Origin of the sequence: Streptomyces sp. CB02261, from assembly GCF_001905665.1 — a bacterium.
GTDB lineage: Bacteria > Actinomycetota > Actinomycetes > Streptomycetales > Streptomycetaceae > Streptomyces.
Genome location: NZ_LIVX01000004.1, coordinates 174,616 through 230,131 on the forward strand (window position 1 = coordinate 174,616; position 55,516 = coordinate 230,131).

Genomic DNA, 55,516 nt, shown 5'->3' on the forward strand with positions numbered 1-55,516 from the left:
CGCGCAGGCCCTCATGACGGCGGCCCTGCGCCGGGCGGCGGCCTCCGGTGCCTCCGCCGTACGCCTCACGGTCTGGAACTGGCGGGAGGAGCCGCTGGCCCTCTACCGGCGCCTCGGCTTCGAGACCGTCGCCTCCTGGGACGAGCGGCCGGAACTGGTCTGCCTGGAGAAGCCGCTCGACGCCGTCGAGCGCCTCACCCCCGAGGACGTACGGGCCCACGCCTCCGCGGGTCTCGCCGCGCTCCTCGTCGACGCCGTGGACGGCGGCGCCTCCGTCGGCTTCCTGGCCCCCCTGGAGACCGCGGAGGCGGCCGCCTGGTGGACCGGGGTCGCCGACGAGACGGAGAGGGGCGTACGGGACGTCTGGGCGGCCCAGGGCCCCGACGGGCGCCTCGTCGGCGTCGTCACCCTGGTCCGGGCCGGCGCCGCGAACGGCCGGCACCGCGGTGAGGTCGCCCGGCTCCTGGTCCACCGCTCCGCCCGGGGCCGGGGCCTCGGGTACCGGCTCCTCGCCACGGCCGAGGCCCACGCCGCCGCCACGGGCCTGACCCTGCTCGTCCTGGACACCCAGACCGACAGCCCGGCCGAGCGCCTCTACCGGGGAGCGGGCTGGACGGCCGCCGGCACCATCCCGGACTTCGCCGCCGACCCGGCCGGCGTCCCGCGCGCCACGACGCTCTACTACAAGCGCCTCGGATAGCCGCGGGCCGCGCGAAGGGACCCCGGGAGGCTGTCGGAGGCCGCGCGAAGGGCCCCGGGAGGCTGCCGCGGGCGACGCGAAAGGGCCCCGGGAGGCTGTTCGCCTCCCGGGGCCCTTCCGTACGTCGTCGTCCGCTACGGCAGCTGTGCCGCCCGCGCCTCCCGGCTCTCACGCCGGTTGCCGCGGAAGGTGTTCACCCGACGGGCCGTCGCGAAGAGGGGGATCACGGCGCCCATCACGACCTGCAGCGCGCAGCCCGCCTGGAGCAGGAACGCACCGCCCGGCGCGTCGAACGCCCAGGCCGCCAGCATGCCCATCGCACCGACGATCCAGCTGAGCATCGCCACCGCGAGGACACCCCGCGGCTTGGGGTACTCGACCCGGCTCACCATCAGCCAGGCCACCCCGATGATCGCGAGCAGCGTCGGGACGAACGGCAGCTCCAGGAGCACGATCGAGACCACCGTCAGCGCGCCGAAGGGGCTCGGCATGCCCTGGAACATGCCGTCCTTCATGGTCACGCAGGAGAATCTCGCCAGCCGCAGCACCACCGCGAGGAGCACCGCCACCGCGGCCACCGCGGAGACCTTCTGCTGAGCACCGTCCGGGACCGCGACCATTCCGTACACGAGTACGAAGTAGGCCGGGGCCAGACCGAAGCTGATCAGGTCCGACAGGTTGTCGAGCTCGGCGCCCATCGGCGACGAGCGCAGCTTGCGGGCCACGATGCCGTCGAACAGGTCGAAGATCGCCGCGCACAGCATCAGGATCACGGCGGTGGCGGCGCTGTTGCGCGCCATGCCGGTCTCGGTGCTGCCCGTGAGGTGCGGGATGAGGATGCCCGTGGTGGTGAAGTACACCGCCATGAATCCACAGGTGGCGTTACCGAGCGTGAGGGCGTCCGCTATGGACAGCCTCAACGACAGCGGCATCTCCTCGGCCTCGTCGCCCGCCTCGTCATCGGTGCCGGCGACCCAGTCGGCGGCCCGTGTGTCGGGATCAATCACGGTCAATGCGAGTCACCCCCGCCGTGGTGGCCTGGCCGACCTCGACGGCGACCTCGACACCCTCGGGGAGGTAGATGTCGACGCGCGAGCCGAAGCGGATCAGACCGATGCGGTCACCCTGCTCGACCTTCGTCCCCTGCGGGATGTACGGCACGATGCGCCGGGCGACGGCACCCGCGATCTGCACCATCTCGATGTCGCCGAGCTCGGTGTCGAAGTGCCAGACAACGCGCTCGTTGTTCTCGCTCTCCTTGTTGAACGCCGGGACGAACCCACCGGGGATGTGCTCCACGGACGTCACGGTGCCGGCCAGCGGCGCCCGGTTGACGTGGACGTTCAGCGGGCTCATGAAGATGGCGACCCGGGTCCGCCCGTCCTTCCACGGCATGATGCTCTGCACCACACCGTCGGCGGGGGAGATGACCCGGCCCTGAGCGATCTCACGCTCGGGGTCGCGGAAGAACCACAGCATGCCGGCCGCGAGAGCGGTGGTCGGCACGGCGATGGCCGCGGCCCGCCTCGACTTGCGCGCGCGCACGAGGCTGAGCGCCGCGGTGGCGACGGTCGGCAGAAGCCACGGCGATGCTCCGCGCGCGAGGCGTACGCCGGAGAGGCTGTCGCGGTGTGCAGAGGTTTGGCTGTGGGGCATGGATGACCTTCGTAGCGGATGATGCCGCACTGGCAACGGGGACGGCGGCTTTCCCGCGATGCTATCGGTTGCGGGGCGCAACTGGGTAAGCCAGGAACCGAGTCGACGGCCGGAAGACGAACACAGGGTGTGATCTTCTTCGCGGCCGAATCGACCCAAAGCCGACAATCACCCCTGGAATCGGTACTCCTCGAGGAGCCGGCGACCAATGATCATTTTCTGGATCTCGGCGGTACCTTCACCGATGAGCAGCATCGGCGCCTCACGGTAGAGACGCTCGATCTCGTACTCCTTGGAGAAGCCGTACCCGCCGTGGATGCGGAAGGCGTCCTCGACGACCTCCTTGCAGTACTCGGAGGCGAGGTACTTCGCCATCCCTGCTTCAAGGTCGTTTCGTTCCCCGGAGTCCTTTTTGCGTGCTGCGTTCACCATCATGGCATGGGCGGCCTCGACCTTGGTAGCCATTTCGGCCAGCTTGAACTGGATCGCCTGGTGCTGGGCGATCGGCTTGCCGAAGGTGTGGCGCTGCTGGGCGTACGAGACACCCAGCTCGAAGGCACGCTGAGCGACGCCGCAACCACGCGCGGCCACGTTCACGCGGCCGACCTCGACACCGTCCATCATTTGGTAAAACCCTCGGCCGGTGACCCCGCCGAGCACCCGATTGGCCGGAATGCGCAGTCCGTCCATGATGAGCTCGGTCGTGTCGACGCCCTTGTAACCCATCTTGTCGATCTTCCCGGGGATGGTGAGGCCGGGGCGGACCTCACCGAAGCCGGGCTCCTTCTCGACGAGGAAGGTCGTCATCGACTTGTGGGGGGCGGTGCCCTCCGGGTGTCCTTCGTCACTTCGGACGAGAACGGCGACCAGCGTTGACGTTCCGCCGTTCGTCAGCCACATCTTCTGACCGTTGAGGACGTACTCGTCACCGTCCTTGACCGCCTTGGACGTGATGGCCGACACGTCCGAGCCGAGGGCGGGCTCCGACATCGAGAACGCGCCGCGCGTCTCGCCGGCCGCCATCCGCGGGAGGAAGTACTCCTTCTGCTCCTGCGTGCCGTGCTGCTTCAGCATGTACGCCACGATGAAGTGCGTGTTGATGATGCCGGAGACCGACATCCAGCCGCGGGCGATCTCCTCCACGCACAGCGCGTAGGTGAGCAGCGACTCACCCAGACCCCCGTACTCCTCGGGGATCATCAGACCGAAGACACCGAGCTCCTTGAGCCCGTCGACGATCTGCTGCGGGTACTCGTCGCGGTGCTCGAGCTCCGTCGCGACCGGGATGATCTCCTTGTCGACGAAGTCCCGGACAGTGGCGAGGATCTCCTGCTGGACGTCGGTCAGACCGTGGGTCTGGGCGAGGCGCGCCATGGCTACTTCCCCTGTTCCTTCAGCTCCGGGCGGCCGGGCTGCTCGCCGCCGCGCGCTTCGATGTACTCGGCGGTCGGGACCATCACCTTGCGGCGGAAGACGCACACCAGGGTGCCGTCCTGCTTGTAGCCCTTGGTCTCGACGTAGACGATCCCGCGGTCGGTCTTCGACTTCGACGGGGTCTTGTCGAGGACCGTGGTCTCGCCGTAGATGGTGTCGCCGTGGAAGGTCGGCGCCACGTGCCGCAGCGACTCGATCTCCAGGTTGGCGATGGCCTTCCCGGAGACGTCCGGCACGGACATGCCGAGCAGTAGCGAGTAGATGTAGTTGCCGACGACCACGTTCCGCTTGAAGTCGGTCGTGTTCTCCGCGTAGTTCACGTCCATGTGCAGCGGATGGTGGTTCATCGTCAGCAGGCAGAAGAGGTGGTCGTCGTACTCGGTGACCGTCTTCCCGGGCCAGTGCTTGTAGACGGCACCGATCTCGAACTCTTCGTAGGTACGGCCGAACTGCATCGGGCTCAGGCCTCCGGGATCTCGAACTTGCTGGTGCGCTGCATGCCGGCGGCACGTCCCTTGCCGGAGATGACCAGGGCCATCTTGCGGGAGGCCTCGTCGATCATCTCGTCGCCGAGCATCGCGGAGCCCTTCTTCCCGCCGGCCTCGGAGGTGTAGTAGTCGTAGGCGTCGAGGATCAGCTCGGCGTGGTCGTAGTCCTCCTGCGAGGGCGAGAAGATCTCGTTCGCGGCGGCGACCTGGTCCGGGTGCAGCACCCACTTGCCGTCGAAACCGAGGGCCGCGGCGCGCTGCGCGACCGCCTTGTAGCCCTCCTGGTTCCTGATCTGCAGGTAGGGGCCGTCGATCGCCTGGAGGTTGTTGGCGCGGGCGGCCATCAGGATGCTCATCAGGATGTGGTGGTACGCGTCCGCCGGGTAGCCGGGCGGCTGCTCGCCCACGACGAGGGACTTCATGTTGATGGACGCCATGAAGTCGGCCGGGCCGAAGATGATCGTCTCGACGCGCGGGGAGGCCTGCGCGATCGCGTTGACGTTGTTCAGGCCCTGGGCGTTCTCGATCTGCGCCTCGATGCCGATCTTGCCGACCTCGAAGCCCATCGTCTTCTCGATCTGCGTCAGCAGCAGGTCCAGCGCGACGATCTGCTGGGCGTCCTGGACCTTCGGCAGCATGATGCAGTCGAGGTTCTGGCCGGCGCCCTCGACGACGGTGACGACGTCACGGTACGTCCAGTGGGTCGTCCAGTCGTTGACGCGGACCACACGGGTCTTGCCGGTCCAGTCGCCCTCGTTGAGGAACTTGACGATGGTGTGCCGGGCCTCGGGCTTGGCCAGCGGGGCGCACGCGTCCTCCAGGTCCAGGAAGACCTGGTCGGCCGCGAGGCCCTGGGCCTTCTCCAGGAAGCGCGGGTTGGAGCCGGGCACCGCGAGACAGGAGCGGCGGGGGCGGAGCCGGTTCACGGGGCTGGTCATGCGGGAACCTCCAGGGGGTCGAGCTTGTTCGCTGTCCGGATCTCGTCGACGATACGGCCGATGATCTCCGTGATACCGAAGTCCTTCGGTGTGAAGACGGCGGCCACGCCCGCCCGCTTCAGTTCTGCGGCGTCGGCGTTCGGGATGATCCCGCCGACGATGACCGGAACGTCGGTCGCGCCCGCCTCGCGGAGGCGGTCGAGGACGTCCGGGACCAGCTCGGCGTGCGAGCCGGAGAGGATCGAGAGACCCACGCAGTGCACGTCCTCGGCGAGGGCCGCGTTCACGATCTGCTCCGGGGTCAGCCGGATGCCCTGGTAGACCACCTCGAAACCGGCGTCACGCGCGCGTACGGCGATCTGCTCGGCCCCGTTGGAGTGCCCGTCGAGGCCCGGCTTGCCGACGAGCAGCCGCAGCCGCCCGCAGCCGAGCTCCTCGGCGGTCCGCGCCACCTTCTCCCGCACGAGAGCGAGCGGCGTGCCCGCCTCGGCCGTCACCGCGACCGGGGCGGAGGACACGCCGGTGGGGGCGCGGAACTCGCCGAAGACATCCCGCAGCGCCCAGGACCACTCCCCGGTCGTGACGCCCGCACGCGCGCACTCCAGGGTGGCGGCGAAGAGGTTGCCGTCACCGGCAGCCGTCGCCTTCAGCTTCGCCAGGGATTCCTGGGCGCGGGTCTCGTCGCGGTTGTCGCGCCACTCGTGGAGGGCCGCGACCACCCGCGCCTCGTTCGCCGGGTCCACCGTCATGATCGCGGTGTCCAGATCGGCGGTGAGGGGGTTCTCCTCGGTCGACTGGAAGATGTTGACGCCGATGATCTTCTCGTCGCCGGCCTCGATCCGGGCGCGCCGCTCGGCGTGCGAGGAGACGAGCTGCGACTTGAGGTAGCCGGACTCGACGGCGGCCATCGCGCCGCCCATCTCCTGGATCCGCTCGATCTCGGCCAGGCACTCCTCGACGAGCGAGTCGACCTTGGCCTCGATCACGTGCGAGCCGGCGAAGATGTCCTCGTACTCCAGGAGGTCGGACTCGTGGGCGAGGACCTGCTGGATGCGGAGCGACCACTGCTGGTCCCAGGGCCGGGGCAGACCGAGCGCCTCGTTCCAGGCGGGCAGCTGCACGGCCCGCGCGCGGGCGTCCTTGGAGAGGGTGACGGCCAGCATCTCCAGGACGATCCGCTGGACGTTGTTCTCCGGCTGGGCCTCGGTCAGACCGAGCGAGTTGACCTGCACGCCGTAGCGGAACCGGCGCTGCTTCTCGTTCTCGATCCCGTACCGCTCGCGGGTGACCTTGTCCCAGATGCGGCCGAAGGCGCGCATCTTGCACATCTCCTCGATGAAGCGGACGCCCGCGTTCACGAAGAACGAGATGCGGGCGACCACCTCGCCGAAGCGGTCCTCCGGGACCTGCCCGGAGTCGCGTACCGCGTCGAGCACCGCGATCGCGGTGGACATCGCGTACGAGATCTCCTGGACCGGAGTGGCCCCCGCCTCCTGCAGGTGGTAGCTGCAGATGTTGATCGGGTTCCACTTCGGGATGTTGTTCACCGTGTAGGTGATCATGTCCGTCGTGAGGCGGAGGGAGGGGCCGGGCGGGAAGACGTGCGTCCCGCGCGACAGGTACTCCTTCACGATGTCGTTCTGTGTGGTGCCCTGGAGCCGGGTGACGTCCGCGCCCTGCTCCTCAGCGACCACCTGGTAGAGCGCCAGGAGCCACATCGCCGTGGCGTTGATGGTCATCGAGGTGTTCATCCGGTCCAGGGGGATGTCCTGGAACAGCCGCCGCATGTCACCGAGGTGCGAGACGGGGACCCCGACCCGGCCGACCTCGCCGCGGGCGAGGATGTGGTCGGGGTCGTATCCGGTCTGCGTCGGCAGGTCGAACGCGACCGAGAGGCCGGTCTGCCCCTTGGCGAGGTTGCGCCGGTACAGCTCGTTGGACGCCTCGGCGGTCGAGTGACCGGCGTACGTCCGCATGAGCCACGGCCGGTCCTTCTGGCGCTCAGTCATCTATGCTCCCGGGCTCAGATGTTACGGAAGCGGTTGATGGCGTCGATGTGCTTCTCGCGCATCTCCGGGTCGCGCACGCCGAGGCCCTCCTGCGGGGCGAGCGCGAGGACGCCGACCTTGCCCTGGTGCAGGTTGCGGTGCACGTCGTAGGCGGCCTGGCCGGTGTCCTCCAGGGAGTACACCTTCGACAGGGTGGGGTGGATCTTGCCCTTGGCGATGAGGCGGTTGGCCTCCCACGCCTCGCGGTAGTTGGCGAAGTGCGAGCCGATGATCCGCTTCAGCGACATCCACAGGTACCGGTTGTCGTACTCGTGCATGTAGCCCGAGGTCGAGGCGCAGGTGGTGATCGTGCCGCCCTTGCGGGTGACGTACACGCTCGCGCCGAAGGTCTCGCGGCCCGGGTGCTCGAAGACGATGTCGATGTCCTCGCCGCCGGTGAGCTCGCGGATGCGCTTGCCGAAGCGCTTCCACTCCTTCGGGTCCTGGGTGTGCTCGTCCTTCCAGAACTTGTAGCCCTCGGCGTTCCGGTCGATGACCGCGTCGGCGCCCATCGAGCGGCAGATGTCGGCCTTCTCGGGGGAGGAGACGACACAGATCGGGTTGGCGCCGCCGGCCAGGGCGAACTGGGTGGCGTACGAGCCGAGCCCGCCGCTCGCGCCCCAGATCAGGACGTTGTCGCCCTGCTTCATGCCGGCGCCGTTGCGGGAGACCAGCTGGCGGTACGCGGTGGAGTTGACGAGGCCGGGGGAGGCCGCCTCCTCCCAGCTCAGGTGGCCGGGCTTCGGCATCAGCTGGTTCGACTTGACGAGGGCGATCTCCGCCAGGCCGCCGAAGTTGGTCTCGAAGCCCCAGATGCGCTGCTCGGGGTCGAGCATCGTGTCGTTGTGTCCGTCCGAGGACTCCAGCTCCACCGAGAGGCAGTGGGCGACGACCTCGTCGCCGGGCTTCCACGAGTTCACGCCGGGGCCGGTGCGCAGCACGACGCCCGCGAGGTCGGAGCCGATGACGTGGTAGGGCAGGTCGTGGCGCTTGCTGAGGTCGCTGAGCCTGCCGTACCGCTCCAGGAAGCCGAAGGTCGACACCGGCTCGAAGATCGAGGTCCAGACCGAGTTGTAGTTGACCGAGCTGGCCATGACGGCGACCAGCGCCTCGCCCGGGCCGAGCTCGGGCAGCGGCACGTCGTCGAGGTGCAGCGACTTGCGCGGGTCCTTGTCGCGGCTGGCGAGCCCGGCGAACATCTCCTCCTCGTCCTTGTGGACGGTGACGGCCCGGTACGACTCGGGGAGCGAGATGTTCGCGAAGTCGGCGGACGTGGAGTCCGGCGACTGGATCGCGTCCAGGATGTCCTTCACGGGGATGCCTCCGGCGGTGCGGCGTCCGAGGGGGACGCGCTGGGGGTTACGTCTGGGGTGCTGCTGTGGAGGTGTGCCGTCGGTTCGGCGGGTGGAGCGGTGGCGGCGCCTGTGGGCGCGAGGGGTGCCTGTGACGCAGGCGTCCGGGCGCACAATCACGATCGCTTGTGGGGACAGCCGGCGCACGAGGAGACCTCGGCGCGCCGGCCGCCCGGACAACATCAACGTATGGCACGCCGTGTCACGTGACAAGGCACTGCGTGCCAACAATTTCACTCATATGCAATCCGCGGGTCACATGTGAGCGATGATCGATCGAACGAGGGGTGAAAAGGGACGAAGAAGGCCGCCCCCGGGGCGGGGGCGGCCTTCGGTGTCAGAGGTCGAGCGCGGGGGGCGGCTGCCGCTCAGCCGCTGTTCAGGGCTCGCTGGATCGTGCGCATGACCTCGTCGAGGGGCGCGTCCGTACGGGCCACGGCGACCACCACGTCCCCCTCCGTGGAGGCCATGGCGACCGGGGCCGGGGCGGCCGGCTGCGGAGAGGTGGTGGGCCGCGCGCCTATGCCCGAACCGAAGGTCTCCCGGACGATGGCGAAGGCGTGGTCCAGCTGGGACTCCACGTCGCCCTGGCCGCCCGCCCGCAGCCAGCGGCGCAGGACGTGGTTGTGGGCCGTGACGACCGCCGATGCGGCCACCTCCGCGAGCAGCGGGTCGTCGTTGCCGTCGTGGTGGTCCCGCTCGTCGAAGTGCCCGAGGAGATAGCGGGTGAACAGGCGCTCGTAGCGGGCCACCGAGGCGATCTCCCGCTCCCGCAATGTCGGCACCTCACGGGTGAGGCGGTACCGCTCCACGGAGACCGCGGGCGACCCCGCGTACATCTTCATGACTTCCTTGATGCCCCGGCACACCGTGTCGAGCGGGTGCTCGTGCGGCGGCGCCGCGTTCAGCACCGCCTCGGCCCGCACCAGCGTGTCGTCGTGGTCGGGGAAGATCGCCTCCTCCTTGGAGCGGAAGTGGCGGAAGAAGGTCCGCCGCGCGACCCCGGCCGTGGCCGCGATCTCGTCGACGGTCGTGGCCTCGTACCCCTTGGTCGCGAAGAGCTCCATGGCGGCGGCGGCGAGCTCCCTGCGCATCTTGAGCCGCTGCGCGGCGGCGCGGGTGCCCGCCGCGCTCTCCGGAGCGTCGGACGGGGACGTGGCACGGGGTGTCTTCGCGGCCTTGGGCATGGTCCGAACGTACTGCATCGGCGGGAGAGTGTGCCCAGGTGGGGGCGGGGAGGCCCCCGGGACACCGACGGTGCCCGGGGGACTCAGAAGACCGCCCCAGCCGGCCGCTCCGGGCTCAGCGTCGGGCATATTCGCGGAAGCCGCGCCCCGTCTTGCGGCCCAGGCAGCCCGCCGCCACCAGGTGCTCCAGGAGCGGAGCCGGGGCGAGGCCCGGGTCGCGGAACTCGCGGTGCAGCACCTGCTCGATCGCGAGGGAGACGTCCAGACCGACCACGTCGAGGAGTTCGAACGGGCCCATCGGGTACCCGCCGCCCAGCTTCATCGCCGCGTCGATGTCGTCGAGGGTCGCGTAGTGGTCCTGGACCATCTTGATCGCGTTGTTCAGGTACGGGAAGAGCAGGGCGTTCACGATGAAGCCGGCCCGGTCGCCGCAGTCCACCGGGTGCTTGCGGATCCTCGTGGTGACCTCGCGCACGGTCGCGTGGACGTCGTCGCCGGTGAGGACCGTACGGACGATCTCGACCAGCTTCATCGCGGGCGCCGGGTTGAAGAAGTGCATCCCGATGACGTCCTGCGGACGCGAGGTCGCGCGGGCGCAGGCCACGACCGGCAGCGAGGAGGTCGTGGTGGCCAGCACCGCGCCCGGCTTGCAGATCTTGTCGAGCCGGGCGAACAGCTCCTGCTTGATCCCCAGGTCCTCGGCGACCGCCTCGACGGCCAGGTCGACCTCGGAGAAGGCGTCGAGGGTGCCCGCCGCGGTGATCAGGCCCAGCGTCGTGTCCCGTGCCTCGGCCGTCATCCGGCCCTTGTCGACGGAGCGGGCCAGCGACTTCGCGATCCGGGCCTTGGCCGTGTCCGCCTTCTCCTGGGAGCGGGCGGCGAGCACGACCTCGTACCCGGCCTTGGCGAAGACCTCGGCGATGCCGGAGGCCATCGTGCCCGAGCCGGCGACGCCCACCGAGCGCACCTCGCGGCCGGCGCTGGCCTCCGCCGAGCCGAGCGGCGTCAGCGCGTCCCGCACCACCTCACCGGAGCCCGGCGCCGCGTACGTGTAGAAGCCTCGGCCCGACTTGCGGCCGGTCAGCCCGGCCTCGCTGAGCTGCTTGAGGATCGGCGCCGGGGCGTGCAGCCGGTCGTGGGAGTCCGCGTACATGGCCTCCAGGACCGTACGGGCGGTGTCCACGCCGATCAGGTCGAGCAGCGCCAGTGGGCCCATCGGGAGGCCGCAGCCGAGCCGCATGGCCGCGTCGATGTCCTCGCGGGAGGCGTACTTCGCCTCGTACATGGCGGCGGCCTGGTTCAGATAGCCGAAGAGCAGCCCGTCCGCGATGAAACCGGCCCGGTCTCCGACCGCCACCGGTTCCTTGCCGAGGTCGTGGGCCAATCGGGTGACGGCGTCGACGGCCCGCGGGTCGGTCAGCACCGAGGAGACCACCTCGACCAGCTTCATGGCCTGGACCGGGGTGAAGAAGTGCAGGCCGAGAACCCGCTCGGGGTGCGCCGAGTCGGCGGCGAGCCGGGTGACGGAGAGCGCGTTGGTGCCCGTGGCCAGGACGGTGTCGGGCCGCACGATGCCGTCGAGGGCCCGGAAGACCTCGTGCTTCGCCTCGTACGACTCGGGCACGACCTCGATCACCAGGTCCGCGTCGGCGGCCGCGTGGAGGTCGGAGAAGGTACGGAAGCGGGCCAGGACGTCCTGCCGCTCCTCCTCGGTGATCCGCTCGCGGGCCACCGCGCGGGCGGTGGAGGCCTCCAGGGCGGCGACGGCCTGGGCGGCGGCGGTGTCGCTGATGTCGATGCCGATGACCTCGCGGCCGGCGCGGACCAGGACATCGGCGATACCGGTGCCCATGGTGCCGAGACCGACGACGGCGATGGTGGAGAGAGGGGTGTCCATCAGGGGACTCCTGAGAGGAAGAGTGACGACTGAGGGCAGAGCGTGCGAGGGCGATACGCGAGGGTGAGCCGCTGAATTGCACGAAGGAAGGCGTGCGGAGGAAGGCCCGAAGAAAGGGCGGTGCCCGGTGAAAAGGGCCGACGGACTCTGTCCCGGAGCCACGTCGAAACTGCCGAACCGACGAAACGCTCACAACGGCTGCGTCACCAGGCCGAAGTGAGAAGCGCGGGTGGTGTCCCGCTCACCTGAGACTAACCGGCCGGTAACGAGCGCGCCAGTCCCGGGAAGTTGAGGAAAATGTGATCTGGATCGCGGATAGGCTCGGATTCATGGAATGCGCCGAGGATCCGGAATTCTGCTCGATGATCGATCGATTGCGGGACGAGATCGAAAAGGACTCCGGAGAGGTCCCGACGGCATTCGAACATCTTCTGCGAACGGCCGATCCCGAAGAGCTCCACCGCGTCCTCACCGCGCCCGCGCAGCCCCTCTGGGCCCGCGAGATCGCCGCCTACCTCCTCGGCGTCGCCGGTGACCCCCGTGCCTTCGAGGCGCTCGTGCTCTTCCTCAACCACCGGGACCCGGAGCGCTGCGTCACCGCCGCCCACGCCCTCACCCGGCTCGGTGATCCGCGCACCGCCCGCGCGGCCGCCGCTCTCGCCACCAACGAACTCCGGGTCGCCTACGCGCTGCTGCCGGTCCGGCTGCTCGCCGAACTCCGCGCCCCCGAGTCCGTCCCGGCCCTGATCACCGTCCTCGAACGGCGCCTCCCCGCCGACGACCCCCACTGGCGGGTCGGCCTCGCCTGTGTCGAGGCGCTCGGAGCCCTCGGAGACCCCAGGGCCCGCCCCGCCCTGGAGGCCGCGCTCCCGCACCCCCGGCTCGGCGCGGCGGCCGAGCGGTCCCTGACCCGGCTCGCCCCGGCCGACGGGTAGGCGGGCGGACCGGCGACGCGTCAGCGCAGCAGGCGCAGGCCCGCCCCGGCGCCGCCGGCCGTGTCGAGGTCCGGCGTCCGCTCCGGCTCCGGCACCAGGGCGAACGCCTCGATCTCCATGAGCAGTTCCGGCCGGACGAGCGCCGACACCTGCACCGCGGAACTCGCCGGCAGCGGCGTCCCCGCGAAACGCGCGTCCCGTGCCTCCCGCACCGCGGGGAGGTGGGCCACGTCCGTCACGTAGTACGTGAGCTTGACCACGTCCTCGAAGCCGGCGCCCGCGGCGGCGAGACAGCGGTCCAGGTTCGCGAAGACCTGCCGCGCCTGCGCCCCCGCGTCCCCCTCACCGACCACCGCGCCGGACGCGTCGAGGGCGCACTGCCCGGATATCGCGACGAAGCGGCCCGTCCCCCACACGACATGGCTGTACTGCGGGCTGGCGGCGATGCCGTCGGGTGCGGGGACGTGGGTGAGGTGGCTCGTCATGTCGGACATCCTCGCGCACGCCACCGACAGTGCCCGCGCCCCCCTGGGGTCGCGGGCACCGTAGGCGGTCGTGGGGACGCGTCAGCGCACGTGCCCGAGCAGCCCGTGCAGGGTGGCGCCGGTCGACTCGGCGCGCGGGGCGCCGGCCCGGTGGCCCGACGTCCGCCCCGCCTGCGGCCCGGTCCTCGCTTCCGTCGTCGGTCCGGTCGTGGCTTCCGTCCCGGCCCCGGTCTTCGCTCCGGACGCGGCGACGGGGTCGGGCTCCGGCTCCGGGAGGGCGGCGCAGACCGCGTCCGTCTCGGCGTCGCCCTCGGCGCGCGGGACCTTGCCCGTGGCGAGATAGGCGACCAGGTGCTCGTCCATGCAGTCGTTGCCGCCGAGCGTCACCCCGTGGTTCCCGCCGCCCTGCTCGACGACGAGGCTGGAGCCGCGGATCAGCCGGTGCAGGGCGACCCCGCCCTCGTACGGAGTCGCCGCGTCGTCCGTCGCCTGGAGGATGAGGACCGGCGGCACCTGGTCGTTGGTCACGTCCGGCGGGGTCAGGGACTCCACCGGCCAGAACGCGCAGGGAGCGTTGTACCAGGCGTTGTTCCAGGTGGAGAAGGGCGCCTTGGCGTGCACGTCCCAGTTGTCCTTGCGCCAGACGCTCCAGTCCCGGGGCCAGGCCGCGTCCCGGCACTGCACACTCGTGTAGACCGAGTAGCCGTTGTCGGCGGCGGCGTCGGCCTCCCCGTACCGCTCGTACGCCTCCGTCAGCGGCACCGCGTCCGCGTCGTTGACGTAGGCGGAGAACGCGCTCGCGAGCCGGGGCCAGTAGCCGTTGTAGTACCCGCCGGGCAGGAAGGTGTCCTCCAGCTCGCCCGGACCGACCTTCCCGCCGGCCGGGGCCGCGCGCAGCTCCTCCCTCATCCGGTACCAGGCCGCCTCGACCGCGGCCGGGTCGGTGCCCAGCTTGTAGACGGAGTCGTGCCGGGCCACCCACGCCATGAAGTCCTTGTGACGGGTGTCGAAGGCGTAGTCCTGCGCGATGTTGTCCTCGTACCAGACGCCGTGCGGGTTGACCACGGAGTCGAGCGCCATCCGCCGCACCCGGTCCGGGTGGAGCCGCGCGTACACGGCGCCGAGGTAGGTCCCGTACGAGTAGCCGAGGTAGTTGATCTTCGGGGCGTCGAGCGCCCGCCGGATGACGTCCATGTCCCGCGCGGTGCTCACGGTGTCGATGAACGGCAGCACGTCCGCGTACTTCTTGCCGCAGGCCTCGGCGAAGTCCTGTGCCCGGCCGACCGCGTCGCGCTCGCCGTCGGCGCCGCGCGGCACCGAGTCCGGGCGCACCGGGGCGAAGTGGCCGGGCCGGCAGTCGAGCGCGGGCTCGCTCTTGCCGACGCCCCGCGGGTCGAAGCCGATGACGTCGTACTCGGCCGCCACCTTCGGCGGCAGGGAGGCCGCCACGTACCCGGCCATGGACCGCCCGCTGCCGCCGGGCCCGCCCGGGTTCACGAGCAGGGGACCCTGGAAGGTCTTCGCGGTGTGCGGGACCCGGGTGAGGGCGAGGGTGACGGTCCGGCCGGCCGGGTCGTCGTGGTTCAGGGGCACCTTCAGGGAGGCGCACTGGAGCCGTGGATACGCCTTGGTGGCGCAGTCGGTCCAGGTGAGCGGGGGGAGCGGGCGGGGGGCCGGTTCACCGGCGCCCGCGGGGGCGGCGGGCAGGACGGTGACCGTCCCGGCGACCAGCGCTCCCGCGGCGATCAGCATTCCTGCGCGTGGGGTCATAGGGCGTTTGTGTCCCGAACGGGCCGTGAAGGGACCTGTTTCGCCGAGAGTTGACCCGAAAGGAGGGGATTCCGACGGCGTGTCAGGTGACCGGTCCGATGATCCGACGGGGCCGGCCGGGGGAGAGCGGCCGGTCAGAGGAGGGTGAGCTGCTCCGGTGCCTCCGCCGTCTCCGGCGCCTCCGGTACGGGTGTCCGGCGCGGCGCTCCCCGGTGCGCGGGCCCGATCCCGAACTCGGCGGCGAGTTCGTGCACCTGACGGGTGATCCGGCGCTGGTACCAGGTCGGCGCGTAGGCCCCGTCCCCGTACATCCGCTCGTACCGCCGCACCAGGCCGGGGTGGTGGCGCCGCAGCCACTGCATGAACCACTCGCGGGCGCCCGGGCGCAGGTGCAGCACCAGCGGGGTGACCGAGCTCGCCCCGGCCTCGGCTATCGCGCGGACCGTGTCGCGCAGCTGCTCGGGCCGGTCGCCGAGGAAGGGGACCACGGGGGCCATCAGGACCCCGCAGTCGATGCCGTGCTCGCCGAGGGTGCGGACCACGTCGAGTCGGCGCTGCGGAGAGGGGGTGCCGGGTTCGACCGTGCGCCAGAGCTCCTGGTCGGTGAAGCCGACGGAGACGGAGATGCCGACCTCGGTGACCTGGGCCGCCTGGGTGAGGAGCTCCAGATCGCGCAGGATCAGCGTGCCCTTGGTGAGGATCGAGAAGGGGTTCGCGCGGTCCCGCAGCGCCGTGAGGATGCCCGGCATCAGGCGGTAGCGGCCCTCCGCCCGCTGGTAGCAGTCGACGTTCGTGCCCATCGCGACGTGCGCGCCCTGCCAGCGGGAGGAGGCGAGCTGGCGGGTCAGCACCTCCGGGGCGTTGATCTTGACGACGATCTGGGAGTCGAAGCCGAGTCCGGTGTCGAGGTCGAGATAGCTGTGGGTCTTGCGGGCGAAGCAGTACACACAAGCGTGCGAGCAGCCCCGGTACGGGTTGACCGTCCACTCGAACGGCATCCGGGAGGCGCCCGGTACCCGGTTGAGGATGGAGCGGGCCCGCACCTCGTGGAAGGTGATGCCACGGAACTCGGGGGTGTCGAAGGTGCGGGTGGTGACCGCGTCCGTGCCGAACAGGGCGATGTCGGCGGGAGCGGCGGGGGTGTCGCCCAGATTGTCCCAGCGCATGGGCGCCTCCTCGATGGCTCTGCGTCGGCTCCGCTTCGTCTCCGCGTCGGCCGTTCGACCAGAATAGAACAACTGTTCCCTTGATCGCCGCAACCCGGATTTCGCGCCCCGGGGCCCTCGTGGTTCTCTAGGGGGTGTCTTGTCGATCAGGCCGGGCTCGCGGCGCCTGGCACCGCACCTCGCCGCGTTGTCGTCGGTCGCCGACGCTCCGCGTCGACTCCCTCCTCCGCCTTGCGAGGCACGGCACCGGACGCCGCTCCCTGATCCGGCCCGACCGACACGACACCCCCTAGGCCACACCCCCGAGGAACCACGAGCTGGAGGAAGTCAATGGCGCAGGTCGAGGCCACGACGGAACGGATCATCGCCGCGGACGCGGAGACGGTGTTCGACGCGCTGGCCGACTACAGCGGCACGCGCGCGAAGGTGCTCCCCGAGCACTTCAGCGAGTACGAGGTGCGCGAGGGCGGCGACGGCGAGGGCACCCTCGTCCACTGGAAGCTCCAGGCCACCAGCAAGCGCGTCCGCGACTGCCTCCTGGAGGTCACCGAGCCCACCGACGGGCAGCTCGTCGAGAAGGACCGCAACTCCTCCATGGTCACGACCTGGACCGTGACCCCCGCCGGCGAGGGGAAGTCCCGCGCCGTCGTCACCACCGTCTGGGACGGCGCCGGCGGCGTCGGAGGGTTCTTCGAGCGGACCTTCGCGCCCAAGGGCCTCGGCCGGATCTACGACGAGCTCCTCGCCAAGCTGGCGGACGAGGTCGAGAAGTAACGCCCGGAGCGTTCACCGATTCGAGTGGATCGCCCGCGCCCCCGTTACCCGCGCTCCGGCGCGACGGGGGCGCGGGCCCACTTGTAAACGCGCTGATGAGCGCCCCAAGTGCGCCGTAGCGCGGGGGCGTTCACGGCCCCGGACGCCATGGGCGGCCCGTACCGCCCGACTTGCTCCCCCTTCGCGCCCAATGCGAAGAATGGCGCGGCGCAGACGCCGCGACGAGGGGAGCAGGTACGTGGGTGCGATCACGATGGCGGAGACCATCGGGGGAGCGGTGGCCGCGGAGGACGCCGACCCCCTCGCCGACAGCGCGGCGCCCGGGGACCCCGCGCCCCCGGCCGCCCCCGCACCGGCCGCCCTCGACCCCCGCCGCGTCCGGCTCGTCTTCTGCGGCCTCATGCTCGCGCTGCTCCTCGCCGCCCTCGAGCAGATGATCGTCGCCACCGCCCTGCCGAAGATCGTCGGCGAGCTCCAGGGCCTCGACCGGATGTCCTGGGCCATCACCGCGTACCTGCTGACCTCCACCATCGGCCTCCCGATCTACGGGAAGCTCGGCGATCTCCTCGGCCGCAAGAGCGTCTTCCTCTTCGCCATCGTCGTCTTCGTCATCGGTTCCGGCCTGGCGGGCTGGTCCCGCAGCATGGACGAGCTCATCGCCTTCCGCGCGATCCAGGGCATCGGTGCCGGCGGCCTCATGATCGGCGTCCAGGCGATCATCGCCGACATCGTCCCGGCCCGGGACCGCGGCCGGTACATGGGCCTGATCGGCGCCGCCTTCGGCCTGGCCTCCGTGGCCGGGCCCCTGCTCGGCGGCTTCTTCACCGACCACGTCTCCTGGCGCTGGTGCTTCTACTTCAACGTGCCGTTCGGCCTCGTCACCCTCGCCGTCGTCGCCGTCGTCCTCAAGCTCCCCAAGCCCGCCGCACGCGCGCGCTTCGACGTCCTCGGCGCCCTGCTCCTCGCCGCCGCCTCCACCTGCCTGGTCCTGCTGACCAGTTGGGGCGGCACCGAGTACGCCTGGGACTCCCGGGTCGTCCTCGCCCTCGCCTGCGGCGCCGCCGGCACGACCCTGCTCTTCCTCGTCGTCGAGCACCTCGCGCCCGAACCCCTGATCCCGCTGCGCCTCTTCCGCGACTCGGTCTTCACCGTCACCGCCCTCGTCGGCGCCGTCGTCGGCATCGCACTCTTCGGCGCCGCCAGCTACCTCCCCAGCTTCCTGCAGATGGTCGAGGGCGCCTCCGCCACCGAGTCCGGCCTCCTGATGCTGCCCCTCATGGGCGGCATCGTCATCGCCTCCGTCGTCTCCGGCCAGCTCATCAGCCGCACCGGCCACTACAAGATCTACCCGGTGCTCGGCGGAGCCGTCTCCGTCCTCGGCATGTGGCTGCTCTCCCGCATGGACACCGACACCCCCCGCCTCCAGTACAGCCTCTGGCAGGCAGTCCTCGGCACCGGGATCGGCCTCGTCATGCCGGTCCTCGTCCTCGCCGTGCAGAACTCCGTGCGCCCCGCCGACCTCGGCACCGCCACCAGCGCCCACAACTACTTCCGACAGATCGGCGGCAGCGTCGGCGCCGCCGTCTTCGGCACCCTCTTCGCCTCCCGGCTCGACGACGCCCTCGGCGACCGGCTCGCCGGCGTCCTCGCCGGCGGCCCCACGTCCCTCCCGCCGGCCGAGTCGATCACCCCGCAGACGGTGCACACCCTGCCGCCCGCCGTCCGTGACGCCTACATCCAGGCGTACGCGGACGCGATGCCGCGCATCTTCCTCTACCTCGTGCCGGTCCTCGTGCTCGGCCTCGTCCTCGCCTTCTTCCTCAAGGAGAAACCGCTGGTGTCCCACCACAGCCCCACCACCGAGGCCACCGGGGCCGACGCCTTCGGCGGCGTCCAGGCCGTCCCGCACGCCCGGCACGCCGCCCCCGCTCCCGCCGTCGCCCCGCCGCACTCCGGGCTCCCCGTCTGCGGCACCGTCCAGCACCACGACGGCAGCCGGGTCCCCCGGGCCGCCCTCACCCTCATCGACGTCCAGGGCCGGCAGGTCGGCCGCGGCGCCAGCGGCGAGGACGGCCGGTACGCGCTGAGCGTCCCCGGCGGCGGCGCGTACGTCCTCATCGCGGCCGCCGGCGGACACCAGCCGCAGGCCGTCTCGGTCACCGTCGGCGACCGGCCGATCGAGCTCGACGTCGTCCTGGGCGGTGCGGGGCGGCTCGCGGGCGGCGTCGTCACCGCCGACGGGACCCCCGTACGGGACGCGGCCGTCACCCTCACCGACGTACGCGGCGAGGTCGTCGCCTCCACCCGCAGCGGGCGCGACGGCGGATACGTCATCACCGAACTGGTCGCGGGCGAGTACACGCTCGCGGCCAGCGCCCCCGCCTTCCGGCCCGCCGCCCTCCCGGTGAGCGTCCAGGCGTCCCGCGAGACCCGCCAGGACATCGAACTCGCCGGCGGGGCCGTGCTGCGCGGCACGGTACGGGCGGGCGGCGGCCGCCCCGTCGAGGACGCCCGGGTCACCCTGCTCGACGCGGCGGGCAACGTCGTCGACACCCTCACCACCGGCGCCGACGGCACCTTCCGCTTCGTGGACCTGTCCTCGGGCGAGTACACCGTCATCGCCGCCGGCTACCCGCCCGTCGCGACCGTCCTCCAGATGGCCGGCGGAGGCCGCACCGAGCGCGACCTCCAGCTCGGCCACGAGGACTGAGCGCCGGTGTCCGTCAGGAGGCGGTCGTCGCCTTGCGCAGCGCGCTGATGCAGCTGCCGATCGCCTCCTGGAGGGCTTCGAGCCGCTGGAGCATGTCGGCCTCGTAGATGTCCTCCTCCATCACCTCGTCCAGGGTCAGCTCCTCGAAGACCTTCGTCGCCTTCTGCAGGCTGTTGTAGAACTTCGTCCGCCGCTCCTGGACGCGCAGTGCCGGGTCCTCCTCGACCGCCTTGGCGACCAGGCCCTTCACCGTGTCGTACGCCTCACCGGCCCACTCGCCCGCCTCCTCCGAGTCGTCGAGCTCGTCGAGGAGGGACAGATGCCGCTCCGCCTCGGCCCGCAGCTCGGCCGGCGCCTCCACGGTCTGCCCGGCCGGCGTCTTGATCTGGCCGTTCTCGACGATCTGGCGGACGTACCCGATGCGGTCGGCCGCCTTCGCCTCGCTCGCCACCGCCTTCTTCAGATCGTCGGTACGCGCGATGGCACGGGCCATCTCGGTCTGGAGCGCGGGGTCCTCCTTCATCCGGTCGAGCAGCGCGCCGCGCGCGGCCTCCGCCGTCCCCGGGTCGGCGAGGATCGCGGCCCGCAGCGCCGTCGGGTTCTCGGCGACCTCCAGGGCCTTCGTCGGGCGGATGCCCTCCGCCTCGGCCGCCGCGCTGATCGCCTGGCCGCGCACGGACGTGGCGCTGTTGCGGGAGGCGTAGTACGAGTGCCAGACGTCCGCGTCGGGCAGCTCGATGTCCTCACCCGGGACGAGCACCTCGAACTGCGGGACCAGACCGTCGTCGGCCGCCATGTCCCAGGCCTTGTAGTGGCGCATGACCCGCTCCGGCGAGCACCCCGCGAGCTCCGCGAAGGCCTTCGCGGAGACCTTCCTCCGGGCCGTCCCCTCGGCGGGCTGCCCGCCGGGCCGCACGCTCCGCGCCACCTTGAGCGCGAACGCCCAGCCGCCCGTGCGCGCGTACACCCCGAAGTCCTGGGCGTCACGGACGACGACGGGGTCGAGGGCGGCGGGGTCGGGGACGAGATCGGGCTCGGTGTCGAGTGCCGCGTCGGTGTCGAGCGCCGCGTCGGGACCGGGGGTCTCCTCCGCCCGAGGCTCGGGCTCCGCGCCGGGCTCGGGCTCCGGGCCCGGCCCCGGACCGGTCGCCACGGAGGCCTCCGGCTGCTGTACCCAGAACTCCTCCGCACTGTCCGGCCGCTCCACCGCCACGGGCTCGGAAGCGGCGGGCGCGGGGACGACGGGGGAGGTGTCGGACGGGTCGAGGGCGATGGTCACCGAGAACACTCCGGAAGGTCGGGTACGACAACGGCGGCCGACAGCCTATACGCACCCCTTGGCGATGTTTCGCCCCGTTTCGAAGCGCGGGCCTCCGGAAAGGCGGGTGGGGCCGGGATCCTCGCCGCGCCGCCACGGCCCCGCGCCGTCCGGCCGAGGAGGCCCCTGAGCGTATCCGGAGCCGCGCCGGTGCTCCGTACCGCCGTCCCGGTGACCGCCAGTGGTCCACTCCAACGACGGTTATCCACAGGGGTGGTGGGGCCGCCTGGCGGCGCGTACGGTGCCAGACATGAAGATCCTCATCAGCGCCGACATGGAGGGCGCGACCGGTGTGACCTGGCCCGCCGACGTGCTCCCCGGCACGCCGCAGTGGGAGCGGTGCCGGGCCATGTTCACCTCCGACGTGAACGCCGCCGTGCTCGGCTTCTTCGACGGAGGCGCGGACGAGGTCCTCATCAACGAGGCGCACTGGTCCATGCGGAACCTGCTCCTGGAGCGGCTCGACGAGCGGGCCGAGATGCTGACCGGACGGCACAAGTCGCTCTCGATGGTCGAGGGAGTGCAGCACGGCGACGTCGACGGCATCGCCTTCGTCGGCTACCACACGGGTGCCGGCGCCGAGGGCGTCCTCGCCCACACCTATCTCGCGAACTCCATCACGGGCGTCTGGCTCAACGGCGAGCGGGCGAGCGAGGGCCTGCTCAACGCCCATGTGGTCGCGGAGTACGGCGTTCCCGTCGTCCTCGTCACCGGCGACGACCTCACCTGCGAGGACGCCCTCGGCTACGCGCCGGAGGCACCCAAGGTCGCCGTCAAGGACCACGTCTCGCGGTACGCGGCGGTGTGCCGGACCCCGGCCAGGACCGCCGCCGACATCCGGGCGGCGGCGAAGGCCGGGGCCGCGCTCGCCGTCCGCCACCAGCCGGTCCGGGGCGGCCCCTTCTCCGTGGAGCTGGAGTTCGACGCCGACCACCTCGGCGCCGCCGCCACGGTGGTTCCCGGCGTGGCGCGGAGCGGCGAGCGGCGTGTCGCCTACACCAGCGAGACGATGTACGAGGCAATTCGCACGTTCAAGGCGGTCACGACCATCGTCTCGGCCGCGGTGGAGGAGCAGTATGGCTGAGGAGGTCCGGGGCCCGGACACGACAGCGCTCGACGAGGTGGTCGCCTTCACCTCCGAGCTGATCCGGATCGACACCACCAACCGGGGCGGCGGCGACTGCCGTGAGCGTCCCGCCGCCGAGTATGTCGCCGAGCGCCTCGCCGGGGCCGGGATCGAGCCCACCCTCCTGGAGCGGACCCCCGGCCGCACCAACGTGGTGGCGCGGATCCCCGGCACCGACCCCTCGGCCGACGCGCTCCTCGTCCACGGCCATCTGGACGTGGTGCCCGCCGACCCCGCCGAGTGGAGCGTCCACCCCTTCTCCGGAGAGGTCCGCGACGGGATCGTGTGGGGGCGCGGGGCCGTCGACATGAAGAACATGGACGCGATGGTCCTGGCCGTCGTCCGCGCCTGGGCCCGGCAGGGCGTCCGGCCCCGCCGCGACATCGTCCTCGCCTACACCGCGGACGAGGAGGCCAGCGCCGACGACGGCTCCGGTTTCCTCGCCGACCGGCACGCCGCCCTCTTCGACGGCTGTACGGAGGGCATCAGCGAGTCCGGCGCGTTCAGCTTCCATCCTCAGCCCGGCACCACCCTGTACCCGATCGCCGCCGGGGAGCGGGGCACCGCCTGGCTCAAGCTGACCGCCCACGGCCGGGCGGGCCACGGTTCCAAGGTGAACACGGCCAACGCCGTCACCCGCCTCGCCGACGCCGTCGCCCGGATCGGCTCGCACACCTGGCCGGTCCGCCTCACCTCCACCGTCCGCGCCGCCCTCACCGAACTCGCCGCGCTGTACGCCATCGACATCGACACCGGTGCGCCCGACCTCGACGTGGACCTGCTCCTCGACAAGCTCGGACCGGCCGCGGCCCTGGTCCAGCCGACCGTCCGCAACAGCAGCAACCCGACGATGCTGGAAGCCGGTTACAAGGTCAACGTCATCCCGGGCCAGGCCGTCGCCCACATCGACGGGCGGACGCTGCCGGGCACCGAGGAGGAGTTCGCCGCGACCATGGACCGGCTCACCGGGCCGGACGTGGAGTGGGAGTTCCACCACCGCGAGGTGGCCCTGGAGGCGCCCGTGGACTCGCCCACCTTCGCGAAGATGCGGGCCGCCGTCGAGCGCTTCGACCCGGCCGGCCACGTCGTGCCGTTCACCATGTCCGGCGGAACCGACGCCAAGCAGTTCTCCCGGCTCGGCATCACCGGCTACGGCTTCTCGCCGCTGCGGCTGCCCCCGGACCTCGACTACGGAGCCCTCTTCCACGGCGTCGACGAACGGGTCCCCGTGGACGCCCTTCACTTCGGGGTCCGGGTGCTCGACCACTATCTGAAGTCGGCGTAGGACCGTGTCCGGTCCGCGTGACACCGCGACAGGGGGAGATCGGATGACCACGAGCACGGCGGCCTACGGCAGCTGGCCGTCACCCGTCGACGCGGCGCTCGCCGCCGCCCACGACGGGCGGCCCGAGTACCTCGGTGCCGTGGGCGACGAACTGTGGTGGACGGCACCCCGCCCCGCCGAGGGCGGCAGGCGGGCCCTCGTCCGGCGGCGCGCCGACGGCACCGAGGAGAGCGTGCTGCCCGCCCCGTGGAACGTCCGCAGCCGGGTGATCGAGTACGGCGGCAGGCCCTGGGCGGCGGCCGCACGCCCCGCAGGCGGACCGCTCGCCGTCTTCTGCCACTTCCCCGACCAGCGGCTGTACGCCTACGAGCCCGACGCCTCCGCCGGGCCGCTGCCCCTCACCCCCGTCTCCGGGACCGGCGGCGGACTGCGCTGGGTGGACCCGGTGGTCCACCTGGACCGGGGCGAGGTGTGGTGCGTCCTTGAGGAGTTCACCGGACCCGCGCCGACCGACGTGCGCCGGGTGCTCGCCGCCGTACCCCTCGACGGATCGGCCGCCGAGGACCGCGCGGCGGTGCGCGAACTCTCCGACGGGCGCCACCGGTTCGTCACCGGGCCCCGGCTCTCCCCGGACGGGCGGAAGGCGGCCTGGATCGCCTGGGACCACCCCCGGATGCCCTGGGACGGCACCGAGGTCCAGCTCGCCGACGTGACTCCCGACGGCGCGTTCCGGGGGGCCAGGACCGTCGCGGGCGGCCCCGACGAGTCCGTCCCGCAGGTCGACTGGGACACGGAAGGACGGCTGCTGCTCGTCAGCGACCGCACCGGCTGGTGGAACCTCTACCGGGCCGAGGTCCGCGCCGACGGCGCCATGGCCGAACCGGTCGCGCTCTGCCCCCGTGCCGAGGAGTTCGGCGGACCCCTCTGGAAGATCGGACTGAACTGGTTCGCGCCCCTGGAGGACGGACTGATCGCCGTCGTCCACGGCGAGGGCAGCACCGCACTCGGCATCCTCGACCCCGAGCGCGGCACCCTCGTCGACGCCGCGGGACCCTGGACCGAGTGGGCCTCGACGCTCGCCGCGCAGGGCACCCGGGTGGTCGGCGTCGCCGCCGGACCGCACACCTCGTACGAGCTCGTCGAGCTCGACACCCGCACCGGGCGCACCCGCGTCGTCGGCGCCGCCCACACGGACGTCGTCGATCCCGCCTACCACCCCGAGCCGCGCGTCCGCACCTTCACCGGCCCCGGCGGCCGGGAGATCCACGCGCAGGTCCACCCGCCCCACCACCCCGCCTTCACCGGGCCCGAGGGCGAGCTGCCGCCCTACGTCATCTGGGCGCACGGCGGACCCACCGGACACGCACCGCTCGTCCTCGACCTGGAGATCACCTACTTCACCTCGCGCGGCATCGGGGTCGCCGAGGTCAACTACGGCGGCTCGACCGGCTACGGCCGGGAGTACCGCGAGCGGCTGCGCGAGCAGTGGGGCGTCGTCGACGTCGAGGACTGCGCCGCCGTCGCCCGGGCCCTCGCGGCCGAAGGCACCGCCGACCCCGCCCGCCTCGCCGTGCGCGGCGGCAGCGCGGGCGGCTGGACGACCGCCGCCTCGCTCGTCTCCACCGACGTCTACGCCTGCGGCACGATCATCTACCCCATCCTCGACCTGCGGGGCTGGGCGACCGACGAGACCCACGACTTCGAGTCCCAGTACCTGTACGGCCTGATCGGCTCCCTCGACGAGGTGCCCGGCCGGTACGAGGAACGCTCACCGATCGAGCACGTCGGCCGCGTCACGACCCCCTTCCTGCTGCTCCAGGGGCTCGACGACGTCATCTGCCCGCCCGCTCAGGCCGAACGGTTCCTCGCGGCCATGGCCGGCCGGGGCGTCCCGCACGTCTACCTCGCCTTCGAGGGCGAGGGCCACGGCTTCCGCGGGGCCGACACCCTGGTGCGCGCCCTTGAGGCCGAACTCTCGCTGTACGCCAGGGTCTTCGGCGTCGAGCGGCAGGACGTCCCCGATCTGGAGTACCGGACATGACCGGGCCGGTACCGGACACGACCGGGCCCGCCGCCACCGGATCACGCACCGGGGGCCGGCCGCACGTCGGGCCGCTCACCCGGGCCGGGCGGCTCGGGCCCGGGGCGCGGGTCGCCGTCGTCGCGCCCAGCGGTCCCGTCCCCGAGGACCGCCTCGCGGCGGGGCTCGACATCCTGCGCGGCTGGGGACTGGACCCCGTGGTCGCCCCGCACGTCCTGGACACCCACCCCGGCCTCGGGTACCTCGCGGGCACCGACCGGGCGCGCGCCCGGGACCTGACGGAGGCCTGGTGCGATCCCTCGGTCTCCGCCGTCATCTGCGCGCGCGGCGGATTCGGCGTGCAGCGGATGGTGGACCTCGTCGACTGGGAGGCGATCAGGCAGGCCGGGCCCAAGGTGTTCGTCGGCTACAGCGACATCACCGCCCTGCACGAGGCCTTCGCCGTCCGAGCCGGGTACGCCACCCTGCACGGCCCGATGGTCGCCGCCGGCACCTTCCTCTCGGATCCGCGCACCCAGGAGTCACTGCGGGCCACCCTGTTCGAGCCCGAGTCCGTCCGGACGCTGGGCCTGGACACGGCCCGGGCCCTGGTGCCGGGCCGGGCCCGGGGCGTGACGCTCGGCGGCTGCGTCAGCCTCATCGCCGCCGACCTGGGCACCCCGTACCAACGGCCGTCGGCACGCGGAGGGCTGCTGCTCCTGGAGGACGTGGGCGAGGAGCCGTACCGGATCGACCGCGTCCTCACCCAACTGCTCCGCTCCGGCTGGCTCGACGGCGTCGCCGGCGTCTGCCTCGGCTCCTGGGCGGAGTGCGGCCCCTACGAGGAGGTGCGGGCGCTGCTCGCCGACCGGCTCGGCGGCCTGGGGGTGCCGGTCGTGGAGGAGATGGGCTTCGGGCACGGCGCGACGGCGCTGACCATGCCGCTCGGCGTCCCCGGCACGCTCGACGCGGAGCAGGGCACGCTCACCCTCGACGTACCGGCGCTGCGCTGATCCGCGCGGCTCCCGCCCCGGCGCCCCCAGGCCTGCCGGTCAGAGCGCCGCGTACCCCGGGCGGACGACCTCGTCGATCAGCCGCTGCCGCTCCGGCAGCGGCAGGAAGGCGGCCTCCAGAGCGGCGACCGTGAACTCCTCGAAGATCTCCGGGCCGTACCCGAAGGCGTCCACCATGTGCTGGAACTCCTCGCTCATGGTGGTGCCGGAGACCAGCCGGTTGTCCGTGTTGAGCGTGATCCGGAAGCCGAGGCGGCGCAGCTCGTCGATCGGGTGCGAGGCGTAGTCCTTCGCCGCGCCCGTCTGGAGGTTGGAGGTCGGGCAGACCTCCAGGGCGATGCGGTTGTCCCGGACGTACGAGGCCAGCCGGCCCAGGGTGCCGTCCTCCGCGATGTCGTCCGTGATCCGCACGCCGTGGCCGATCCGCTCGCTGCCGCAGACCTGCACGGCCTCGTGGATCGACTCGGCCCCGACGGCCTCCCCCGCGTGGATCGTGAAGTGGCAGTTCTCCCGCTTCAGGTGCTGGAACGCGGGGAGGTGGCGGGCCGGCGGGTTGCCGATCTCGCCGCCGGCGATGTCGAAACCGGCCACGCCGTTGTCCCGGTGCGCGACGGTGAGACGCGCGATCTCCAGGGAGCGGTCGGTGTGGCGCATGCCGGTGAGCAGCGTGCGGACGGTTATCCGGCCGCCGGCCCTGCGCTCGCCCTCGCGGAAGCCGTCGTTGACCGCCTCGACGACCTCGTCGAGGGTCAGCCCGCCCTCCAGGTGCTGCTCGGGGGCGTAGCGGATCTCCGCGTAGACGACGCCGTCCGCCGCCAGGTCCTCGGCGCACTCGGCCGCGATGCGCGTGAGCGCCTCACGGGTCTGCATCACCGCACAGGTGTGGGCGAAGGTCTCCAGGTAGCGCTCCAGCGAACCGGAGTCGGCGGCGTCCCGGAACCACACCGCGAGCGCGGCGGGGTCCTCGGTCGGCAGCGCGGTGTAGCCGCACTCCCGCGCCAGCTCGACGATGGTCGCGGGGCGCAGCCCACCGTCGAGGTGGTCGTGCAGGACGGCCTTGGGGGCCCGGCGGATCCACTCGGAGACGGTGGCGGCGGCAGGCGTGGAGGAGTTGTCAGACAAGTGCATGGCGGGGAAGTGTACGCCACGGGGGACGGGCACGCTGTGACGGGGCCGACAGGGGGCCGGCCGCGCCTGCCGGACCCGGTCCGCGCTCAGTGGGAATGGAGGACCGGCAGGGCCGGGGCGCCCGTCGGCAGCATGTGCTTGGCCGCGAGGACCGGGACCTCGCCCACCCGCACCACCTGGGTGACCAGCACGGCGGGGGTGTCCGCCGGCCGGCCCAGCTGTTCCCCGCGCCGCCGACCGAGCAGCGTCGCCGTGATCCCGCTGTGCGCGCTCAGGGCCGTGTCGCGCGAGGCCCTGACGAGGACCGACAGCATGGAGACCGCCGGTCCGCGCCCGGCGCCCCCCTGTTCGGCCGCCCGCAGGGCCCGCGCGAACTCCGGGTGCACCCGGTCGAGCAGGTCGTCGGCCGTCGCCCACTCGTGGCTCAGCGCCGCCGCCGTACCCTCTCCGGTCAGCACGGACTCCCAGAACCGCAGCTCGGCGCGGGCCGGGGCCAGCAGGTGCTGGGTGGTGAAGTCCGTCGGCTCCTCGACCGTCCGCAGCAGGGCGCGCACCCGCAGCGGGGTCCCCGGCCCGATGAGCTCCTCCAGCGGCTGGACGTGCTCGAACCCGCGCCGGGGCGGGCGGTCGTTGACGGTCCGTCCCACCCCGCGCCGGACGGTGAGCAGCCCGTCCTCCTGGAGCAGCAGCAGCGCCTCGCGCAGGGCGGGCCGGCTGACGCCGAGCTCGGCGGCGAGCTTGGGCTCCGAGGGGAGCGTCGACCCCGGCGGGTAGGTGCCGTCGTGCACGGCGTCCGCGATCCGCTCGTAGAGCGCGACGACCGGTCGCCGCCGCTGCCCGCTGACCGCCACGGCCGCTCCTCGTCTCGTTCCCGCCGGTGTCCGGGACCACGGTAGTCGGCCCACGCTGTCTGACAAGTCACCCGTACGGCTCTTCTCACCGTCACGGCGAGGCCTCACCCGCCTCATTCTGGTCCCACGGCGGTGGCCGGGTACGCACGACGGAGGAGAGGGCGGGCATGAGTCCCAAGGAGACGTCACGGACACCGGGCGGGGGAGGGCCCCGATGCGCCGAAGCCCTCACGCCGGGCGGGGTCGGGATGCTCACGACCACCCCCATCGGCGTCGTCGCCCGGGGCCTGTCCCGCGCCGCACGGGGGCGGAGGTGAGGCGGCGCGCCGTCGTGGGCGCGGGCGCGGTCCTCGCGCTCGCCGCCTTCGCGGTGTCCTCGACCGAGGAGACGGCGACGGCGGACGGCGCCGCCCGGACCCGCCCGATGCCGGACTTCCTCGGCCAGGGGCTCTGGCGTGTCTTCACCCGCCTGGACCACCGCACGCGGCTCGACGTCCACGACGTGAGCGGTGACGACCGGCGGGTGCTCTGGCCGCCGCGATGGCAGGTCTGCACGCAGTACCCGGCCGCCGGGGCGGGGCTCGACCGCCGGTCCACCGTCATGGTCGGAGTCGTACGCAAGGGCGAGACGTGCCCGCTCCGAGTCCGCACGGCACGTCGCTGAGAGCGCCCTGGCCCACCCCCGGCCCAGCCCGCGCGGCCGGGCGCCGGCCCACGCGTCGCTGAGAGCCCGCCCCCGTCCCAGACCGCGCGGACGGGCGCCGGTCCACCGTGGCCGGGGCGGCGGCCCACCGGGGCCCGCGTGGCCCGCCGGCCTGCGTGGCCGACCGGGGCACGCGGACGTGCCTCCCGCACCGGATGCGCTCAGGCTCCGGAACCCCCGCCGAGGGCGGTGGCGAGCGCCCGCGCCTGGTCCGGCGTGATGCCGAGAGCGAGCGGTACCCGGCGGGGGCTGTACGGGGCGGAGCAGACGGCGATCGGGCTCTCCCCGGACGTGGTCCACCGGGGCCCGCCGGCCGGCCCCCGTCCCTCCAGCAGGGCCGTGGCCAGACCGGTGGCGGCCGCGGCGCGGATCCCCGGGAGCCACGGCCGGGCGATCGCGGCCGGGGTTCCGGCGCGCACCCGTTGCACGAGATCCCGGATCAGGCTCGGCGCTTGTAGTTGATCTTCATGGTGTCGAGGTCGGTCACCGTCGAGCGCAGCGCCCCGTACCCGTGGCCGAGCTCCTTCAGCGCCGTCTCCACGCGGTCCTCCGCGAGCGCACCCGCCATCTCGTCGCCGTCCTCGGCGTCGGAGACGACGACCAGGCGGTACGAGAAGTGCTTCAGCGTCCTGTCGTAGGCGAGGGAGCCCTCCTCCGTGAACTGCATCGCCGTCAGCCCGTGCGCGTCCACCTCGGCGAGCAGCCGGGACCGGCTCTCCTCCGACAGGCCCTCGAACGTGCCGCGCACGATGACCCGGTAGGTGTGCTGCGTGCCCATCTCTCGTACTCCCCGCACCATGGTTCCCCCGGCTCGCCGTGCGGCGGGCCGACCGTCCACCCTAGGGCGGGGCCGCCGACGCCGCCGGGAATTTCCGGCGCGCCCCCCGAGCCGCCCGGCCAGGAGCCAGGAGCCAGGAGCCAGGAAGCAGGCCCGCGGCTCGACGCGGAGAGCCCCTGGTCAGGGTGGCTCCGGGCGTGTTCCATGGGGCGATGACGACCGTACGACGTGCCGTACTGACGCTGCCCGCCGCCCCCTTGGGCCCGGACAACCCCCTTCCCGCACTGCGGGCCCCCGCCGGTGCCGGGGCCCACGCGGTCGACGCGCCGACCCTCGCGGAACTCCCGCGTGACATGGCCCGGGCCATCGGGCGGGCGCCCCTGCGCAGCCTGCTGCCCACCGCCGTGCGCGACGGCTACGGCCGCGAGCGCACCCCCACGGACCTCGACTCGATCGTGATCGAGAACGACCGGCTCCGGGCGACCGTCCTGCCCGGCCTCGGCGGCCGGATCCACTCCCTCCACCACAAGCCCACCGGCCGCGAACTCCTCTACCGCAACCCGGTGTTCCAGCCCGCCGCCTTCGCGCTCAACGGCGCCTGGTTCTCCGGCGGCATCGAGTGGAACATCGGCGCCACCGGCCACACCACCCTCTCCTGTTCGCCCCTCCACGCGTCCACCGTCCGCGCGCCCGACGGCGGCCCGATGCTCCGCCTCTGGGAGTGGGAGCGGTTGCGAGACCTGCCCTTCCAGGTCGACCTGTGGCTCCCGGAGGGCTCCGACTTCCTCTACGTCGGCGTCCGCGTCCGCAACCCCCACGAGCGGCCCGCCCCCGTCTACTGGTGGTCCAACACCGCCGTCCCCGAGGACCGCAGGATCGTCGCGCCCGCCGACGCCGCCTGGCACCACGGCTACGAGCGCGGCCTGCGCCGCGTCCCCGTTCCCGTCACCGAGGACGGCACCGACCGCTCGTACCCCCTGAACGGCGCCCACGCCGCCGACTGGTTCTACGACCTCGCCGAGGAACAGCGCCGCTGGATAGCCGCGCTCGACACCGACGGCACCGGCCTCGTCCAGACCTCCACCGACCCGCTGCGGGGCCGCAAGCTCTTCCTCTGGGGCACCGAGCGCGGCGGCAGGCGCTGGCAGGAATGGCTGACGGAACCCGGCACTCCCGGTTACGCCGAGATCCAGGCCGGTCTCGCCCGTACCCAGCTGGAGCACCTGGAGCTCGCGGGCGGCGCGGAGTTCAGCTGGCTGGAGGCGTACGGACCGCTCGCCGCCGACCCCGCCGCGGCGCTCGGCGACGACTGGGCGGCGGCCCGCGCCGACGTCGAGCGGACCCTGGCCGGCGCGCTGCCCCGCGACGCCGTCGACGCCGCGTACCGGGCGTGGCGGGAGGGAGCGGCCGACTCCGCGCCGGAGGAGACCCTCGCGGCCGGCTCCGGCTGGGGAGCCCTGGAAGTCCTGCGCGGCCGCCACGACCTGCCCGGCACGCCCTTCCCCGAGTCGACGCTCGGTCCCGAGCAGGCACCCTGGCTTGAGCTGCTCCGCACCGGCGTCCTGCCGCCCCCGGCGAACGGCGCCGCGCCGGGCGTGCCGCTGGTCGCCGCGCCCTGGCGGGACATGCTGGAGACCGCGCCCGCCGACCCCTCCACCGAGTACCACCTCGGCATCGCCCAGTGGCACGCCGGTGACCGTGCCCAGGCGGTACGGAGCTGGGAGCGGGGGCTGAAGGAGGCCACCGCCTGCTGGCCCCTGCTGTACTGCCTGGCCGTCGCCGACCGGGAGGACGGGCACCCCGACCGGGCCGCCGAACGCTTCGCTGAGGCCTCCGCCGACCACGAGGCCGCGTCCGGCCCCCGGGACGCGTCCCGCCACCCGGACGACTCCCGGGACGCGTCCCGCCACCCGGACGACCCCCGTCACGCGCCCCGACACTCGGCGGACTGCGAGACGGTCGCCGCCACCCTCGGCCGCGAAGCGGTCGAGGCGCTCCTCGCCGCCGGGCGGCCCGACCGGGCCCGGTCCCTCTGGGGCGGGCTGCCGGAACGAGCCCGGCGGAGCGGGGCGTTCCGGCTGCTCGAAGCGCGGCTGCTGCTCGCCGAGGGCAGGAAGGACGAGGCTCGCGCCGTCTTCGACGCCGGCTTCGAGGTCGCGGACCTGGGCGAGGGTGCCGAGATCCTGGGCGAGGTCTGGGCGCGCCTGACCGACGAACCCCTGCCGTACGCCTACGAGTTCCGCATGCGACCGAGCTGAGGGAGGGACGGGACGGGGGGCCGGTGGCTACCCTGGACGCGGGGGGCGGCGGCGACGGGACGGAGGTCCGGGGATGGCGGCGTGGGCGACACAGGAGTGCCGGTGCGGGCATCCGCGGTTCCGTCACGGTGAGCCACGGTTCTCGGGAGTCTGCGGCGCGTGCCTCTGCGACGCCTTCGCGATGCCTCCGGCGCCGGTCGTCCAGGAGCCGCCCCGACCGCCCGAACCCGACCGGACGCCGCACCCCAGTTGCCCGAACCAGGACCCGGACTGCCTCGGCGTGCACCACTTCTACTGAGGGGCGCGGGCTCGTTCTCCCGGGTCGGGTGCGCGCCTTCTTCCGAGTGGGGCCGGCCCGTCAGGACACCCGGCAGAGGATCTCGCCGTGCGGGACCATGAACCAGGCGTCGTCCCGGGTGCCCCACTCCCGCCAGGCCTCGGCGATCGACGTCAGCTCGGCGGTGGTCGCGTGGCCCCCGGAGACGGCCAGGTCCGCGTAGGCGGAGTCGACCGTACGGTCCGCCCACAGGCCGCTCCACCAGGACCGCTCGTCGGGGGTGGCGAAACACCAGGTGGCGGCCGTCGTCGTGATGTCGGTGAAGCCGGCCTCCCGGGCCCAGGAGAACAGGCGCCGTCCCGCGTCCGGTTCGCCGCCGTTGGCGCGGGCGACACGGTGGTACAGGTCCAGCCAACCGTCCAGCGCGGGCCGTTCGGGGAACCAGGCGAAGGCTCCGTAGTCGCTGTCGCGGGCCGCGACGAGACCGCCGGGGCGGCACACCCGCCGCATCTCGCGCAGTGCCCGCACCGGGTCTCCGACGTGCTGGAGCACCTGGTGGGCGTGGACGACGTCGAAGGAGTCGTCGGGGAAGTCCAGGGCGTGCACGTCCGCGACCGTGAACTCGACGTTCTCCAGGCCGCGTTCGACGGCCACGGAACGCGCCTTCGACAGGACGCCCTCGGCGGCGTCGACCCCGGTGACCCGGCCGGGAGCGACCAGGGCGGCCAGGTCGGCGGTGATGGTGCCGGGACCGCAGCCCACGTCCAGGACGTCCAGGCCGGCGCGCAGCTCGGGCAGCAGGTAGGCCGCCGAGTTGGCGGCGGTCCGCCAGCTGTGCGAGCGCAGGACCGACTCGTGGTGGCCGTGGGTGTAGACGGCGGTCTCATGGGCCGCGTCGGAGGTGGACGGGACGGAGGCGTGCGTCATGGAAGCGACTCCCTACGGTGGCGGGTGCGTGTCACCACCGTACGCACGCGTGCCGAATGATGAGACCCGCGTCTTGCGATACGGACAGTCGGAGGGTGTGAGGCGATATCGGCGACGTCAGGCCAACAGATGCCTTCGGTAACGGAGTTCGTCGAGGACCCGGCCTCCCGTCTCCTCCCGCGCCGTCCCGCCGTCCGGCCGCCAGCCAGCGGCTTCGTAGAAGCGACGCCCCCGTGTGTTGCCCGCGAGCACCCACAGCGCCGCCGTACGGAACCCGGCTTCCCTCAGCGCCTCCGTGGACGCCGCGAGGAGCGCCCGCCCGACGCCCGTGCCCCAGGCCTCCGGCAGGGCGTAGAGCGCCGCCAGTTCGGCCGTGGGACCGGCATCCAACGCCTCGCCCCGCCAGGCCCGGAAACAGGAGAAGGCGAGCACCCGCCCTTCGGTGTCCGTCGCGACCAGGACCGTGGGCCGGTCCGCGGCCGCCAGCCGGGTCCGCCACACGGCGGTGCGCTCCTCCACGTCAAGGGAGGCCAGGTAGGGGGCGGGGAGCAGGTCGCGGTAGGCGGCCCGCCAGGACAGCACGTGCACGGCGGCGACGGCCGCCGCGTCCTCCGGAAGCGCTTCGCGTATCGACATCCCGCATTGTCGACCGACGAGCCCCACGACCGCCCCCGATTTACCGGGCATCACGCTCCCCGCACGACTGGCCGAGCCCCGCCCACCGGCCCGTCCGCCCCGACCTGACGAACCCTCTGTGACAGCACCGTGAACGGGCCGTCCGGACCGCCCTCCCGCCCCTAGGATCGGCGCGCGCCGCCGCCCGGTGGTCCGCCTTCCCCCTGTGCCGAGGAGTCCCGTGCCGCACCCGTCCGTGCCGAACCCGCCCGTGCCGCACCCGTCCGCCGCGCACCCCGCCGTACCCGGCCGCCGGGCCCTGCTGAAGGTCCTCGCTGCGGCCCCCGCGGCCGCCACCCTCGGTGGGCTCGCCACCGCCGCGCCCGCCCACGCCCGGCCCGCGGGCACCGGCGCGCTCGCCGCGCCCGGGATCGTCAAGGCACTCCCGCCCGAGCACTTCACCGTCCGCGGTACGAATGCCGAGGCACGGTTCGACGGCTTCGGCGACACCGGCCTCCTCACGCCCGCCGACCGGTTCTTCGTCCGCAACCACACCTCCACCCCCGTCCTCGACGCCGCCGACTGGCGCCTGACGCTCTGGGGCGACGGACTGCACGGCCGCGGCCCCGTCCACCTCACCTACGGGCAGCTCCGTGACCTCCCCTCCGTCACCCGTACGGTCCTGATCGAGTGCGCCGGAAACGGCCGCAGCCTCTACGCGAGCCAGCAGGGCGAGCCGGTCACCGGTACCGCCTGGACCCTCGGCGCCGTCGGAGCCGCCCGCTGGCGCGGCGCCCGGCTCTCCGACGTGCTCCGGCGCGCCGGGATCGCCCGCGACGCCGTCGACCTCCTGCCGCGCGGCCTGGACGACCCGTACGTCTCCGGCGGCGTCGACTTCGGCCGGGTCCGCCGCCCGCTGCCGGTCGCCAAGGCGCTCGACGACGTGATCCTCGCGTACGAGATGAACGGCGAGCCCCTCCCGTACGACCACGGCCACCCCGTCCGGCTCGTCGTGCCCTCCTGGGTCGGCATCGCCTCCATCAAGTGGCTCGGCGACATCGAGGTCTCCACCCGACCGCTGGCCTCGCCCTGGTCCACCGACTGGTACCGCCTCTTCGGCACCGCCCACCCGGAGGGCGGAAGCGCCCCGATCGGCCGCCAGACGATCAAGTCCGGCTACCAGCTGCCCTTCGGCGCCGACCTGGAGGCGGGCCGCGTCCACCGGCTCACCGGGCGCGCCTGGTCCGCGTTCGCGCCCGTGCGCAGGGTCGAGGTGTCCACCGACGGCGGCGCCCACTGGCGGCCGGCCCGGCTCCACGACACGCCCCGGCGGAACGGCTGGGTCCGCTGGAGCGTGCCGTGGCGTCCGCACCGTACCGGGCCGGTCACCCTGCTCTCCCGTATCACCGACGCCGCCGGGAACACCCAGCCCGACCGGGCCGTCCACAACACCCAGGGCTACCTCTTCGACGCGGTCGTACGGCACCCCGTCACCGTCGTCTGAGTCGCCCGCGCCGAGGCGCGACGGAGCACCCGCCCGTCGCCTGAAGCGGCGGAAACGCCCGAATCTTCGTATAAAGGGCACGGGGGTGCCGTATCGGCGCCCCCGTGCCCTCAGGAGGTACGGGACATGCGGCAGACGGCTCCGGACGGCCGTGGCCCGGTGCGCTACGGCCCACCCGTCCCCGACACCGGCCTGCCCGTGCTGCCGGGGCTCGCCGGACTCCTCGCCGCCGCCGCCGAGCGGACCGCCCCCGAGCCGCCCGGCGGCGGACCCGCCCTGCGCGAGGCGGCCTCCGGCTACTGGTGGCGCCGCGGCCTGCGCACCCATCCCGAGGACGTCGTGGCGGGCCCCGGCGCCCCCGCCCTGCTCCTCGCCCTGATCGCCGCGCACGGCGGCGACCTCCTGATGCCCCGGCCCTGTCCCGCCCGGTGGACCCCGCAGGCCCGCCTCCTCGGCCGCCCGGCCTACCACGTGCCGACCCCCGCCGAGTGCGGCGGCGTCCCCGATCCGTACGCCCTCCTGGAGACGGTCCGGCGGATCCGCGCCGAGGGCGGCGCCCCCAGACTCCTGCTGATCTCCGTCGCCGACGACCCCACCGGCACCGTCGCCCCGCCCGAACTCGTCCGCGAGGCCTGCGAGGCCGCCGTCGCCGAGGGCCTCCACGTCATCAGCGACGAGACCTGGCGCGACACCCTCCACCAGCCCCGCGACACCGTGTTCCTCAGCCCCGCCGAGATGTGCCCGGACGACGTGACCGTCGTCAGCGACCTCGGTGGCGCGCTCACCCCGGCCGCCTGGCCCTGCGCCGTCGCCCGCTTCCCGCCCACCGCGCCGTCCCACGCCGACCGCTGGACCGACCGCAGGTCCCGCGTCCTCGACGTGCTCACCGCACTCGGCGCCGTCGTCCCCGGCCCCGTCGCCCCCGCCGCCGCCCACGCCCTCGACGAACCCGAGGACGTGACCGTACGGGCCCGGCTCGCCGCCACCGTCCACGGCCGCATCGCCGGTGCCGCGCACCACGCCGTCCTCGCCGCCGGGGCCCTCGCCCTGCCCCCGCGGGCCGGGCGCCACCTCTACGCCGACCTCGGTCCGCTCCGGGCCGGGCTCGCCGCCCGCGGCGTCACCGACTCCCTGGAACTGGAGAGCCACCTCACCGAACGGCTCGGGGTCCCGGCGACCGGCGGCCACCGTTTCGGCGACGAACTCGGCGCGCTGCGCGTCCGGATCGACACGGGAATGTTCCTGGGGACCACGGGGGAGGAGAGGGCCGAGACGCTGCGGTTCCGGGATCCGCTGGACCTCGCCCATGTGGCCCGCGGTCTCACGGAGTTCGGAGGAGTCCTGGAGGAACTGCGATGACAGAGCCGCCCCGTCCCCGACGAGCCCCACGAGCCGTACGACCCGCGCAGAACGGAGTCCGCAGATGAGCGAACGGACGGTGCCGCCCGCGGGCGCCGCACAGGCCCCGGCCACGGCTCCCGGCGCCGCCCCCGCCCCGGCGTCCGTGCTCCAGCCCGTCGGAAGGCTGCGGTCGGACTGGCCGCGCACCTTCGTCGACCGGCTCACCACGCCCCTCCCGGGCCTGCGGGCCCTGGCCAGGTTCGCCCGCGAGGGAGCCGTACGCCCCCGCCCCGAGGGCCTCAGGGACGTCCCCCTGCTGCCCTTCGAACCGGGCCCGCTCCCGCCCGCCGGACCCGACACCTGCGCCGTCACCTGGGCGGGGCACGCCAGTTGGGTGCTGCGGATCGGCGGCCTCACCGTCCTCACCGACCCGGTCTGGTCCCGCCGCATCTTCGGCACCCCCGCCCGCCTCACCCCGGTCGGGGTCCCCTGGGCCGACCTGCCGCGCGTCGACGCCGTCGTCATCAGCCACAACCACTTCGACCACCTCGACGCCCCCACCCTGAAGCGGCTGCCCCGGCACACCCCCGTCTTCGTCCCGGCCGGCCTCGGCCGCTGGTTCACCCGCCGGGGGTTCAGCCGGGTGACCGAGCTCGACTGGTGGGAGGCGGCCGAACTCGACGGCGTGCGCTTCGACTTCGTCCCCGCCCACCACTGGTCCAAGCGCACCCTCCTGGACACCTGCCGCTCCCTGTGGGGAGGCTGGGTGATGAGCGACCGGGCAGGGCGCCGGGTGTACTTCGCCGGGGACACGGGGTACGGCCACTGGTTCGCCGAGATCGGCCGCCGGTACCCCGGCATCGACCTGGCGCTGCTCCCGATCGGCGCCTACGACCCCCGCTGGTGGCTCAGCGACGTCCACACCGACCCGGAGGAGGCGGTCCGCGCCCACCAGGACCTGGGAGCGCGGCGGATGGCGCCCATGCACTGGGCCACCTTCGTCCTCTCCTCCGAGCCCGTCCTCGAACCCCTCGCCCGGGTCAGGGCCGCCTGGGAGAAGGCGGGCCTGCCCCGCGAGGACCTGTGGGACCTGCCGATCGGCGGCTCACGGGTGCTCGCTCCCTGACGGCGCGGCCTCGCGGGGCGTCCCCCGGACCCGCCGCCACAGCGAGGGGACCGCGCTGACCAGCACCGTCAGGGCCACCGCCGCGACGACACCCTGCCACGGCTCCGGGAAGAGCGAACCGCCCAGGATCCCGATCAGCTGGTACGTCGCCGCCCACGCCAGGCAGGCCGCGACGTCCGCCCGGACGAAGCGCCGCAGCGGCATCTCCGAGAGCAGACACGCCAGCATGACCGGTATCCGCCCCGCCGGCACGAGCCGCGAGAGCACGAGCACCGACACCTGATGGGTGTCGAGCCGCTCCTGCGCGTGCGCGAGCCGCTCCGGGGCCGCACGTCGCCGCAGCGCGGCGAGCCACCGCGAGCCGTTGCGGGAACGGACCCCGCGGCGGCCGAGCCAGTAGAGGGCGGCGTCGCCGAGGCAGGCGGCGAAGGCCGACACCAGGAAGACGAAGAGCAGCGCGAGCGGCGAGGACTGGTGGAAGGCGACGACGGCGGCCGAGCTGACGATCGCGCCCGTCGGCACGATCGGCACGAGCGCGCCGAGCGCCACGAGCAGGAACAGCGAGGGATAGCCGACCGCCTGCTGGGTCGACTCCGGCGGAAGCTCCCGCACCACCGCCACGATCCGGGACAGCCCGTCTGTCACCACGCGCCCCCGGGCCGCCCGGCGGCCGGGCCCCCCGCCGGCCGCCTCACCGCGCGACCTCCGGTCGTACCCGTTCGCCGTGGCCGAGCAGATGGACCGCGACCTTCGGAGCGAGCCGGCCCGCGTGCCGTACGAACTCGTCGCCCGGCGCGTGGAACTCGTGCGGCCGGATCCCGTCCATGCCGATCGGCCAGTACGTGCCGTAGTGCACCGGGACCGCCGCCGCCGGGGACAGCGCGGCGAGCGCCTCCGCGGCCCGGCCCGCGTCCAGATGACCGTGACCGAGGTACGGACCCCAGCCGCCGACCGGCAGCAGCGCCACGTCCACCGGCCCCACCGCCTCCGCCATCCCGTCGAACAGACCCGTGTCCCCGGCGAAGTACGTCCGCGCCTCGCCCTCGACGACATACCCCAGAGCGGCCGTCCGATGCGGTCCGACCGGCAGCCGTCGCCCGTCGTGGAGCGCCGGGATGGCCCGTACCGTCACCCCCTCCACCGTCACCGTGTCACCGGCCTCCACCTCCGTCAGCCGCAGCCCGTTCCCGTCCAGCCTGCGCAGTCCCGGTACGGCGGCGGGGGCGCCGCGCGGCACGACGAGCCGTGTCCCGGGCGCGAGCCGGGCGAGCGAGGGCAGATGCAGGTGGTCGGAGTGCAGGTGCGAGACGAGGACGGCCTCGGCGACGGCGGCCTCGGGCGGCGGCAGGGCCCCTCGCCGCCGCCGCAGATGTGCGAGCCGCCGCGTGAACAGCGGATCGGTCAGGAAGCGGACCCCGGAGTCCTCGACCGTGCAGGTCGCGTGACCCCACCAGGTGACCTCCACCGGCATGCCGCCTTCCGTTCTCGCGGGCGCCGGCCGCCGTTCACGATGTCCACGGCCGTCCCGTACCTCCGTATCGAGGGTAAATGCCCGGGGCGGGCGCCGGAGGATGTTCGGCCGTGCCGTACCGCAGTAGGGTCGGCCCATGGACGACGTTCGGGTGGCGGCGATCGCCAGCCTCACCCCGCTCGAAGAGCTGGACAGCGAGCCTTTCCTGGTCGACACGCGCGGTCAGCACGCGGTGTGTGCCCGCTGGGCCGACGCCAAGGGGTACGTGGTCGCCCGGCAGTTGCTGTTCTACGGCCTCCGGCCCGACCACGCGGCCCTCTGGGCGGATGTGGAGGCGGGGGCGGTCGATCTGTTCGTCGCCGCCAACGAGCGGGTTCTCGCCCGCGCGTTGACCTCCGTGCCCGGCTTCCGCGCCGAGTGCGCGCGGCGCGGGGTGCGGGTGGAGACCGTCTGTCCCGACGAACCGGCGTACGACGCGGCGGCCAAGGCGGGCGTGCACCGCAGGCTCTCCATGCCGACGGCCGGGTACGACGGTTCCTGAGCCGTCACGACCTCGCGCCCGCCCGGACGCACGACGTGACAGGGCGACGTGACGCATGACCCGACACATCCCGGGGCAGGCGGGCGGACGCGCACCCCGCACGGCGACCTGACACACGACCTGACACACCCGCTCCGATCACCGTCACCCGTTTCCCCCGCCGACCCTGGGCGTTGTGCCACGCTTGAGGCAGGAAACAGGCGAAAGGTGAAGCGGGCGTGGGTGACGGGCGATGGGGTGGCGCCGACCGCTGGCGGTCCGCGGGCCGTGCGCTGGGGCGGGTCGCGGTGGTCTGGGCGGTGTCCACGCTCACCCTGCTGATCCTCGCCGGACTGCTCCCCGACTTCGAGCTGCAGTCCCCCGGCGGCGACACCTTCACGAGGACGGCGCTCACCGCCGCCGCGGCGGCCGGCGCCTTCGGCCTCCTCGGCGCGCTCGTATGGCCGCTGATCGTACGGGCCCTGCTGCTCGTCCCGGCCCTCGTGCTCGGCCTGCTCGGCTTCTTCCTCAACGGTTCGCTGCTGCTCGTCGCGCTCTGGCTGATCCCCGACGGGCGCGGAGCCGCCGACCCCGAGACGGCCGTCGCGGTCGCCGCCGTCATGTCCGCCGTCGCCTCCGCCACCTCCACCGCGCTCGCCGTCCGCGACGACGACGCCTACCGGCGCCGCCTCTACCGGCTCACCGGCCGCACCCGGCCCCGCGCGCCGGGCGACGCCCCCGAGCAGGTCCCCGGCACGGTCTTCCTCCAGCTCGACGGCGTCGGCCACCACGTGCTGCGCGGCGCTGTCGCCGACGGGCTCATGCCGACCGTCGCCGGCTGGCTCGACGCCGGCCACCGGCTCACCCCCTGGCACACCGACTGGTCCAGCCAGACCGGCGCGAGCCAGCTCGGCATCCTGCACGGCTCCAACGAGGACGTGCCCGCCTTCCGCTGGTACGAGAAGGACACCGGCCGGGTCATGGTGTCGAACCGCCCGGCCGGCGCCGTGGAACTCCAGCGCCGCGCCGTGCGCCGCACCGGGGACGGGGGGCTGCTCACCTTCGACGGGGCCTCCCGGGGCAACCTCTTCAGCGGCGGCGCCGACCAGGTCGCCCTGGTCCTGTCGGTGGCCGCCCGGCGCGGCCGCCGCAACCGCTCGCGGGCCGGCTACTTCGCGTACTTCTCCGACCCGGCCAACGCCGTCCGTACCGCGGGATCGTTCGTCGCCGAGTGCGTCCGCGAGGTCTTCCAGTCGGTCCGGGCGCTGCTGCGCCGCGAGACCCCGAGGGTGTCGCGCGGCGGCACGTACCCCTTCGTCCGCGCCTTCGCGACGGTCCTGGAACGGGACGTCGTGGTCTCCGCCGTGATGGGGGACATGCTGGCGGGCCGGACCGCCGTCTACGCCGACCTCGTCGCCTACGACGAGGTGGCGCACCACTCGGGCCCGCACGGCCGGGACACCGATCAGGTGCTGCGGCGCCTCGACCGCTCGATCGCGCTCATCGCCACCGTCGCCGAGCACGCCCCGCGCCCGTACCGGATCGTGCTGCTCTCCGACCACGGGCAGAGCCCCGGCGAGACCTTCGAAGGGGCGTACGGGCTGACGCTGAAGGACCTCGTCAGGGCGGGGTGCGGGCTTCCGGTGCCGCGCCGGGTGCGCAGGACCCGCAGCGGTTCCGAGGCGCGGGACGCGGCGAGGGACGCGCTGCGGCTCGCGCTGCACCGGCCGGTGGACGAGACCGACGACACCGAGCGGGAGCTGCCCGCCCGGCCCTCCGAGCCGGTCGTCCTCGCCTCGGGCAACCTCGGCCTCGTCTCCTTCCCCGACGTGCCGCACCGGATGACCCGGGAGGAGATCGACCGCCGCCACCCGGCGCTGCTCGGCACGCTCGCGAACCATCCGGGCGTCGGCTTCCTCCTCGTGGCGAGCGCCGAGCACGGTTCGGTGGTGCTCGCGAGGGACGGCGTGGAGGTGCCGGTCGCCGCACTCGACGACGGGGGGCCGCTGGCCGTCTTCGGGCCGGGCGCGGCACGCGCGGTGCGGCGCACGGACGGGTTCCCCCACGTCGCGGACATCATGGTCAACTCCATGTACGACCCGGCGACGGGCACCGTGCACGCCTTCGAGGAGCAGATCGGCTCCCACGGCGGCCTCGGCGGCGAGCAGTCGCGCCCCTTCCTCCTCTCGCCGCCCGAGCTGTCGCCGCCGGTGGCCGAGGGGGAGGAGCTGATCGGCGCGGAGCAGGTCCACCGCGTGCTCCGTCGCTGGCTGCGGGAGTGCTCGGGCCCACAGGTGCCGGTGTCGCTGCCGCAGGTCCGGGTGTCGCCGTCCGGGGGCGGACCGGATGCGAGCGGCGGCGCGGACGGGTGACGGACGTCATCGCGCGCCTCCCGGACATGACCGCCGTGGCGGTGAATCAGGTGCTTCGCCCGTAGGCCGCCCGGGCGGATATCTCGCTGGGGGCGCCGTGCCGGGGTCCCGGCGGGGCAGTACGGATCTCCGTGAGCCCCGCGCCCGAGCCGATCGCCGTGCCCGCCACCCCGGCGGGCCGACCGGCACGCCCGGGCCGGCGCGGGCGCACCTGGATCACGCTGCTCCTGATCCTCGCCGCGCTGCTCGGCACCGGGGCCGCGGCCACGCTCGGCGGCGGCGTCGCGCTCCGGCCCGCCACCGCCGTCCCGGCGCCCGACCCGGGCGGCGAGACCCATGATCCGGCCGCCACCGAGGCCGGACTCGCCGGCCGCTCCCGACGGCACGGGACCGGCCTCCGGCCCGTCCGGCCCCGACGCCCCCGCTTCGGTGCCCGACGGTACCGGCGGGCGCCGGCCCCCGCCCCCGTACCCCCGCCGCGCGGCGACGCGCTCCGGTGCGTGGTGATGCGCTGCTGAGGAGGCCCTCGCCTCCCGGTAGTCCCCCCGACATCACCCCCGCACCACGAGGAGTTCCGTCATGCCCGTCGACCCCTTCGCCGTCCTCCAGGCCCTGCTGCGCGCCGAGGCCTCCCGCTCCCCGCGTACGGAGGCCTCAGGCTCCCCCCGCGCCGACCGCCGACCGCCCGAACCCGCCGCCCCGGCCCCGGCTCCCGAGCCGCCCGCCCAGGATGACCGCGTCCGCTGACGCCGGACCCGAGGTGACCCGGCGGCGGGCGGGAGCGTATGGCCCCGCGCCGTCCGGGCCGCATTACCTCCCGGGTAATCGACCCCTCATCACCTGGGCGGCATGCTCAGGGACACCGGAACCCGGGCGGCGCACTCCGCTCGGGCTCCGGGCCCACCGCCCGCGCGAACGTCCCCCCTGGAGGGTGATCCGTCATGTCCCAGGCCCTGCTCACCGGTCTCGCCCGCACCACCCGGCCGCACTCCGCGCTCCGCCGGTTCCTCGCCCTCGACGCCGTCGTCACCGGGGCCAACGGCATCGCCTACGCCGCCGCCTCCGGGCCTCTCGGGAGGTTCCTCGGGATCGACGCGGGGCTGCTGTTCGAACTCGGCCTCGTCCTCTCCGCGTACGCCGCCGGCGTCGCCTGGCTCGCCACCCGCCCGCAGCCCCCGGCCACCGCCGTGAAGCTCGTCGTCGACATCAACCTGCTCTGGGCCGTCCTCAGCGTCGTCGCCCTCGTCGCGTGGCTGGAGCCGACCACCGCGGGCCTCGTCTGGACGCCACTGCAGGCGGCCACCGTCGGCGGCTTCGCCGTCCTCCAGTGGACGGCGCTGCGCGCGGCCACCCCTTAGGGGGCGGCCTCGTCGCCGAGCGGCGGCAGCGAACGGAGGTACGCGACCGTCGCCGGGTCGGCCGGGAGGAACGTCTCGATGGCCAGCTCGGCGACCGTCACGTCCAGCGGCGTGTTGAAGGTCGAGATCGACGACACGAACGACAGCACCTGCCCGTCGTGCTCGATCCGGAGCGGCAGCGCGAAGTAGGGGTACGACTCCGGGTCCGGGGCCTCCGGGGCGCGCTCCTCGTCCGCGCCCGGCGGCAGCGGATACGCCGCCACCTCCGCGTACAGCGCGCGCAGCGACTCCGACCGGGCCAGGGCGATCTGACGTTCCATCTGGTGCAGCAGATGGCCCCGCCACTCCCGCAGGTTCCGGATCCGGGGCGCGAGCCCCTCCGGGTGCAGCGTGATCCGCATCGCGTTCAGCGGCGGGGTCAGCAGATGCTCCGGCAGCCCGTCGAGCAGCAGCCCGATGCCCCGGTTGGCCGCCACCACCGTGTACGAGCCGTCCACCACGAGCGCCGGATACGGCTCGTACCCCCGCAACAGGCTCTCGATGCCCTCCCGGAGCGTCTCCAGACGCGGGGCGTCCAGCGGGGACTCCGCGTACCGGGGCGCGTAACCGGCGGCGAGCAGCAGCACGTTCCGCTCGCGGACCGGCACCTCCAGGTGCTCGGCCAGCCTCAGCACCATCTCCTCGCTCGGCCGGGAACGGCCCGTCTCCACGAACGAGATGTGTCGAGTCGAGGAGTCCGCGCGCAGCGCGAGCTCCAGCTGGCTCAACCGCCGCTGCTCACGCCAGCCGCGCAGCAGCGGCCCCACCCCCGTGTCGCTCACGACAGTTGTCATGGCCAGACGGTATCCCAGAGGGGGACCCGGGTACGTTCCTTCCGGGACCCCTGTCCGTCACCCGCGCCACCCGACCGGAGGGAGCACCGCCGTGCCCACACAGCCGCTGTCGCAGAAGGAGATCGAGGACCGCCTGCGGGAGCTCCCCGGCTGGTCCGTCGAGGACGACCGCCTCACCCGTGTCTACCGGCTCGGCGACCACTTCGCGGCGACCGCGCTCGTCGTCCACGTGGCGCGGATCCAGCAGGAACTGGACCACCACTCGGACCTGACCCTCGGCTACAACACCGTGACCCTGTCCGTGAACACCCATTCCGCGGGCGGCGCCGTCACCGAGAAGGACTTCGAACTCGCCGAGCGCGTCGAGGGGATCGCCCCGGGCCACGGGACCGACTGACCCTTCCGGAGGGCGCCGTCCCCGCCTCGTAGGATCCTCCGCATGGCGGAGACCCTGCTCGACTACGAGGCCGAGGCGGCGCACTACGACCGAACCCGGGGCGGAGTGCCCCGGGCCGCCGCGGCCGCCGAGGCCGTCCTGCGACTCGTGCCGCAAGGCGCCCGCACCCTCCTCGACCTGGCCTGCGGCACCGGCCTCGTCACCGAACGGCTCGCCCGGCCCGGACTGCGCGTCCACGGCGCCGACGCCGCCCACGCCATGCTGCGGGTCGCCGCCGCGCGCGTACCCGACCGGGTCGTACGCGCCGACGCGCGGCGGCTGCCGCTGCCCGACGCCTCCCTCGACGCGGTCTGCGCCGTCTGGCTGCTGCACCTGGTGCCGTTCACCGCGGAGATCGTCGCCGAGGCGGCCCGCGTCCTCGCCCCCGGCGGAGTCCTGATCGCCACCGTCGACAAGGACGCGGCCCATGACGTCGGCAGCGACATCGACGCGATCCTCCGCCCGCACCGGTCCGCCGTGACGGCGTCCGACCGCGCCGACCTGATCACCCGTCACGCCGCCGCCCACGGCCTCGAACCGGCCCCCGGCACCCACTTCACCGGACACGGCCAGGGCAGCACCCCGCGCGACACCGTCCGCAAGCTGCGCGCCGGCTACTTCGCCTCCTGGTTCGACGGCGACACCGCGGCCACCGCCACCGTCGTCGCCGCCCTCACGGCCCTCCCGGAACAGGACCGCCCCCGCGACGACCCCCGCTACCGGCTGGCCCGCTTCGTCCGGCGCGGCTGAACCGCCTCAGGCCCGCGGGCCGCCCCACACCTCCGCCGCGAACGCCGCGAACGAGCGCGGCTCGCGGCCCAGGACCCGCTTCACCCCGTCGGTCGCCGAGGCGTTGTGGCCGTCGAGGAGCGTCGCGAACAGGGCCGCGTACCACCCCGCCTCGGCCGCCGGAAGCCCGAAGCCGGTGAGGAGCGCCGCGTACTCCGCCTCGGACACCGCCCGGTAGGCCACCGGGCGCCCCGAGGCGCGCGCGATCTCCGCCGCGATCTCCGCGAAGCCCACCGGCCGCGGCCCCGTCACCTCGTGCACCCGCCCCGCGTGCCCGTCCGCCGTCAGGGTCTCCACCACCACGTCCGCCAGGTCGTCCACGTCGATGAAGGGCTCGGCGGTGTCCCCGGCCGGGAAGACGAGCTCGCCCTCCGCGACGCCCTCGGCGAGCATCCCCTCGGAGAAGTTCTGCGAGAAGAACGAGGCCCGCACGACGGTCAGTTCGACACCGTCGGCCGCCACCCGCAGCGCCTCCTCCGCCACGAGGGCCTCGGGCTCCCCGCGTCCGGACAGCAGCGTCAGCCGGCGCACCCCGCTCCCGGCGGCGAGCGCGCCGAAGGTACGCATCGCCTCGACCGCGCCGGGAGCGGCGAGGTCCGGGTAGTAGGCCACGTACGCGGCGTCCGCGCCCCGCAGCGCCGGCGCCCACGTCGCCGGGTCCTCCCAGTCGAAGGGGGTCGCTCCGGTGCGGGACCCGGCGCGGACCGTGGCCCCTCGCTCCCCGAGCCGTTCGGCCACGCGCCGCCCGGTCTTGCCGGAGGCGCTCGTCACCAGGACCGTCCGTATGCCGCCGGTGCTGTCGGTCGTCCCGGCCTGTGTGTTCGGCGTGTTCGTCGTCATGGCTCAAGACTCCCGCCCACGGTCCCGCGCGCCCATGCTCCACCGTCTCGCCCGCCTACGTCTCCGTCTCACCCACCCGACGGCCTACGCTTGCCCCCCATGGACCCACTCGCCGGACTTCTCGACGGGCCCCGCGCCAAGGGCGCGTTCCTGCTCCGCATGATCATGGAGCCACCGTGGTCCGTACGCATCGAGGACGGCGCTCCGCTCTGTCTGATGTGCGTCACCGAGGGCGAGGCCTGGATCGTCCCGGACTCCGGGGAGCCCGTCCTCCTGCGGCCCGGGGACATCGCCGTCGCCCGAGGCCCGGAGCCGTACACCGTCGGCGACGCCCCCGACGCCGCGCCGCGCGCCCTGGTCGGCCCCGACGGCGTCTGCACCACCCTCGGCGGGGAGCCGCTCGCCGAGACCATGAGGCTCGGCGTCCGTACCTGGGGCAACGCCCCCGACGGCGGCACCACCGTCCTCATCGGCACCTACCGGATGGACGGCGAGGTCGGCCGCCGACTGCTCGACGCACTGCCGGGGCTGCTGCACCTGCCCGCCGAGACGTGGAACTGCCCCCTCATGCCCTTCATCGGCGAGGAGATCGCCCGCGACGAACCCGGCCAGACCGTCGTCCTCGACCGGGTCCTCGACCTGATGCTCATCACCGGCGTCCGCGCCTGGTTCTCCCGGCCCGGCGCCGAGGCCCCCGCCTGGTACCGGGCGATGGGCGACCCGGTCGTCGGCCGGGCGCTCCGGCTGCTCCAGAACGACCCCGCCCACCCCTGGACCGTCGCCTCGCTGGCCACGAAGACGGGTGTGTCCCGAGCCGCCCTCGCCCGCCGCTTCACCGCACTCGTCGGCGAGCCCCCGATGGCGTACCTCACCGGCTGGCGGCTCGCGCACGCCGCCGACCTGCTGCGGGAGACGGACGCCACGGTGGAGTCGGTCGCCCGGCGGGTCGGCTACAGCGGCGCGTTCGCCCTGAGCGCCGCGTTCAAACGGGTCCGTGGCGTCAGCCCCCAGGAGCACCGCGCCACGACCTGAGCCTCGGCCGCCCGCCCCTCCTTGCCGGACCGGCAAGTTTTCTTGCGCGGTTCGCCGACGCGCCGCAGTCTGGCTCCATGAGTCAGCAGAACACCTCCCCTCACGGTCCCGGCGGTCACGGAGACGGCCACGGACCGGGCCACGGCGGCCACGGAGACGGGCACACAACGGGCCACCACGGCGAAGGCGCCGGCGAAGGCCACGGCCACCACCACGGCGGGACCCAACCGGACTGGAACGCGATCGCGCCCCTCCTGGAGCGGCAGGCCGAGATCGCGAGCCCGGCCTACGCGGACGCCGCCGCGTGGCTCGGCACCCTGGCCCCCGCGCAGGGCGTCCGCCGGATCCTCGACGTCGGCAGCGGCCCCGGCGTCGTCACGACCCTGCTCGCCGAGGCCTTCCCGGCCGCCGAGGCGGTCGCCGTCGACGGCACCCCCGAACTCCTCGCCCGCGCCCTCGCCCGCGCCGGGGCGCGCGGCCTCGGCGCCCGCGTCTCCACGGTCCACGCCGACCTTCCCGGGGGCATCGCCGGCCTCGGACGGGCGGACCTGATCTGGGCGGGCAACTCCCTGCACCACATCGGGGACCAGCGCGCCGCGCTCGTGGAGTTCGCCGGCCTGCTGAACCCCGGCGGCCTGATGGTCCTCGTCGAGGGCGGTCTGCCCACCCGGCACCTGCCCTGGCACATCGGGATCGGCCGGCCGGGCCTCCAGGCGCGCCTCGACGCCGTCATCGCGGACCGCTTCGGCGAGATGCGCGCCGACACCCCCGGAGCCAAGGACGAGCCCGACGACTGGCGGGCGCTCCTCACCGCCGCCGGCCTCACCCCCGCCGGTACCCGCACGTTCCTCACCGACATCCCGGCGCCGGTGTCCCCGGTCGTGCGGGAGCTGGCGCTCGCCCACTACGAGCGGCTCCGGGACCGTTTCGGCGCCCGGCTCGACGCGGAGGACCGGGCGACGCTCGACCGGCTCCTCGACCCGTCCGACGCGCTGTCCCTGCATCACCGCACGGACCTGTTCCACCTCGCGGCGGACACCGTCCACACCGCCCGCAAGGGCTGAGGGCGGGGTCGGGGGAGACCGCCGGGCTCAGGACACCGGTTCCAACCGCCACCACTGGAACGGGGAGTCGGTGTCCTCCCACTGCCGTACGTTCCCGCCGTCGGCCGTCGAGCCGTCCGCGACCTCGAGGAACAGTCCGCTGATGAAGCTCACCAGCGCCACCGTCCCCGGGGACTGGAGGTCCTGCTCGATGATCCATTCCTGCGCGCCGAAGTTGTTCGCCTTCCACTGCTGGATGCGGGCGCCGTTCTCCGTGGACGCGTTGGCGACGTCGAGCCGCTTTCCGCTGGCCGCGTTGACCAGGTGGTAGAGCCCGCCGCCGTTCGGCACGGGCCTGATGTGCCAGTGCTGCCCCGGAGTTCCGTTCCCCGTGCCCTGCTGCACCTTCGCCCCGCTGCGGCCGGACCCCTCGTACACCTCCAGGAGCAGGCCGCTGGCCACGTTCCGCACCCGGTACAGCCCCTCGTCGACGGGTCCCGGAGAACCACTCACCGTACCGACTCCCTCTGCTCGCGCCCCTGTCGGACGTCACGGCACCCGGCCGTGACGAGGCCCCCTCGGGCCGTCACCGACCCTATGTCCCGGGTACGACAACGGGACCGGCCGTGAGCGAGGGGGCCTCACCGCACTCGACGTCGGCGGTCACGGAGCACCCCGCCGGCGCCGCGCGGCACCCCGCGTCCGCCGCGCCGCACCACGGCGGCGGCGCGGCGCCACAGGGCCGGGTCGCGCCTTCAGGCGCCGGCGCTGAACTCCGCCGGGTCGGGGCCCAGACGGCGGTTCTCGTCGAGGGCGGCGATCGCCGCCAGGTCCTCGGCGTCCAGCTCGAAGCCGAAGACGTCGATGTTCTCCCGGATGCGGGACGGGGTGACCGACTTCGGGATCACCACGTTCCCCAGCTGGAGGTGCCAGCGCAGCACGACCTGCGCCGGGGTCCGGCCGTGCTTGCGGCCGATCGCGACGATCGCCGGCACGTCCAGGAGCCCCTTGCCGGAGCCGATCGGCGACCACGCCTCGGTGGCGATGCCGTGCCGCTCGTGCGCCTCGCGGGCGGCCCGCTGCGGGAGCTGCGGGTGGAGCTCGATCTGGTTGACGGCGGGGACCACCGAGGTCTCCTCGATCAGCCGGTCCAGGTGCTCCGGGAGGAAGTTCGACACGCCGATCGCCTTGGCGCGGCCGTCCGCGTAGATCTTCTCGAACGCCCGGTACGTGTCGACGTACGCGTCCTTCGAGGGCACCGGCCAGTGGATCAGGTACAGGTCGACGTAGTCGAGTCCCAGCTTGTCGAGCGAGGTGTCGAAGGCCTTCAGCGTCGAGTCGTAGCCCTGCTCGCCGTTCCACAGCTTGGTGGTGACGAACAGGTCCGCGCGGGCGATCCCGGACGCGGCGACGGCACGGCCCGTGCCCTCCTCGTTCCCGTAGATCGCGGCGGTGTCGATCGAGCGGTAGCCGGCCTCCAGGGCCGTCGTCACGGCGGTCGCCGCCTCGTCGTCCGGCACCTGCCAGACACCGAAGCCCAGCTGCGGCATCCGGACGCCGTTGTTGAGGGTGACCGAAGGGACCGTGCCGTCCGCGCCGGCCTTGTTGTCCTTGCTGTCCGTGCTCACGTGGGAGGGTTCCTTACGTTGTCGCGGTCGTGACGGCCGTACGGCCCTGGAGGGCGTACGGCTCCTCCCAGCGTCAACGATCAAGAGCGGTCGCGCATTCCGCCTCCGGCACGGATTCGTCCGTTCCGCCGGGGGAGCGGCTCAGCTGTAGAGCGCCGCGACCTCCGCCGCGTACGCCCGCTCGATCGCCTTCCGCTTCAGCTTCAGGGACGGCGTGAGCAGCCCGTGCTCCTCGCTGAACGGATGCGCCAGGATCCGGAAGGTGCGGATCGACTCGGCCTGCGAGACGAGCGTGTTCGCCGCCACCACCCCCCGCCGGATCTCGGTCTCCAGGGCCGGATCCCGCACCATCTCCGCCGGGGCGAGCGGCGCCCGCCCCTGCATCGCCAGCCAGTGCTCCACCGCCTCCTGGTCGACCGTCACGAGGGCGGCGATGTACGGCCGGTCGTTGCCGACGACGATGCACTGCGCGATCAGCGGATGCGCCCGCACCCGATCCTCCAGACCCGTCGGGGCGACGCTCTTGCCGCCCGAGGTCACCAGGATCTCCTTCTTGCGGCCGGTGATCGTCAGATACCCGTCCTCGTCGAGGGCTCCGAGGTCCCCGGTGGCCAGCCACCCGTCGTTGAGGACGGCGGCGGTCGCCTCGGGATCGTTGAGGTACCCGGAGAAGATCTGGCCGCCGTGCAGCCACACCTCACCGTCCTCCGCGATGTGCACCGTCGTGCCCGGGACCGGCTGTCCGACCGTGCCGTATCTCGTGCGTTCGGGCGGGTTCGCGGTGGCGGCGGCGGAGGACTCGGTGAGCCCGTACCCCTCGAAGACCGTGATCCCCGCACCCGCGAAGAACAACCCGGTCCTGCGGTCCATCGCCGACCCGCCGGACATCGCGTGCCGCATCCGCCCGCCCAGCGCCGCCCGGACCTTCCCGTACACCGTCTTCTCGAAGAACTGGTGCTGTACGCGCAGCGCCGCCGAGGGACCGGGGCCCGTCCCGAACGCCCTCTGCTCCAGCGCCTCCGCGTAGGCGACCGCCACCTCCACCGCCTTGTCGAAGGGCCCCGCCTTCCCCTCCCGCTCCGCCTTGCGCCGCGCCGCGTGGAAGACCTTCTCGAAGACGTACGGCACGGCGAGCACGAAACTCGGCCGGAACGCCGCCAGGTCCGGCAGCAGCTCGCCGGCCGCCATCACCGGCTGGTGCCCGAGCTTCACCCCGCTGCGGACGGCCGCGACCTCCACCATCCGGCCGAAGACGTGCGCGAGCGGCAGGAACAGCAGCGTCGACGCCTCGTCGCCCGACCGGGAACGGAACACCGGCTCCCAGCGCCCCACCAGCATGTCCGTCTCGAACATGAAGTTGGCGTGGGTGATCACACAGCCCTTGGGGCGGCCGGTCGTCCCCGACGTGTAGATGACGGTCGCCACCGTCTCCGGGGTCACCGCCCGCCGGTGCCGGTGCACGACCTCCGCGTCGATGTCCGTCCCCGCCGTCGTCACCTCGGCCACCGCGCCCGCGTCCAGCTGCCACAGCCGCCGCAGCAGGGGCAGCCGGTCGATCACCGATCCGATCGTCATCGCGTGGTCCTCGTGCTCCACCACGCACGCCGTGACCTCGGAGTCGTGCAGCATCCAGAAGACCTGCTCGGCCGACGAGGTCGGATAGACGGGTACGGACTGCGCGCCCAGCGACCACAGCGCGAAGTCGAAGAGCGTCCACTCGTAGCGGGTGCGGGCCATGATCGCGACGCGGTCGCCGAACCGCACTCCCTCCGCGATGAGGCCCTTCGCGAGGCCGAGGACCTCGTCCCGGAACCGCGCGGCCGTCACGTCCCGCCACTCCCCGTCCGGGCCCTTCCGGCCGAACACGATCCGGTCGGGCTCGGTGAGGGCACGCTCGTACAGGGCGTCCGCCAGACCGCCGACCTGAGGCGCCGCCTCGACGGGCGGCACGGTGAACTCGCGCACTGACCTTGCTCCTCGACGGCTCGGTGGCTGGAAAAGCCCGTTGTCGCGCTCCGTACAGCGCGGGTGACGGTACCCCACACGCCTGCCCGGCGGCAGGGCCTTCACCAAGCCGGGACATTCGGTGTTCCCACAGGTCAGAACGGGTGGAGCGGTCAAGTCACGGGCTCCCCGGGCCCGTTACCGACCGATCGGTACGTCCCCCCGGCGGGAATCTCCACGGAATCTGTACCTCCCGCTCACCGCGAGGCCGCCCCGAGGCCGTGCCGCGCCCCCTGCCGTCCCCGGCGCCCCCGCCCGCTCACCCGGGTCGGTGCGGCCGGTCGCCGCCCGCTCACCCGGGTCGGTGCAGCCGGTCGCCGCCCGCTCACCCGGGTCGGTGCAGCCGGTCGCCGCCCGCCAGGATCGCCTCCGCCAGCGCGTCCGCCGCCTCCTGCACCGCCCCGCCCCGGCGCCCTCCGCGCAGCACGAAACCGACGTCGCCCAGCTCCGGAAGGCCCGCCCTGGCCGGGACCGGCACCAGCCCCGGCGGCACCAGGCCCCTCGTGTGCGCCATCACCCCGAGCCCCGCGCGGGCCGCCGCCACGTTCGCGCTCAGGCTGGAACTCGTGCACGCGATCCGCCACGCCCGGCCCTGCGCCTCCAGCGCCTCCAGGGCACGCGCCCGGGTGATCCCCGGCGGCGGGTACACGATGAGCGGCACCGGCCGGTCCGGATCGAGCCGCAGCCCGGGCGCCCCGATCCAGATCAGCGTGTCCTCCCACACCAGCCGGCCCCCGCTCTCCGTCCCGCGCCGCTTCGCCAGGATGAGATCGAGCCGGCCGGCCGCCAGCCGGGCCTGCAGCGTGCCCGACAGCTCCACCGTCAGCTCCAGGTCCACCTCCGGGTGCTCACGCCGGAACGACTCCAGGATCTCCGGCAGCCGGGTCGTCACGAAGTCCTCCGACGCGCCGAAACGCAGCCGGCCCCGCAGCCGGGTCCCGCCGAAGAACGCCGCCGCGCGCTCGTGCGCCTCCAGGATCGTGCGCGCGAAGCCGAGCATCGCCTCCCCGTCCTCCGTCAGGGCCACCCGGTGCGTGTCGCGGGTGAACAGCGGCCGGCCGGTCGCCTCCTCGAGGCGCCGCACGTGCTGGCTGACGGTCGACTGGCGCAACCCGAGGCGGTCGGCGGCCCGCGTGAAGCTGAGCGTCTGGGCCACGGCGAGGAAGGTGCGCAGATGCGTGGGCTCGTACACGGGACGACCGTACGCTCATCGCGCTTCGTGATGACAGTAAGAGGGCTGTACGGGATTCCCGATCACCGGCCCGTGGAGCAGGATGGGAACGCGCGACCCCGCCCGCCCGAGTGCACCGAGCAGTGGAGCCCATGACCGTCCCCGCCCCCGCCCGCCCCCCACGCCGCACCCTCCGCCCGCCGTCCTGGCTGCCCGTCGACGGATACGTCCTCGCCCTGCTCGCCACGGTCGGTCTCGCCGCGCTGCTCCCCGCCTCGGGAGACGCGGCCGACGTCGCGGAAGGAGCCTCGACCGGGGCCGTGGCCCTCCTCTTCTTCCTCTACGGCGCCAGACTCTCCACCCGCGAGGCCCTCGACGGGCTCACGCACTGGCGGCTCCACCTCACCGTCCTCAGCAGCACGTTCCTGCTCTTCCCCCTCCTCGGACTCGCCGCGCGCGGCCTCGTCCCCACCGTGCTCACCCCCGAGCTCTACAGCGGCTTCCTCTTCCTCTGCCTGGTGCCGTCCACCATCCAGTCCTCGATCGCCTTCACCTCGATCGCCCGCGGCAACGTCCCCGCCGCGATCTGCGCCGGGTCCTTCTCCTCGCTCGCCGGGATCGTCCTGACCCCGCTCCTCGCGGCGCTGCTCCTCGGCGGCAGCGCCGAAGGCCTCTCCGCCGACGGTCTCCTGAAGATCGTGCTGCAGCTCCTCGTGCCGTTCCTGGCGGGACAGGTGCTGCGCCGCTGGGTCGGGGGCTTCGTCGGCCGCCACAGGAAGGTCCTCGGATACGTCGACCGAGGATCGATCCTCCTCGTCGTCTACACCGCTTTCAGCCAGGGAATGGTCGCCGGCATCTGGCACCTCGTGACCCCCGCCCGGCTCGGGCTGCTGCTCGCCGTCGAGGCCGTCCTGCTCGCCGCGATGCTCGCCCTGACCTGGTACGGAGCCCGCCGCCTCGGCTTCGGCCGGGCCGACCGGATCGCGATCCAGTTCGCCGGCTCGAAGAAGAGCCTCGCGGCCGGCCTGCCGATGGCCAGCGTCCTCTTCGGCCCGCAGGCCGCGCTCGCCGTGCTCCCGCTGATGCTCTTCCACCAGATGCAGCTGATGGTCTGCGCGGTGCTCGCCAAGCGCCGCTCCCGAGACGTGGAGGGGGAACGGTCGCCCGAGCCCGCCTCCGGGCCCTCCGCGCCCGAGCCCGCCCCCGCCCCCGGCCACACCGCGCCCGCGCCCGACACCACCGCGGCGTCCCGCGCCTGACCGGGCCTCACCGCGCAGCCGCCCCGTGGCGGGCCCCCGGGCCCCCCGCCCGTTGTCCCGTCCGTCCCCCGTAGGCCGGATCACACCCCCGTCGAGCCCGCGATGATCATCCGGGCCGCTACGGTGCTCCCATGCCCGCACTCGAACCCGGCCGCACCGCGCTCGTCCTCGTCGACCTCATGGAGCGCATCGTCGCGCTGCCCCTCGCCCCCCGGCCCGGCACCGAGGTCCTTGCCGCGGCCGCCCGGCTCGCCGACACCTTCCGGGCCGCCGGCGCCCCCGTCGTCCACATCCGCGTCGAGCGGCCGAACGTCGACCGCCAGCCGCCCGGCAGCGACCTCGTCCCCGACCTCGTCGAGAACGGCGACCCCGTCGTCGTCAAGCGCACCATCGGCGCCTTCCAGGACACCGGACTCCACGAGCTGCTCACCGGACTCGGCGCCACCACCCTCGTCCTCGGCGGCATCGCCACCAACCTAGGGGTCGAGTCCACCGCCCGCGCCGCCGCCGACCACGGCTACGACCTCGTCTTCGCCGAGGACGCCATGACCGCGCTCACCGCCGACGAGCACCACGCCTCCGTCGCCCTCGACTTCCCCCGCCTCGGCACCGTCGCCCCGGTCTCGGCGATCACCCTGGACGGCCCCGCGTGACCCCCGTCCCGATACGGTACGGCGCCCGCCCCTGCTCCCTCGTCGTCTGCCGGGGCTGCTGCTGCGGCGACGCCCGCAAGAACCCGGGCACGGACCACGCCGGCCAGCTCGCCCGCCTCCGCGCGGCCGCCGCGGCCTCCGGCGGCCGGCTCGCCGTCCGTACCAGCGACTGCCTCGGGCCCTGCGCCCAGGCCAACATCGTCGTCGTCCAGCCCTCCACCGAAGGCCGCCGACGCGGCGGACGGGCCGCGTGGGTCGCGTTCACCCTCGACGAGGACTCCCTCGACGACATCCTCG

Annotated in this window: 52 protein-coding genes and 1 pseudogene (2 of these 53 running past the window's edge); 26 read left to right on the forward strand and 27 right to left on the reverse strand. The window is 73.5% G+C overall.

Translation table 11 applies throughout. From position 1 onward, the window contains the following. Together AMK29_RS37035 and AMK29_RS37040 are read left to right on the forward strand one after the other, a co-directional pair. Positions 1-124 (forward strand): annotated as a pseudogene (locus AMK29_RS37035) (GNAT family N-acetyltransferase) (its annotated part extends 302 nt beyond the left edge of the window); the annotation flags it as partial. A 39-nt stretch (positions 125-163) separates the two neighbouring features. Beyond that, positions 164-700: a GNAT family N-acetyltransferase gene (locus AMK29_RS37040; protein WP_079196926.1), complete on the forward strand. Its 537-nt coding sequence runs from the start codon at positions 164-166 to the stop codon at positions 698-700. 134 nt (positions 701-834) lie between these two features. On the opposite strand, the gene pssA is transcribed toward AMK29_RS37040, so the two are convergent. The 9 genes from pssA to AMK29_RS14225 all read right to left on the reverse strand — a co-directional run bounded on the left by pssA (position 835) and on the right by AMK29_RS14225 (position 11,700). Next, positions 835-1,707: a CDP-diacylglycerol--serine O-phosphatidyltransferase gene (pssA, locus tag AMK29_RS14185; protein WP_073812551.1), complete on the reverse strand. Its 873-nt coding sequence runs from the start codon at positions 1,705-1,707 to the stop codon at positions 835-837. Next, a complete protein-coding gene (locus tag AMK29_RS14190) occupies positions 1,700-2,356 on the reverse strand; it encodes a phosphatidylserine decarboxylase (RefSeq protein WP_073812552.1) in 657 nt (218 codons plus the stop codon). Before AMK29_RS14190 ends, pssA begins: the two co-directional genes overlap by 8 nt. Positions 2,357-2,524: 168 nt before the next feature. Continuing rightward, positions 2,525-3,730: an acyl-CoA dehydrogenase family protein gene (locus tag AMK29_RS14195; protein ID WP_073812554.1), complete on the reverse strand. Its 1,206-nt coding sequence runs from the start codon at positions 3,728-3,730 to the stop codon at positions 2,525-2,527. Between the two features lie 2 nt (positions 3,731-3,732). Continuing rightward, positions 3,733-4,245 carry a MaoC family dehydratase gene (locus AMK29_RS14200; protein ID WP_073812557.1) on the reverse strand — a complete coding sequence of 171 codons (513 nt, stop codon included), beginning with the start codon at positions 4,243-4,245 and terminating at the stop codon, positions 3,733-3,735. 5 nt (positions 4,246-4,250) lie between these two features. After that, on the reverse strand, positions 4,251-5,216 hold the full coding sequence (locus AMK29_RS14205) for an HpcH/HpaI aldolase/citrate lyase family protein (RefSeq protein ID WP_073812559.1): 966 nt from the start codon (positions 5,214-5,216) through the stop codon (positions 4,251-4,253). After that, on the reverse strand, positions 5,213-7,225 hold the full coding sequence (locus AMK29_RS14210) for a protein meaA (RefSeq protein ID WP_073812562.1): 2,013 nt from the start codon (positions 7,223-7,225) through the stop codon (positions 5,213-5,215). The genes AMK29_RS14205 and AMK29_RS14210 overlap by 4 nt, the downstream gene beginning before the upstream one ends. A 14-nt stretch (positions 7,226-7,239) precedes the next feature. Next, the gene (ccrA, locus tag AMK29_RS14215) at positions 7,240-8,577 is read right to left on the reverse strand and encodes a crotonyl-CoA carboxylase/reductase (protein WP_073812565.1); all 1,338 of its coding nucleotides are present in this window, start codon (positions 8,575-8,577) and stop codon (positions 7,240-7,242) included. A gap of 407 nt (positions 8,578-8,984) precedes the next feature. Next, positions 8,985-9,803, reverse strand: a complete 819-nt coding sequence (locus tag AMK29_RS14220; RefSeq protein ID WP_241845356.1) for a TetR family transcriptional regulator — start codon at positions 9,801-9,803, stop codon at positions 8,985-8,987. 115 nt (positions 9,804-9,918) lie between these two features. Continuing rightward, positions 9,919-11,700 (reverse strand): 3-hydroxyacyl-CoA dehydrogenase family protein, encoded by a 1,782-nt coding sequence (locus AMK29_RS14225; RefSeq protein WP_073812570.1) that lies wholly within the window; start codon positions 11,698-11,700, stop codon positions 9,919-9,921. Between the two features lie 329 nt (positions 11,701-12,029). Between AMK29_RS14225 and AMK29_RS14230 the strand changes: the two genes are divergently transcribed. Beyond that, positions 12,030-12,635: a HEAT repeat domain-containing protein gene (locus AMK29_RS14230; RefSeq protein ID WP_073812573.1), complete on the forward strand. Its 606-nt coding sequence runs from the start codon at positions 12,030-12,032 to the stop codon at positions 12,633-12,635. A gap of 20 nt (positions 12,636-12,655) precedes the next feature. On the opposite strand, the gene AMK29_RS14235 is transcribed toward AMK29_RS14230, so the two are convergent. The 3 genes from AMK29_RS14235 to AMK29_RS14245 all read right to left on the reverse strand — a co-directional run bounded on the left by AMK29_RS14235 (position 12,656) and on the right by AMK29_RS14245 (position 16,056). After that, positions 12,656-13,120, reverse strand: coding sequence for a RidA family protein (locus tag AMK29_RS14235; protein WP_073812575.1), 465 nt, complete (start codon positions 13,118-13,120; stop codon positions 12,656-12,658). A gap of 81 nt (positions 13,121-13,201) precedes the next feature. Next, the gene (locus AMK29_RS14240) at positions 13,202-14,890 is read right to left on the reverse strand and encodes an alpha/beta hydrolase (protein ID WP_073812578.1); all 1,689 of its coding nucleotides are present in this window, start codon (positions 14,888-14,890) and stop codon (positions 13,202-13,204) included. Positions 14,891-15,024: 134 nt separating this feature from the next. Continuing rightward, a complete protein-coding gene (locus AMK29_RS14245) occupies positions 15,025-16,056 on the reverse strand; it encodes an Rv2578c family radical SAM protein (RefSeq protein ID WP_073812580.1) in 1,032 nt (343 codons plus the stop codon). Positions 16,057-16,386: 330 nt separating this feature from the next. On the opposite strand from AMK29_RS14245, the gene AMK29_RS14250 reads away from it, so the two are divergent. Continuing rightward, a complete protein-coding gene (locus AMK29_RS14250; protein ID WP_073812583.1) occupies positions 16,387-16,830 on the forward strand; it encodes an SRPBCC family protein in 444 nt (147 codons plus the stop codon). A 253-nt stretch (positions 16,831-17,083) separates the two neighbouring features. Beyond that, positions 17,084-19,540, forward strand: a complete 2,457-nt coding sequence (locus AMK29_RS14255; protein WP_107422613.1) for an MFS transporter — start codon at positions 17,084-17,086, stop codon at positions 19,538-19,540. A 13-nt stretch (positions 19,541-19,553) separates the two neighbouring features. Here AMK29_RS14255 and AMK29_RS14260 read toward each other — a convergent pair whose 3' ends face one another. Next, positions 19,554-20,819, reverse strand: a complete 1,266-nt coding sequence (locus AMK29_RS14260; protein ID WP_073812585.1) for a hypothetical protein — start codon at positions 20,817-20,819, stop codon at positions 19,554-19,556. Between the two features lie 289 nt (positions 20,820-21,108). On the opposite strand from AMK29_RS14260, the gene AMK29_RS14265 reads away from it, so the two are divergent. The 4 genes from AMK29_RS14265 to AMK29_RS14280 are packed head-to-tail and all read left to right on the forward strand — an operon-like array spanning position 21,109 to position 26,302. Next, positions 21,109-21,942 carry a M55 family metallopeptidase gene (locus AMK29_RS14265; protein WP_073812587.1) on the forward strand — a complete coding sequence of 278 codons (834 nt, stop codon included), beginning with the start codon at positions 21,109-21,111 and terminating at the stop codon, positions 21,940-21,942. Beyond that, complete coding sequence (locus AMK29_RS14270) at positions 21,935-23,269, forward strand: M20/M25/M40 family metallo-hydrolase (RefSeq protein WP_073812590.1); 1,335 nt, start codon at positions 21,935-21,937, stop codon at positions 23,267-23,269. Before AMK29_RS14265 ends, AMK29_RS14270 begins: the two co-directional genes overlap by 8 nt. Positions 23,270-23,312: 43 nt before the next feature. Further along, positions 23,313-25,310, forward strand: a complete 1,998-nt coding sequence (locus tag AMK29_RS14275) for a S9 family peptidase (RefSeq protein WP_073812592.1) — start codon at positions 23,313-23,315, stop codon at positions 25,308-25,310. After that, the gene (locus AMK29_RS14280; protein ID WP_073812594.1) at positions 25,307-26,302 is read left to right on the forward strand and encodes a S66 peptidase family protein; all 996 of its coding nucleotides are present in this window, start codon (positions 25,307-25,309) and stop codon (positions 26,300-26,302) included. The genes AMK29_RS14275 and AMK29_RS14280 overlap by 4 nt, the downstream gene beginning before the upstream one ends. Positions 26,303-26,341: 39 nt before the next feature. On the opposite strand, the gene AMK29_RS14285 is transcribed toward AMK29_RS14280, so the two are convergent. Together AMK29_RS14285 and AMK29_RS14290 are read right to left on the reverse strand one after the other, a co-directional pair. Next, entirely contained in the window at positions 26,342-27,430 is a 1,089-nt protein-coding gene (locus tag AMK29_RS14285; RefSeq protein WP_073812597.1) for an adenosine deaminase, read from the reverse strand. A gap of 86 nt (positions 27,431-27,516) precedes the next feature. Next, entirely contained in the window at positions 27,517-28,281 is a 765-nt protein-coding gene (locus tag AMK29_RS14290; RefSeq protein ID WP_073812599.1) for a GntR family transcriptional regulator, read from the reverse strand. A 313-nt stretch (positions 28,282-28,594) separates the two neighbouring features. On the opposite strand from AMK29_RS14290, the gene AMK29_RS14295 reads away from it, so the two are divergent. Beyond that, entirely contained in the window at positions 28,595-28,945 is a 351-nt protein-coding gene (locus AMK29_RS14295) for a hypothetical protein (protein ID WP_073812601.1), read from the forward strand. 200 nt (positions 28,946-29,145) lie between these two features. Here the strand turns inward: AMK29_RS14295 and AMK29_RS14300 are convergent, their stop codons facing one another. Together AMK29_RS14300 and AMK29_RS14305 are read right to left on the reverse strand one after the other, a co-directional pair. After that, on the reverse strand, positions 29,146-29,403 hold the full coding sequence (locus tag AMK29_RS14300) for a hypothetical protein (RefSeq protein ID WP_073812604.1): 258 nt from the start codon (positions 29,401-29,403) through the stop codon (positions 29,146-29,148). Between the two features lie 20 nt (positions 29,404-29,423). Next, a complete protein-coding gene (locus tag AMK29_RS14305; protein ID WP_073812607.1) occupies positions 29,424-29,762 on the reverse strand; it encodes a DUF6204 family protein in 339 nt (112 codons plus the stop codon). A 212-nt stretch (positions 29,763-29,974) separates the two neighbouring features. On the opposite strand from AMK29_RS14305, the gene AMK29_RS14310 reads away from it, so the two are divergent. Beyond that, positions 29,975-32,020 carry a DUF5107 domain-containing protein gene (locus tag AMK29_RS14310; protein WP_073812609.1) on the forward strand — a complete coding sequence of 682 codons (2,046 nt, stop codon included), beginning with the start codon at positions 29,975-29,977 and terminating at the stop codon, positions 32,018-32,020. A gap of 358 nt (positions 32,021-32,378) precedes the next feature. Here the strand turns inward: AMK29_RS14310 and AMK29_RS14320 are convergent, their stop codons facing one another. Together AMK29_RS14320 and AMK29_RS14325 are read right to left on the reverse strand one after the other, a co-directional pair. Continuing rightward, positions 32,379-33,224, reverse strand: coding sequence for a methyltransferase domain-containing protein (locus AMK29_RS14320; protein ID WP_073812614.1), 846 nt, complete (start codon positions 33,222-33,224; stop codon positions 32,379-32,381). 117 nt (positions 33,225-33,341) lie between these two features. Further along, the gene (locus AMK29_RS14325; RefSeq protein ID WP_073812617.1) at positions 33,342-33,860 is read right to left on the reverse strand and encodes a GNAT family N-acetyltransferase; all 519 of its coding nucleotides are present in this window, start codon (positions 33,858-33,860) and stop codon (positions 33,342-33,344) included. A gap of 235 nt (positions 33,861-34,095) precedes the next feature. On the opposite strand from AMK29_RS14325, the gene AMK29_RS14330 reads away from it, so the two are divergent. The 3 genes from AMK29_RS14330 (at position 34,096) to AMK29_RS14340 (ending at position 37,810) form a co-directional block, all read left to right on the forward strand. Then, positions 34,096-35,343 (forward strand): sulfite oxidase, encoded by a 1,248-nt coding sequence (locus tag AMK29_RS14330; RefSeq protein ID WP_241845437.1) that lies wholly within the window; start codon positions 34,096-34,098, stop codon positions 35,341-35,343. 126 nt (positions 35,344-35,469) lie between these two features. After that, on the forward strand, positions 35,470-36,702 hold the full coding sequence (locus AMK29_RS14335; protein WP_073812620.1) for an aminotransferase class I/II-fold pyridoxal phosphate-dependent enzyme: 1,233 nt from the start codon (positions 35,470-35,472) through the stop codon (positions 36,700-36,702). A gap of 64 nt (positions 36,703-36,766) precedes the next feature. Next, a complete protein-coding gene (locus AMK29_RS14340) occupies positions 36,767-37,810 on the forward strand; it encodes an MBL fold metallo-hydrolase (RefSeq protein ID WP_073812622.1) in 1,044 nt (347 codons plus the stop codon). Here the strand turns inward: AMK29_RS14340 and AMK29_RS14345 are convergent. Beyond that, positions 37,790-38,455 carry a DedA family protein gene (locus tag AMK29_RS14345; protein ID WP_073812625.1) on the reverse strand — a complete coding sequence of 222 codons (666 nt, stop codon included), beginning with the start codon at positions 38,453-38,455 and terminating at the stop codon, positions 37,790-37,792. The genes AMK29_RS14340 and AMK29_RS14345 overlap by 21 nt on opposite strands. A 46-nt stretch (positions 38,456-38,501) precedes the next feature. After that, positions 38,502-39,281 carry an MBL fold metallo-hydrolase gene (locus tag AMK29_RS14350; protein WP_073812627.1) on the reverse strand — a complete coding sequence of 260 codons (780 nt, stop codon included), beginning with the start codon at positions 39,279-39,281 and terminating at the stop codon, positions 38,502-38,504. A 136-nt stretch (positions 39,282-39,417) separates the two neighbouring features. On the opposite strand from AMK29_RS14350, the gene AMK29_RS14355 reads away from it, so the two are divergent. From AMK29_RS14355 to AMK29_RS14370, 5 genes are all read left to right on the forward strand, one after another. Further along, positions 39,418-39,822 carry a hypothetical protein gene (locus tag AMK29_RS14355; protein ID WP_073812629.1) on the forward strand — a complete coding sequence of 135 codons (405 nt, stop codon included), beginning with the start codon at positions 39,418-39,420 and terminating at the stop codon, positions 39,820-39,822. Positions 39,823-40,040: 218 nt separating this feature from the next. Next, the gene (locus AMK29_RS14360) at positions 40,041-42,173 is read left to right on the forward strand and encodes a phage holin family protein (protein ID WP_073812633.1); all 2,133 of its coding nucleotides are present in this window, start codon (positions 40,041-40,043) and stop codon (positions 42,171-42,173) included. A gap of 131 nt (positions 42,174-42,304) precedes the next feature. Next, the gene (locus tag AMK29_RS14365) at positions 42,305-42,691 is read left to right on the forward strand and encodes a hypothetical protein (RefSeq protein ID WP_073812635.1); all 387 of its coding nucleotides are present in this window, start codon (positions 42,305-42,307) and stop codon (positions 42,689-42,691) included. A gap of 61 nt (positions 42,692-42,752) precedes the next feature. Then, entirely contained in the window at positions 42,753-42,920 is a 168-nt protein-coding gene (locus tag AMK29_RS36375; RefSeq protein WP_158071314.1) for a hypothetical protein, read from the forward strand. A 194-nt stretch (positions 42,921-43,114) separates the two neighbouring features. Next, positions 43,115-43,531, forward strand: coding sequence for a hypothetical protein (locus AMK29_RS14370; RefSeq protein WP_073812637.1), 417 nt, complete (start codon positions 43,115-43,117; stop codon positions 43,529-43,531). On the opposite strand, the gene AMK29_RS14375 is transcribed toward AMK29_RS14370, so the two are convergent. Further along, positions 43,528-44,364: a helix-turn-helix domain-containing protein gene (locus AMK29_RS14375; RefSeq protein WP_073812639.1), complete on the reverse strand. Its 837-nt coding sequence runs from the start codon at positions 44,362-44,364 to the stop codon at positions 43,528-43,530. The two genes, AMK29_RS14370 and AMK29_RS14375, sit on opposite strands and share 4 nt — an antisense overlap. Before the next feature lie 91 nt (positions 44,365-44,455). On the opposite strand from AMK29_RS14375, the gene AMK29_RS14380 reads away from it, so the two are divergent. Continuing rightward, positions 44,456-44,761, forward strand: coding sequence for a 4a-hydroxytetrahydrobiopterin dehydratase (locus tag AMK29_RS14380; protein ID WP_073812641.1), 306 nt, complete (start codon positions 44,456-44,458; stop codon positions 44,759-44,761). Positions 44,762-44,803: 42 nt separating this feature from the next. Next, a complete protein-coding gene (locus AMK29_RS14385) occupies positions 44,804-45,550 on the forward strand; it encodes a class I SAM-dependent methyltransferase (protein ID WP_241845358.1) in 747 nt (248 codons plus the stop codon). A gap of 6 nt (positions 45,551-45,556) precedes the next feature. On the opposite strand, the gene AMK29_RS14390 is transcribed toward AMK29_RS14385, so the two are convergent. Then, complete coding sequence (locus tag AMK29_RS14390) at positions 45,557-46,429, reverse strand: NmrA family transcriptional regulator (RefSeq protein ID WP_073812643.1); 873 nt, start codon at positions 46,427-46,429, stop codon at positions 45,557-45,559. A 99-nt stretch (positions 46,430-46,528) separates the two neighbouring features. Here AMK29_RS14390 and AMK29_RS14395 point away from each other — a divergent pair, with 99 nt between their 5' ends. Continuing rightward, on the forward strand, positions 46,529-47,461 hold the full coding sequence (locus AMK29_RS14395; protein WP_073812644.1) for an AraC family transcriptional regulator: 933 nt from the start codon (positions 46,529-46,531) through the stop codon (positions 47,459-47,461). 77 nt (positions 47,462-47,538) lie between these two features. Continuing rightward, positions 47,539-48,525: a class I SAM-dependent methyltransferase gene (locus tag AMK29_RS14400; RefSeq protein WP_073812645.1), complete on the forward strand. Its 987-nt coding sequence runs from the start codon at positions 47,539-47,541 to the stop codon at positions 48,523-48,525. 27 nt (positions 48,526-48,552) lie between these two features. Here the strand turns inward: AMK29_RS14400 and AMK29_RS14405 are convergent, their stop codons facing one another. The 4 genes from AMK29_RS14405 to AMK29_RS14420 all read right to left on the reverse strand — a co-directional run bounded on the left by AMK29_RS14405 (position 48,553) and on the right by AMK29_RS14420 (position 53,328). Continuing rightward, entirely contained in the window at positions 48,553-49,017 is a 465-nt protein-coding gene (locus AMK29_RS14405) for an RICIN domain-containing protein (RefSeq protein ID WP_073812646.1), read from the reverse strand. A gap of 242 nt (positions 49,018-49,259) precedes the next feature. Further along, positions 49,260-50,054 carry an aldo/keto reductase gene (locus tag AMK29_RS14410; RefSeq protein WP_073813787.1) on the reverse strand — a complete coding sequence of 265 codons (795 nt, stop codon included), beginning with the start codon at positions 50,052-50,054 and terminating at the stop codon, positions 49,260-49,262. A 219-nt stretch (positions 50,055-50,273) separates the two neighbouring features. Then, positions 50,274-52,097 (reverse strand): AMP-dependent synthetase/ligase, encoded by a 1,824-nt coding sequence (locus AMK29_RS14415; RefSeq protein ID WP_073812647.1) that lies wholly within the window; start codon positions 52,095-52,097, stop codon positions 50,274-50,276. 364 nt (positions 52,098-52,461) lie between these two features. Beyond that, the gene (locus AMK29_RS14420) at positions 52,462-53,328 is read right to left on the reverse strand and encodes a LysR substrate-binding domain-containing protein (RefSeq protein ID WP_073812648.1); all 867 of its coding nucleotides are present in this window, start codon (positions 53,326-53,328) and stop codon (positions 52,462-52,464) included. Between the two features lie 131 nt (positions 53,329-53,459). Between AMK29_RS14420 and AMK29_RS14425 the strand changes: the two genes are divergently transcribed. From AMK29_RS14425 to AMK29_RS14435, 3 genes are all read left to right on the forward strand, one after another. Further along, a complete protein-coding gene (locus tag AMK29_RS14425) occupies positions 53,460-54,566 on the forward strand; it encodes a bile acid:sodium symporter family protein (protein WP_073812649.1) in 1,107 nt (368 codons plus the stop codon). 131 nt (positions 54,567-54,697) lie between these two features. After that, the gene (locus AMK29_RS14430) at positions 54,698-55,219 is read left to right on the forward strand and encodes an isochorismatase family protein (RefSeq protein WP_073812650.1); all 522 of its coding nucleotides are present in this window, start codon (positions 54,698-54,700) and stop codon (positions 55,217-55,219) included. Then, positions 55,216-55,516: the 5' portion of a hypothetical protein gene (locus tag AMK29_RS14435; RefSeq protein WP_073812651.1), read on the forward strand. Its footprint extends 83 nt past the window's final position; only the first 301 of its 384 coding nucleotides appear in the window; its start codon is at positions 55,216-55,218; its stop codon lies off the right edge, out of view. Before AMK29_RS14430 ends, AMK29_RS14435 begins: the two co-directional genes overlap by 4 nt.

What these genes read in the sequence shown, in the direction of transcription:
- AMK29_RS14240 (WP_073812578.1), bottom strand. Translation starts at nt 14,890, where the DNA reads ATGACCCCACGCGCAGGAATGCTGATCGCCGCGGGAGCGCTGGTCGCC.
- AMK29_RS14200 (WP_073812557.1), bottom strand. Translation starts at nt 4,245, where the DNA reads ATGCAGTTCGGCCGTACCTACGAAGAGTTCGAGATCGGTGCCGTCTAC.
- AMK29_RS14190 (WP_073812552.1), bottom strand. Translation starts at nt 2,356, where the DNA reads ATGCCCCACAGCCAAACCTCTGCACACCGCGACAGCCTCTCCGGCGTA.
- AMK29_RS14340 (WP_073812622.1), top strand. Translation starts at nt 36,767, where the DNA reads ATGAGCGAACGGACGGTGCCGCCCGCGGGCGCCGCACAGGCCCCGGCC.
- AMK29_RS14235 (WP_073812575.1), bottom strand. Translation starts at nt 13,120, where the DNA reads ATGACGAGCCACCTCACCCACGTCCCCGCACCCGACGGCATCGCCGCC.
- AMK29_RS14225 (WP_073812570.1), bottom strand. Translation starts at nt 11,700, where the DNA reads ATGGACACCCCTCTCTCCACCATCGCCGTCGTCGGTCTCGGCACCATG.
- AMK29_RS14385 (WP_241845358.1), top strand. Translation starts at nt 44,804, where the DNA reads ATGGCGGAGACCCTGCTCGACTACGAGGCCGAGGCGGCGCACTACGAC.
- AMK29_RS14425 (WP_073812649.1), top strand. Translation starts at nt 53,460, where the DNA reads ATGACCGTCCCCGCCCCCGCCCGCCCCCCACGCCGCACCCTCCGCCCG.
- AMK29_RS14275 (WP_073812592.1), top strand. Translation starts at nt 23,313, where the DNA reads ATGACCACGAGCACGGCGGCCTACGGCAGCTGGCCGTCACCCGTCGAC.
- AMK29_RS14305 (WP_073812607.1), bottom strand. Translation starts at nt 29,762, where the DNA reads ATGGGCACGCAGCACACCTACCGGGTCATCGTGCGCGGCACGTTCGAG.
- AMK29_RS14195 (WP_073812554.1), bottom strand. Translation starts at nt 3,730, where the DNA reads ATGGCGCGCCTCGCCCAGACCCACGGTCTGACCGACGTCCAGCAGGAG.
- AMK29_RS14285 (WP_073812597.1), bottom strand. Translation starts at nt 27,430, where the DNA reads ATGCACTTGTCTGACAACTCCTCCACGCCTGCCGCCGCCACCGTCTCC.
- AMK29_RS14355 (WP_073812629.1), top strand. Translation starts at nt 39,418, where the DNA reads ATGGACGACGTTCGGGTGGCGGCGATCGCCAGCCTCACCCCGCTCGAA.
- AMK29_RS14205 (WP_073812559.1), bottom strand. Translation starts at nt 5,216, where the DNA reads ATGACCAGCCCCGTGAACCGGCTCCGCCCCCGCCGCTCCTGTCTCGCG.
- AMK29_RS14265 (WP_073812587.1), top strand. Translation starts at nt 21,109, where the DNA reads ATGAAGATCCTCATCAGCGCCGACATGGAGGGCGCGACCGGTGTGACC.
- AMK29_RS14410 (WP_073813787.1), bottom strand. Translation starts at nt 50,054, where the DNA reads ATGCCGCAGCTGGGCTTCGGTGTCTGGCAGGTGCCGGACGACGAGGCG.
- AMK29_RS14400 (WP_073812645.1), top strand. Translation starts at nt 47,539, where the DNA reads ATGAGTCAGCAGAACACCTCCCCTCACGGTCCCGGCGGTCACGGAGAC.
- AMK29_RS36375 (WP_158071314.1), top strand. Translation starts at nt 42,753, where the DNA reads ATGCCCGTCGACCCCTTCGCCGTCCTCCAGGCCCTGCTGCGCGCCGAG.
- AMK29_RS14390 (WP_073812643.1), bottom strand. Translation starts at nt 46,429, where the DNA reads ATGACGACGAACACGCCGAACACACAGGCCGGGACGACCGACAGCACC.
- AMK29_RS14250 (WP_073812583.1), top strand. Translation starts at nt 16,387, where the DNA reads ATGGCGCAGGTCGAGGCCACGACGGAACGGATCATCGCCGCGGACGCG.
- AMK29_RS14375 (WP_073812639.1), bottom strand. Translation starts at nt 44,364, where the DNA reads ATGACAACTGTCGTGAGCGACACGGGGGTGGGGCCGCTGCTGCGCGGC.
- AMK29_RS14370 (WP_073812637.1), top strand. Translation starts at nt 43,115, where the DNA reads ATGTCCCAGGCCCTGCTCACCGGTCTCGCCCGCACCACCCGGCCGCAC.
- AMK29_RS14220 (WP_241845356.1), bottom strand. Translation starts at nt 9,803, where the DNA reads ATGCCCAAGGCCGCGAAGACACCCCGTGCCACGTCCCCGTCCGACGCT.
- AMK29_RS14255 (WP_107422613.1), top strand. Translation starts at nt 17,084, where the DNA reads ATGGCGGAGACCATCGGGGGAGCGGTGGCCGCGGAGGACGCCGACCCC.
- AMK29_RS14320 (WP_073812614.1), bottom strand. Translation starts at nt 33,224, where the DNA reads ATGACGCACGCCTCCGTCCCGTCCACCTCCGACGCGGCCCATGAGACC.
- AMK29_RS14325 (WP_073812617.1), bottom strand. Translation starts at nt 33,860, where the DNA reads ATGTCGATACGCGAAGCGCTTCCGGAGGACGCGGCGGCCGTCGCCGCC.
- AMK29_RS14230 (WP_073812573.1), top strand. Translation starts at nt 12,030, where the DNA reads ATGGAATGCGCCGAGGATCCGGAATTCTGCTCGATGATCGATCGATTG.
- AMK29_RS14395 (WP_073812644.1), top strand. Translation starts at nt 46,529, where the DNA reads ATGGACCCACTCGCCGGACTTCTCGACGGGCCCCGCGCCAAGGGCGCG.
- AMK29_RS14245 (WP_073812580.1), bottom strand. Translation starts at nt 16,056, where the DNA reads ATGCGCTGGGACAATCTGGGCGACACCCCCGCCGCTCCCGCCGACATC.
- AMK29_RS14280 (WP_073812594.1), top strand. Translation starts at nt 25,307, where the DNA reads ATGACCGGGCCGGTACCGGACACGACCGGGCCCGCCGCCACCGGATCA.
- AMK29_RS14350 (WP_073812627.1), bottom strand. Translation starts at nt 39,281, where the DNA reads ATGCCGGTGGAGGTCACCTGGTGGGGTCACGCGACCTGCACGGTCGAG.
- AMK29_RS14210 (WP_073812562.1), bottom strand. Translation starts at nt 7,225, where the DNA reads ATGACTGAGCGCCAGAAGGACCGGCCGTGGCTCATGCGGACGTACGCC.
- AMK29_RS14270 (WP_073812590.1), top strand. Translation starts at nt 21,935, where the DNA reads ATGGCTGAGGAGGTCCGGGGCCCGGACACGACAGCGCTCGACGAGGTG.
- AMK29_RS14430 (WP_073812650.1), top strand. Translation starts at nt 54,698, where the DNA reads ATGCCCGCACTCGAACCCGGCCGCACCGCGCTCGTCCTCGTCGACCTC.
- AMK29_RS14310 (WP_073812609.1), top strand. Translation starts at nt 29,975, where the DNA reads ATGACGACCGTACGACGTGCCGTACTGACGCTGCCCGCCGCCCCCTTG.
- AMK29_RS14335 (WP_073812620.1), top strand. Translation starts at nt 35,470, where the DNA reads ATGCGGCAGACGGCTCCGGACGGCCGTGGCCCGGTGCGCTACGGCCCA.